The sequence below is a fragment of the Vibrio echinoideorum genome (assembly GCF_024347455.1).
GTDB classification, from domain to species: Bacteria; Pseudomonadota; Gammaproteobacteria; order Enterobacterales; family Vibrionaceae; genus Vibrio; species Vibrio echinoideorum.
In genome coordinates, this window is record NZ_AP025484.1 from 115,343 (window position 1) to 173,013 (window position 57,671).

The 57,671-nt window shown below is 44.5% G+C and carries 45 protein-coding genes and 4 pseudogenes (1 of these 49 cut by a window edge); 25 read left to right on the plus strand and 24 right to left on the minus strand.

From position 1 onward, the window contains the following. Positions 1–541 precede the first annotated feature (541 nt). From OCV36_RS16820 to OCV36_RS16840, 5 genes and pseudogenes are all read right to left on the minus strand, one after another. Positions 542–2,239, minus strand: a complete 1,698-nt coding sequence (locus OCV36_RS16820) for a hypothetical protein (protein ID WP_135456924.1) — start codon at positions 2,237–2,239, stop codon at positions 542–544. A 721-nt stretch (positions 2,240–2,960) separates the two neighbouring features. Next, complete coding sequence (locus OCV36_RS16825) at positions 2,961–4,307, minus strand: MATE family efflux transporter (RefSeq protein ID WP_135456926.1); 1,347 nt, start codon at positions 4,305–4,307, stop codon at positions 2,961–2,963. A gap of 86 nt (positions 4,308–4,393) precedes the next feature. Continuing rightward, positions 4,394–5,239, minus strand: coding sequence for a helix-turn-helix domain-containing protein (locus OCV36_RS16830; protein ID WP_135456928.1), 846 nt, complete (start codon positions 5,237–5,239; stop codon positions 4,394–4,396). Between the two features lie 268 nt (positions 5,240–5,507). Then, positions 5,508–6,425, minus strand: a complete 918-nt coding sequence (locus tag OCV36_RS16835) for a DMT family transporter (RefSeq protein WP_017075268.1) — start codon at positions 6,423–6,425, stop codon at positions 5,508–5,510. 271 nt (positions 6,426–6,696) lie between these two features. Then, positions 6,697–7,586 (minus strand): annotated as a pseudogene (locus tag OCV36_RS16840) (LysR family transcriptional regulator). Positions 7,587–7,699: 113 nt separating this feature from the next. On the opposite strand from OCV36_RS16840, the gene OCV36_RS16845 reads away from it, so the two are divergent. Both OCV36_RS16845 and OCV36_RS16850 read left to right on the plus strand, forming a co-directional pair. Continuing rightward, positions 7,700–8,008, plus strand: coding sequence for a putative quinol monooxygenase (locus tag OCV36_RS16845; protein WP_135456930.1), 309 nt, complete (start codon positions 7,700–7,702; stop codon positions 8,006–8,008). Further along, the gene (locus OCV36_RS16850; RefSeq protein ID WP_135456931.1) at positions 8,008–8,403 is read left to right on the plus strand and encodes a RidA family protein; all 396 of its coding nucleotides are present in this window, start codon (positions 8,008–8,010) and stop codon (positions 8,401–8,403) included. Before OCV36_RS16845 ends, OCV36_RS16850 begins: the two co-directional genes overlap by 1 nt. A 772-nt stretch (positions 8,404–9,175) precedes the next feature. Here the strand turns inward: OCV36_RS16850 and OCV36_RS16855 are convergent. Further along, positions 9,176–10,099 (minus strand): LysR family transcriptional regulator, encoded by a 924-nt coding sequence (locus OCV36_RS16855; protein WP_017075262.1) that lies wholly within the window; start codon positions 10,097–10,099, stop codon positions 9,176–9,178. A gap of 134 nt (positions 10,100–10,233) precedes the next feature. After that, entirely contained in the window at positions 10,234–11,127 is an 894-nt protein-coding gene (locus OCV36_RS16860; protein ID WP_135456933.1) for a DMT family transporter, read from the minus strand. 124 nt (positions 11,128–11,251) lie between these two features. Between OCV36_RS16860 and OCV36_RS16865 the strand changes: the two genes are divergently transcribed. Next, the gene (locus tag OCV36_RS16865; RefSeq protein ID WP_010432677.1) at positions 11,252–11,734 is read left to right on the plus strand and encodes a MarR family winged helix-turn-helix transcriptional regulator; all 483 of its coding nucleotides are present in this window, start codon (positions 11,252–11,254) and stop codon (positions 11,732–11,734) included. Positions 11,735–12,018: 284 nt separating this feature from the next. Then, positions 12,019–12,321: a hypothetical protein gene (locus tag OCV36_RS16870; RefSeq protein ID WP_135456934.1), complete on the plus strand. Its 303-nt coding sequence runs from the start codon at positions 12,019–12,021 to the stop codon at positions 12,319–12,321. Positions 12,322–12,349: 28 nt separating this feature from the next. Here the strand turns inward: OCV36_RS16870 and OCV36_RS16875 are convergent, their stop codons facing one another. Further along, positions 12,350–13,255, minus strand: a complete 906-nt coding sequence (locus tag OCV36_RS16875; RefSeq protein ID WP_135456936.1) for a LysR family transcriptional regulator — start codon at positions 13,253–13,255, stop codon at positions 12,350–12,352. Positions 13,256–13,461: 206 nt separating this feature from the next. Between OCV36_RS16875 and OCV36_RS16880 the strand changes: the two genes are divergently transcribed. Next, complete coding sequence (locus OCV36_RS16880) at positions 13,462–13,899, plus strand: DoxX family protein (protein WP_135456939.1); 438 nt, start codon at positions 13,462–13,464, stop codon at positions 13,897–13,899. A 122-nt stretch (positions 13,900–14,021) separates the two neighbouring features. On the opposite strand, the pseudogene OCV36_RS16885 reads toward OCV36_RS16880, so the two are convergent. Together OCV36_RS16885 and aceB are read right to left on the minus strand one after the other, a co-directional pair. After that, positions 14,022–14,463 (minus strand): annotated as a pseudogene (locus OCV36_RS16885) (GlcG/HbpS family heme-binding protein). 102 nt (positions 14,464–14,565) lie between these two features. After that, positions 14,566–16,191 carry a malate synthase A gene (gene aceB, locus OCV36_RS16890; protein ID WP_135456941.1) on the minus strand — a complete coding sequence of 542 codons (1,626 nt, stop codon included), beginning with the start codon at positions 16,189–16,191 and terminating at the stop codon, positions 14,566–14,568. Between the two features lie 314 nt (positions 16,192–16,505). Between aceB and gcl the strand changes: the two genes are divergently transcribed. From gcl to OCV36_RS16915, 5 genes are all read left to right on the plus strand, one after another. Next, the gene (gene gcl / locus OCV36_RS16895) at positions 16,506–18,278 is read left to right on the plus strand and encodes a glyoxylate carboligase (RefSeq protein WP_135456943.1); all 1,773 of its coding nucleotides are present in this window, start codon (positions 16,506–16,508) and stop codon (positions 18,276–18,278) included. A gap of 117 nt (positions 18,279–18,395) precedes the next feature. Further along, on the plus strand, positions 18,396–19,172 hold the full coding sequence (hyi, locus tag OCV36_RS16900) for a hydroxypyruvate isomerase (protein WP_065206407.1): 777 nt from the start codon (positions 18,396–18,398) through the stop codon (positions 19,170–19,172). A gap of 37 nt (positions 19,173–19,209) precedes the next feature. Continuing rightward, positions 19,210–20,106, plus strand: coding sequence for a 2-hydroxy-3-oxopropionate reductase (locus OCV36_RS16905; protein WP_135456945.1), 897 nt, complete (start codon positions 19,210–19,212; stop codon positions 20,104–20,106). A 252-nt stretch (positions 20,107–20,358) separates the two neighbouring features. Further along, positions 20,359–21,669 (plus strand): glycerate kinase type-2 family protein, encoded by a 1,311-nt coding sequence (locus tag OCV36_RS16910; RefSeq protein WP_135456947.1) that lies wholly within the window; start codon positions 20,359–20,361, stop codon positions 21,667–21,669. Between the two features lie 191 nt (positions 21,670–21,860). Further along, positions 21,861–22,478: a TetR/AcrR family transcriptional regulator gene (locus OCV36_RS16915; protein ID WP_017075251.1), complete on the plus strand. Its 618-nt coding sequence runs from the start codon at positions 21,861–21,863 to the stop codon at positions 22,476–22,478. A gap of 95 nt (positions 22,479–22,573) precedes the next feature. Here the strand turns inward: OCV36_RS16915 and OCV36_RS16920 are convergent, their stop codons facing one another. After that, positions 22,574–23,824 carry a sensor histidine kinase gene (locus OCV36_RS16920; RefSeq protein ID WP_065681054.1) on the minus strand — a complete coding sequence of 417 codons (1,251 nt, stop codon included), beginning with the start codon at positions 23,822–23,824 and terminating at the stop codon, positions 22,574–22,576. Between the two features lie 56 nt (positions 23,825–23,880). Continuing rightward, on the minus strand, positions 23,881–24,579 hold the full coding sequence (locus OCV36_RS16925; RefSeq protein ID WP_004732845.1) for a response regulator transcription factor: 699 nt from the start codon (positions 24,577–24,579) through the stop codon (positions 23,881–23,883). A gap of 233 nt (positions 24,580–24,812) precedes the next feature. Here OCV36_RS16925 and OCV36_RS16930 point away from each other — a divergent pair, with 233 nt between their 5' ends. Both OCV36_RS16930 and OCV36_RS16935 read left to right on the plus strand, forming a co-directional pair. After that, positions 24,813–25,637 (plus strand): efflux RND transporter periplasmic adaptor subunit, encoded by an 825-nt coding sequence (locus tag OCV36_RS16930; protein ID WP_135456949.1) that lies wholly within the window; start codon positions 24,813–24,815, stop codon positions 25,635–25,637. A 2-nt stretch (positions 25,638–25,639) separates the two neighbouring features. Then, the gene (locus OCV36_RS16935) at positions 25,640–28,660 is read left to right on the plus strand and encodes an efflux RND transporter permease subunit (RefSeq protein ID WP_135456951.1); all 3,021 of its coding nucleotides are present in this window, start codon (positions 25,640–25,642) and stop codon (positions 28,658–28,660) included. Positions 28,661–28,729: 69 nt separating this feature from the next. Here the strand turns inward: OCV36_RS16935 and OCV36_RS16940 are convergent, their stop codons facing one another. After that, positions 28,730–30,604 carry a methyl-accepting chemotaxis protein gene (locus OCV36_RS16940; RefSeq protein WP_135456953.1) on the minus strand — a complete coding sequence of 625 codons (1,875 nt, stop codon included), beginning with the start codon at positions 30,602–30,604 and terminating at the stop codon, positions 28,730–28,732. A gap of 542 nt (positions 30,605–31,146) precedes the next feature. Here OCV36_RS16940 and OCV36_RS16945 point away from each other — a divergent pair. Beyond that, a complete protein-coding gene (locus OCV36_RS16945; RefSeq protein ID WP_135456955.1) occupies positions 31,147–32,583 on the plus strand; it encodes an amidohydrolase in 1,437 nt (478 codons plus the stop codon). Between the two features lie 190 nt (positions 32,584–32,773). On the opposite strand, the gene OCV36_RS16950 is transcribed toward OCV36_RS16945, so the two are convergent. The 6 genes from OCV36_RS16950 to uraH all read right to left on the minus strand — a co-directional run bounded on the left by OCV36_RS16950 (position 32,774) and on the right by uraH (position 42,515). Further along, positions 32,774–35,170 (minus strand): hypothetical protein, encoded by a 2,397-nt coding sequence (locus OCV36_RS16950; RefSeq protein WP_135456957.1) that lies wholly within the window; start codon positions 35,168–35,170, stop codon positions 32,774–32,776. 200 nt (positions 35,171–35,370) lie between these two features. Next, positions 35,371–36,609, minus strand: coding sequence for an alpha-xenorhabdolysin family binary toxin subunit A (locus OCV36_RS16955; protein WP_017083059.1), 1,239 nt, complete (start codon positions 36,607–36,609; stop codon positions 35,371–35,373). Between the two features lie 770 nt (positions 36,610–37,379). Beyond that, positions 37,380–38,744, minus strand: coding sequence for an 8-oxoguanine deaminase (locus OCV36_RS16960; RefSeq protein WP_135456959.1), 1,365 nt, complete (start codon positions 38,742–38,744; stop codon positions 37,380–37,382). 157 nt (positions 38,745–38,901) lie between these two features. Then, entirely contained in the window at positions 38,902–40,353 is a 1,452-nt protein-coding gene (locus OCV36_RS16965; protein ID WP_135456961.1) for a nucleobase:cation symporter-2 family protein, read from the minus strand. A 217-nt stretch (positions 40,354–40,570) separates the two neighbouring features. Beyond that, entirely contained in the window at positions 40,571–41,914 is a 1,344-nt protein-coding gene (locus OCV36_RS16970; protein WP_017075241.1) for an NCS2 family permease, read from the minus strand. Between the two features lie 247 nt (positions 41,915–42,161). After that, positions 42,162–42,515, minus strand: coding sequence for a hydroxyisourate hydrolase (uraH, locus tag OCV36_RS16975; protein ID WP_054546196.1), 354 nt, complete (start codon positions 42,513–42,515; stop codon positions 42,162–42,164). Between the two features lie 411 nt (positions 42,516–42,926). On the opposite strand from uraH, the gene puuE reads away from it, so the two are divergent. The 9 genes and pseudogenes from puuE to OCV36_RS17020 all read left to right on the plus strand — a co-directional run. After that, on the plus strand, positions 42,927–43,865 hold the full coding sequence (gene puuE / locus OCV36_RS16980) for an allantoinase PuuE (protein WP_017075239.1): 939 nt from the start codon (positions 42,927–42,929) through the stop codon (positions 43,863–43,865). 22 nt (positions 43,866–43,887) lie between these two features. Next, positions 43,888–44,403, plus strand: a complete 516-nt coding sequence (uraD, locus tag OCV36_RS16985) for a 2-oxo-4-hydroxy-4-carboxy-5-ureidoimidazoline decarboxylase (RefSeq protein ID WP_135456963.1) — start codon at positions 43,888–43,890, stop codon at positions 44,401–44,403. A gap of 174 nt (positions 44,404–44,577) precedes the next feature. Further along, entirely contained in the window at positions 44,578–45,564 is a 987-nt protein-coding gene (gene alc / locus OCV36_RS16990) for an allantoicase (protein WP_135456965.1), read from the plus strand. Between the two features lie 15 nt (positions 45,565–45,579). Then, positions 45,580–46,140, plus strand: a complete 561-nt coding sequence (locus tag OCV36_RS16995; RefSeq protein ID WP_004732859.1) for an ureidoglycolate lyase — start codon at positions 45,580–45,582, stop codon at positions 46,138–46,140. Between the two features lie 14 nt (positions 46,141–46,154). Continuing rightward, positions 46,155–47,473: pseudogene (locus OCV36_RS17000) on the plus strand (urate hydroxylase PuuD). 356 nt (positions 47,474–47,829) lie between these two features. Then, on the plus strand, positions 47,830–48,483 hold the full coding sequence (locus OCV36_RS17005; protein WP_102566037.1) for a hypothetical protein: 654 nt from the start codon (positions 47,830–47,832) through the stop codon (positions 48,481–48,483). Between the two features lie 140 nt (positions 48,484–48,623). Beyond that, positions 48,624–49,583, plus strand: a complete 960-nt coding sequence (locus tag OCV36_RS17010) for a 5'-nucleotidase (protein ID WP_102566036.1) — start codon at positions 48,624–48,626, stop codon at positions 49,581–49,583. Positions 49,584–49,768: 185 nt separating this feature from the next. Then, the gene (locus OCV36_RS17015; RefSeq protein WP_017083069.1) at positions 49,769–50,008 is read left to right on the plus strand and encodes a hypothetical protein; all 240 of its coding nucleotides are present in this window, start codon (positions 49,769–49,771) and stop codon (positions 50,006–50,008) included. A 16-nt stretch (positions 50,009–50,024) separates the two neighbouring features. Next, positions 50,025–50,207, plus strand: a pseudogene (locus OCV36_RS17020) (GrpB family protein); the annotation flags it as partial. A gap of 109 nt (positions 50,208–50,316) precedes the next feature. Here OCV36_RS17020 and OCV36_RS17025 read toward each other — a convergent pair. After that, positions 50,317–50,604: a hypothetical protein gene (locus tag OCV36_RS17025; protein WP_135456967.1), complete on the minus strand. Its 288-nt coding sequence runs from the start codon at positions 50,602–50,604 to the stop codon at positions 50,317–50,319. Between the two features lie 436 nt (positions 50,605–51,040). Between OCV36_RS17025 and OCV36_RS17030 the strand changes: the two genes are divergently transcribed. From OCV36_RS17030 to OCV36_RS17040, 3 genes are read left to right on the plus strand one after another with little or no spacing between them, the layout of a single operon-like run. Then, a complete protein-coding gene (locus OCV36_RS17030; RefSeq protein ID WP_017061602.1) occupies positions 51,041–51,559 on the plus strand; it encodes a hypothetical protein in 519 nt (172 codons plus the stop codon). 36 nt (positions 51,560–51,595) lie between these two features. Next, positions 51,596–51,952, plus strand: coding sequence for a MerR family transcriptional regulator (locus tag OCV36_RS17035; protein ID WP_135456969.1), 357 nt, complete (start codon positions 51,596–51,598; stop codon positions 51,950–51,952). A gap of 58 nt (positions 51,953–52,010) precedes the next feature. Next, the gene (locus OCV36_RS17040; protein WP_017083073.1) at positions 52,011–52,391 is read left to right on the plus strand and encodes a carboxymuconolactone decarboxylase family protein; all 381 of its coding nucleotides are present in this window, start codon (positions 52,011–52,013) and stop codon (positions 52,389–52,391) included. A gap of 111 nt (positions 52,392–52,502) precedes the next feature. Here OCV36_RS17040 and OCV36_RS17045 read toward each other — a convergent pair whose 3' ends face one another. The 4 genes from OCV36_RS17045 to xdhB form a co-directional block, all read right to left on the minus strand. Then, positions 52,503–53,384 carry an AEC family transporter gene (locus OCV36_RS17045; protein ID WP_135456970.1) on the minus strand — a complete coding sequence of 294 codons (882 nt, stop codon included), beginning with the start codon at positions 53,382–53,384 and terminating at the stop codon, positions 52,503–52,505. Between the two features lie 287 nt (positions 53,385–53,671). Beyond that, positions 53,672–55,006 carry a guanine deaminase gene (guaD, locus tag OCV36_RS17050; RefSeq protein WP_135456972.1) on the minus strand — a complete coding sequence of 445 codons (1,335 nt, stop codon included), beginning with the start codon at positions 55,004–55,006 and terminating at the stop codon, positions 53,672–53,674. A gap of 59 nt (positions 55,007–55,065) precedes the next feature. Next, the gene (gene xdhC, locus OCV36_RS17055; protein ID WP_135456974.1) at positions 55,066–55,947 is read right to left on the minus strand and encodes a xanthine dehydrogenase accessory protein XdhC; all 882 of its coding nucleotides are present in this window, start codon (positions 55,945–55,947) and stop codon (positions 55,066–55,068) included. Positions 55,948–56,039: 92 nt separating this feature from the next. Continuing rightward, on the minus strand, positions 56,040–57,671 hold the 3' portion of the coding sequence (gene xdhB, locus OCV36_RS17060) for a xanthine dehydrogenase molybdopterin binding subunit (RefSeq protein ID WP_102548098.1). It continues 774 nt past the right edge of the window; the window shows 1,632 of its 2,406 coding nt (coding positions 775–2,406); its start codon lies off the right edge, out of view — the gene reads right to left on this strand; its stop codon occupies positions 56,040–56,042.

Here is a 57,671-nt window from a genome sequence, read left to right on the forward strand (position 1 = left end):
CATTTTCATCCAATATAGGCTTCTCTCATACTGGTGAGTTCTTTCCATCAGAAATAATATACGATCCATCTTGATATCTTCACCACCAAAAACAAGTGATAGTTCACTTTCATAACCTGATCTCATTTCAATGTTCCTACTTTTTAGTGACTAATATTATTTTAAATAAAACTTTATAATAACTTACATTGGCTCTGACTAGTTATAGAGTGGTTGATGCCATCAATAATAGATATGGGTATAAGTAAAGTCATCGAGTTTATTACCAGTGAAATAAGCCCCTAATGTAAACTAATCAATAAATAAAAACATAATACAAAGTTAAATATCATTGTCCTACTCACAGGGTTAAGTTCAAGACTGATTCGATATGAATTTCAATGTTTACATTAAAGTCATGCTCATTAGGTGATTGCCACTAGATAATAAAATCCTAGATGTGAATATCTACGTTATTGATCCCATTAATTACTTTTCTCAAGTGCGGGTTGTAATTTGGTTCCCCATACCCTTTCAGCTGATGTACAGTTACTCTACTAATTTAGAAAATGTACACGGCTCCAGCATTTTTCCAGGAATTATCACTCCAATCGAGAAGAGGATCCGAAGGATGTCCAGGTGCTCCAATAGCAAGCTCATCAGCGCCGGGTTTAAACATCATTGACTTCCCGAACTCCTCGTTTACACCACTGACACTATCACCAGTAAAAACGCCTTCCCATGCGTAGTCTCGATCACCATAGTTAGTTAAGTGGTAAACATAAACCGCACCGTCTGTATCACCACCAATTTCTAAGGTATCAGGGCTGTGATGAAAACCAAACCCTCGCCATGGGGCCTGTGGGGCGGATACCGCTAGATAACCGTTGTCACTAAGCGCGATATCAGAACCAAAATTTTGACCTTTAAATGCCTTTACTGGATCTATTGAATCGACGTTTGACCAAAAACCTTTCTGTGAGTCGTATTTATAACTAAAGACTTTATCAACCCCGGGAGCTCCAACGAGAATAAGGTTTGCGTCTTTATTTATAGTGACTGATGACCCGAAACCACTGTTTTCAATTGGGATGGGCATTTTCAATACGGTTTCTAAACACCATATATCGGTGTAATGGTTTGGATAGGGGTTAAGACGGTATACATAGACAGTACCACCGTGCTTGACTTCGCTACCTGTATCTTTTCGTAATGAATCCATAGGAGAACCAACGACTATAACGTTGTCTTTTGCAATAGCGACACTAGCCCCGAATTTTGCATCGATAGCTAGATCATCTGGATGCTTTAGTTTTAGTTCACTAGGGTGACGTACTGTTTTAATGCCCGATTCAGGAGCCGATGGAAAGTTGAGATCTTTATTGAGGAAGAGTGAGACTTCTCCTGCCATATTTTTATTTTTGTGCCCCATGACGATGATACCACCATTATCACCTGAGCTAGCTAAAGCTTGGCCATAAGAATCAGTAATAGAACCACTTGAATCGCTGTAATTTTCGAACCAATGTTCTAGGTATCCATTATTATAGTGACTATTTGTTTTGCCAAAAATAACGAGCGCTTTGTTTTCGTCCGAAGCAGAATACGTCGATGTTGCAAGCATCATGTCTTCGAAAGTGTTACCTATGGCCACTAAGCTATTCGTTGATTTTCGTGCTTCAGTGTTATAGCTCGTTCTATTCGCTATTTCTTCATCATAATTATAATTGCCATTTTCCTGCGCAGTATAAATACCAACTATATGATTTGATTCTTCACCTGAATTGACGATTAAATGATCATTTTTCCAGGTTAGTGCATCGCCAAAGCGAACGTTGCTCGAATCGGAATGCTTAAGGTTAGTTTTAACCCGAATGACAGTTTGTTCTAGATTTTTTAATTGAAATTGTGGAGATTGAACAAGACAATAATCATTATTTTTGCAGGCTAGCAGTTCATAATCAGAAGCTGCGGCATCAAAATCGACGAGGTCGATCTTTAGCTTATATGAAGTACCAGTGATTGATGGTTCAATTACTTCGCTAATTAAGCCATGAGCCGAGGGTCTATAACGTATCAACTTATAATGTTTAATTTCTTCAATTTCATTCCATTCTAAAAGTATGCTTTTAGCTTGAATTGACTGGGATACGGTCAGAGAAGAGTTGTCTTGGTGAGTGTCTGATGATGGAGATGAATCACTTCCACATGCAGACAAGTTTAATGCGGTGAATATAAGAAAAATGTACTTTTTGGTCATTGTGACCCTCCATAGGTAGAAATTTAATCCGAAGTGCTGATGAGTACCTTAAACTCTGTCTATTGATTAGTTGAGCCATAGAATAATTACTAATTCTCTTTAAATCTAAATTTAAATCATCAACATTACTTTTCAATAAACGTGATATCTAGCACTTTACAAAGACCTTAATTTTCTAATTCGTCAACCTACGAGACAATTATCGACACTATCTTTAATACACGTAACTTAGGAAAATGGAGTGAACAGAGTTTGTATGTGGGGTTTTCTAAAATGATAATAATAATTTTTTAAGCACTTTATTAGAATATTTATATTTAAATATGTGTCATATTAAGTATGAAATCTAATATGCCTTTCTGTGTGTTGATTATTTAATGTCTAAATTAATGTTCAGTTGTTGATGTGTTATGGGTGAATATATACAAAATATCATTGAATACCCCTAGCTAAGTGGTTATTTGTCTTGGGTTTCCAAAATGTACGTTGGGATGTGTAAAATAAGTAAAGCCCTCATGGAAGATTGTTTTGAGGGTTTTACTGTTCATTTTTATTTGACTATTACAGTCTTCATTTTCCATGGTGTAAATTTTTGAGTGGCTCATTTGTTGGTTCTAATGAAACAAGAGCTCGATGATGGAATAATGATATGGAAGCTCTAATCATGAGTAAACCTGCTACGGATGGTCAAAGAAGCGTTACGCTCTAAACGGATTGCTTCTTATGCCATTGGCTCAGCCAAGGCGCTTGAAAAACGCTTCTTATAGCTGCGTAACATGCTTAGGCTGAATATGGCTGTTACGGTTTCCGCGAACAGGATACTCGCCCAAATACCTTGTTCTGGGAATAGCTTTGGCAAAATCATGATACCCAATGCGACGAACACAAAACCTCGTCCTAGAGATATCAGTGTTGCTTGCTTAGGTTTGGCCGTTGCCTGAAACAGGTTGGCGATCACCAAGTTTATGCCCATCAGCGGCACAGCAAAGAAGAAGAACGTCAATGCGGTTGATGACAGTGCAATCAAATCGCTTGAATCACCCAAATAGAGGGCTGCGATTTGTGGAGCAAACAGGTACACCAGAACCATAAACACCAAGCCGCTACCAATTGCACTTTTTAAACCTAAGCGAAAAATCGCTTCGATTCGGCTTGGTTGGTTGGCACCATGATTAAAGCTGATGATTGGCTGGCAGGCTTGAGCGATTCCGACCATCACAAACAGGGCGAATACCCCGATGTTTGCCGTTAAGCCATAGGCGATAATATGATTCTCACCAAACTGATGCAGCAACACGTAGTTGAACAATAAGATTGTCATCGCTGCGGTTACTTCAATGAAGAATGTCGGCGTACCTATTTTTAGGATGCTTGGCAGTTTGCCCAAACCAATCCCTTTTAAGCTCATTTCCAAGGTGCCTTGTTTACGCACGAAATGGCTTAATAAAATACAAGCGATAACACCTTGAGCAATTGCTGTACCGTAGGCCGCGCCTTTCATGCCCCAGCCAAATTCTAAGACGAAGAAGTAGTCCAAAACTAGGTTAACCACAGCACCTATCGACATCGCGTAAGTTGCCAATTTTGGGTTGGTATCGTTTCGTACAAAGCATGACATGACCCAAGCTAACGAGTACAACACAAAGAATGGCAGCATCACAGACAGGTAATCGTGAGTCAGTTCAGCCATGTAACCAGAAGCGCCCATTAACGCAATCATGTCGTCTAAAAAATACAAAGCAATGCTGACTGAAATGGTGCTAAGCACGGCGGTACTGAGCATTGATTGACTAAAAAGTGTTTGGCCAGATGTTGTATTTCCTTTGCCTACTTCGATAGACATAAGTGCTGCGCCACCAATGCCCACCATCATGGCAATGGCGGTGAATATTGAAAAAGCAGGGATGGTCAAAGCGATAGCACCAAGCCCATCAGGGCCAACACCGCGTCCGACGAACCAAGCATCTCCCATGATAAAAAGAGACTTGATCACCATGCCCGTTAGTGCGGGCCAAAGGTATTGATAAAAGGATTTTGAGATCGGATCGGTTTTGAGATTAATGCCCATTCCAGAAAGCTCCCAACAAATTGGATGAAATAAAGAGCGAGCATTATCGGAACTTAAGTGGATTCTAAAAAGGGATTATCTGCGTGTTATGTGGCACTATCTGCACATCGAGTTCGAAACTCTGCGGGTGACTCGTTCATTTGACCGCGATAAAAACGACTGAAATAGGCAGGGTCTTCGAAGCCGAGTTCAAAAGCGATGGTTTTAATTGTCTTGGTCGAAAAGATCAATTCACGGTTCGCTTCTAAGATGGTTCGGTCGTGGATTAGTTGCGTGACCGTTTTCCCTCGTTCCGCTTTGACAATCTCGTTGATGCGCTTGTTGGTGATCGACAGCGCTTGCGCATAAAATTCGCAATGTTTGTGCGTGGCGTAATGTTGCTCAATCAAATCAACAACCTTGTTGACTCGGCTGTCGCGCACTTCACCTTTCAATGAGGATTGGGTGGCGAAACGTAATATGTAGCGCAGAAAGCTATTCATGAGTGATTCTACCAAATCCCAGTCGCTATCCACTCGCTCACACTCTTCTTTGATCATGGTGAAAATAGGCAGCAGGTAGCGGTTGCCTTCCTCACTGCAATCCAAATAGGGAGGGCGACTTTGATGCATGGCAAAAACAGTGTCGACTAATTGTGTGTTGCGATGATTGGTTTTGACAAAACCTGGGGTAAATACCAGTAAACGAGCATTTTCTCCCACCAGTTCTGAGCGGTGCACCTGACCTGGAGCGATGGTAAAAATACGCCCGATCTTGTTGTCATAGTCAATGAAATCAATACTCTGACTGCCTAGGTTATCCACGCACCATACCAACTCCCAATATTCATGCCTGTGTGGTTCAAGAAACGCGTCGTCATCGTTTTTAGACAGCTCAGTGGCACGGCAAGGCTGACCTTTGATGAGTCGAACGTGTTTAATGGGTGCTCTCATGACGTTCCTTTTCTGAATACTGATGTTGTGTAGGCTAAGACAATGGTCGACGATTCTAGTTGTTTCTAATGTAGCCGATTGCGACTTTTAAGTCATTTGCTTGGTGCGTTATTAACTATTAACTATTAATTATGAGTCGTTAAACAATGATCGCGGTGAGACCATTTGGAGTGTATGCGGAGGGGAGTGAGGTAGGAGCTTCGATTCGAGTAACTCAATAAAACCCAAGAAGCTCATTGCGAGCTTCTAGGATAAATTAACATAGAGCTTAGTTGCTGCTTGCCGTTTTTAGCGTAGAGCGAAGCTTGAAAATTCCCTTTGGCGCCTTGGTGAGCAAGATGCCGCAAAGCAGGGGAATCATCATAAACAATGATTGTTCAGACAGAACTTCACCATTGACGTAGCAAGAGATCAGTAGAGCAACTACTGGGAAAATCAGGAAGCAGATAGAAGCTTGGAAAGGTGACGAAACCTGTCCCAGCTTGAAGTAAGCAACAATGCCCCCAACACTCGCTATAAAGCCTAGGTAAATCACGGCTGAAATCGAATCCCAAGTGAACGATTCAACATTGACGTTTTCACCGATAGCCGAGACAGCGAACAAGAATAGAGAAGCAATAAAGCTCGGTAATGCGTTGTAAGTCAGCACTTCAATGCCCTTGCAGTGTTTCTGAACCAACACATACATAACAGCGTGAATGGCGACAGCAAGTCCTAGGCAAATGGTACCCATTAGGTAATCATCGCCACCCATCTGCATTTCGTTGCCAAGGATTAAACATAGGCTCACAACAGCCGTGATCAAACCGAATATTTGGTGCTTTGCCAATCGTAGGCCTAGGAATAAGCCAGACATTAGCATGACAGCAACCGGCATGTTCGCGAAGATGATCGACGCTAAACCAGAAGAGATGTATTGCTCGCCGTAGATCATCAAAGTAAACGGAATCGCGAAGTACATCAGTGCCACAATAAGTAACCACTGACGCTTACCTTTTGGGAACAGGAGTGGTTGATTAAAGACTTTTGCTAAAACGACTAGCAGAGGTGCTGCAAGGAAAAAGCGCAGTGCAGTGGCAAAAATAGGTGGGATAGAATGCAATGCCACTTCCATAGCGAACCAAGTGGTTCCCCAAATTAAGCAAACAGAGACAAAAAGCAAGATAGTTAGAGACTTCGAATTCATGGTGACTACTCATTAATAATTATTTTAAATCATAGGCTTGTGGCGCCTTAATGACGTGGCACAGTATAGATAAGTAGTCGGAGAAATTTTTTGTCTTTTTGTCTCTGATTTTGCTTTTTTGTAGAAATAAAATCTCCAATCTTACAATTAGAAGTAAATTATTTCTTCAATGTTTATATTTCACAATGTCATTATTCTTTGTGGGGTCAAATTAAATATTAGAAATGGGCCTTCTAATATTTAATTCTCTTCGTTTGATTGTGTGAGTCACTTATGAATAAGATTCAGCGTGTCGTTTTAGGTCGTCCATAAAAGCTCGAATCCTGGCTGGCATTTGCAAGCCATAGTTATGCACGATATAGAAAGGGGCTTTAAGTATCTGCCCTTCCGGCAAAAGGCTCACTAATGTACCTTTGAGTAGTTCTTCTTCAATAGCTTGTTTTGGTAAGCAAGCAATGCCTAATCCAGATAAAGCCATCATTTTTATGGTAGGAACACTGTCACCTGTACGATTGGCCTTGAATTGGTAGGTGTTCACTTTCCCTTTGCTCACTTCAAAACTTCTTTGGCTGTTAATACCTTCCCACTGATTGGCAATATAATCATATTCGGAAAGATCATTTGAGGTGACGGGTAACTGTAATTGTGTGTTCGCAAGATAGTCTGGGTGGCAGCACAGTACCTGTTGAAGGTCACCAAGCTTTATTGCTCGAGATGTTGAATCAGGTAGGTCGCCTACTGTGACCGATAGATCTATGTATTTATCGATGAGATTGAGGCGCATATCGCTGGCTAATAATAGAGGTTCGATACGGGGATGGGCTTTCATGAACTCACACATCGCCGGTCCAATAAGATTTGTCATCAATGTGTGTGGCGAGGTGATGGTGATGGTGCCTGCAAAATCAGAACAGGACTCGCGTGCTTCTTCCTCAGCAAGTGTCATTAATTTTCGCATTTCCAAACATCGTTGATACAAGCGCTGACCAGCATCCGTTAGAGATTGTCGATGAGTAGTTTTACATCAAGGTATTGCTCAAGTCCTTGTAAATGGTGACTAACGACAGACTTTGATAGCTCTAGCTTATCAGCCGCTTTGGTTATAGAGCCAGACTCTACGATTTGGGCGAATACTTGCATACGATGTAATTCGTTTTTCATTGTTGTTATTGTCTCATTAAATCGAACTATATTTGAAATTCTACTGTATTTATCTATTTTTACAAACAAGTAAGCTTCTCCTCGTACCTTAACAAAATAAGAAAACGGAGAGAATAATGACTATTTTAGTGCAATTTACCTTGAGCCATACTGAAGATAAAACGGCAGAGATCGTTGAGTTTTTTAACGAAATATTGCCAGATACTCGAACTTTCAACGGTAACCTTTCTGCGGAACTTTACCAAAAAGATCTGTCTGAAAACGCCTTGGTTCTATGCGAAGAATGGGAAAGTACCGCTCACTTCAATGAATACATTGCTTGGCGCAAAGATATTGGCGATTTTGACCGTTTAGGCGCGATGCTTACGGATATGCCAATTATCACCGTCATGTCAAAAATCGTCACGACCTCTAAGGCGTAATGATGAATAAGATATGGAGCCCTTCTTCAGTACCCGCTCCGGCCGCTAATTATCACCAGTGTGCGTTGATTCCTGCTGGCTCGACGCGGTTACATATAGCCGGGCAACTAGGGATTGATAGCCAAGGTATGGTTGCTGAGAGTGCGGAAGAACAAATTGTATTAGCTTGGCAAAATTTGAGAGGCGTGCTTCAGGCCAATCAAATGGATGTGGAAGATCTTATCAGTGTAAGGCTGTACTTAGTTGATCGAAATGATATGCCTGAGTATCAAGCTGCAAAGCAACGCTTGCCTTTCGATGTTGGTGGTCTCCCAACGACATTATTGTTTGTTAGTGGGTTATTTGATGAGCGATGGAAAGTTGAAATTGAAGCTGAGGCGGCGAAAGTGATTTAGGGCCATTGCTGTATTCCCAATCTCATTGAGATGGAATCTTAATGGCGTAAAAAACCCCTTTATTGAATCAGACTATAAAGGGGTGAGAGCTACCACACGAAACGGTAAACTAAAAACGAAGGTTGAAACCTAGCTCGACGCTGCCATCTGAACGAAATACATCTCCGGGGCTAACGCGCTTTTGACCGAATGTGTATTTCACATAAGGTTCCACCCATTTGGGTTTCAGCGTAAAAGTGACGTCTTGGCTGTTTGAAGCTTAAGCTTTGATCTAGGTAATTGAATGTTTGTCTTTGATGGTTGTTTGTAGATACAACAAAAGGTATCAATAATCGTTTCATCGTACCCTCAACTTTCAAAAAAGGAGCCGCTGATAAGCGGCCCCTTTGCTTTTATATTTATTATTTTGACTAGCGCGATCTTTGACGGCTTGTTTTATTTTCTGACGTTGTTTTTGTTAAAGAGATTTTGTTTTTACGACTTTGATCCGACCCTAAACCTGAGAGAAATTAACTACGCTCTGCGTCTCTTTTTCATCTTACCTGGCATATTTATATCAATGGTGTTAGCTGATTCTATGTCCGTAATTAGTCGTTCATTTAATTTTCTGCTAGATAGCCTTCTGAATATTAAGATGCTTCAATCGCTAGTTATGTGGCGTTCCTAGCCGATGAGAGAAGTATAGGGATGGAACAAAAAAGCCTCTAATCCCTTAAAAGAATAGAGGCCTTAACGATCAGTTATTAATGAAACAGAGTAAAGAGGGTGATAACTACTGGTTATTATTGAGTTGTGATTCAAGTATTTTCCTCAACCACAGCGTCATTGGGCTATTTCGGTTTTTGTGATGATAGTACGCACAAACCGTTGGTTCGTAATAGCTACTATCAAACAGCAACTTGATGGCTCTTAATGAGGTTTCTTGTTCAATATCTAGGAATTTAGATGCTGGGAATAACATGTCTGAGTTTTTGACGACATCAATAACTGCAGACGGTAATTCTGAACGGAAACCAATGTTTGCTTTCAACCCTTTTACTTTGAGTATTTTCTCTGCTTGTGACTGGTGTGAATTCCAATCAACCGCAATCACTGAAGCTAATTCAAAATTTACCCCGTCTTTAATTTCTAAAAATTCTTTTTCGTATGGGTGATCTTTCCTGACATACCCTTTGAAAGTATCTTGTGCAATAGGCTTTTGCAGTAGTTCTTTAGGGGCATGGTTAATCTCGTAGTTCAACCCTATGTAAACTTCATCATTAATAATGTCGGTCATGGTTGTGCCTGACCAATTCAATAGCTGAATTTGTACTAGCGGTGCTTCAGAACGAATGGCTTTAAAGAGCTTACTGGAAAGAGACGACAGCAAATATGGGGACAATGCGACTTTGACCACTCCTTGTAGTTCAGCGGGATTAAAATCATTGCTGTTATTAATAGCGAAAGAAAGTTCATCAAGTATTGGTGAAATGCTTTCCGCTAGCATAGTCGCGTGATCAGTTGCACGTAATCCGTGGTGCGTTTTTACAAATAGCTCATCGTCGAAATGATCGCGCAATCTTTGTAGAGCTTTACTGATCGCCGGTTGAGATACGAACAAACGTTCGGATGCTTTGCGCATATTCCGCTCTTGATGCAGGATCATAAAAGTTCGCAGTAGATTTAAATCTAAGCTAGAAAACAAGTCTTTTGCCATATTGAGCACCTTATTATTAGTTATTTAACTATAAGGTTGGGTTGGTACGAGAACAAATACATATTTTATATAGGTGTGATGCCTGTAAAGAAAAACCCGCACTTGGCGGGTTTATAAGTAACAATCTAAATCTTTTACTGCGTAACGGGTTTGACCGTTTTGGTTTGCCTTACTGCCAGAATAAGCTGTGGTAGTAGTGACATCACGATCATGCCTGTCATCAGTGAATACTGTACTGGAGTGAAGGACTCACCCATCAACACCATCCCCGTAACGATGCCAGCCACTGGGTTAGCGATGCCACCGAAGGTGAAATCAACCACTGACATACGTTGTAGCAACCACACATACATGCCGTAACCAAGCGCCGTATTCAGCCCAATTACCCACAATAGACCCATTGCGTTGCGAGAATCGAAATGAGTGACTGCATTAATATAAGGTTGCGGGTCGATGAACGCATGAACGCCAGACGCGACAGACAAAATAGCACCGCCTAGAATCAGCTGCCACGTTAATACCTTCCACCAGTGCATGCGATTACCCAGTGATTTTGTAATGCTGCTGCCGATGACAATACACATGATTGCGGCGAACATTGCACCTAAACCGATTGGATTCAAAGCGATTTGGCTTGGGTTAAACAGTATCCACGCTAAGGTGATCAAGCCAATACCAGACAGGGCTTGAATCAAATGCGGGCGCTGCTTTTTCACTACCCAATGGAAGATCATCGCGAACACAGGCACAGAGATCATACCCACGCCAGAAATCGCTGAAGGCAGCGTTAGTGCCATCACGAAGATCAGGCCAAAGAAGGTCGCAATATTGATAAGGCCCAATGTGAAAATGATCTGCCACTCGCCTTTTTTAGGCAGTGTCGGCTTTACTGCTAGCAATAACAAACCAGCAGGTAACGCACGCAAAGCACCTAATAATAATGGTGGCCACTCCTGTAGCGTAAATTGCGTCACTGCATAGGTTGTTCCCCAAAAGAACGCGGGGATCATTGCTAATAATATGTTCATTTAAAATATCTTTACGTTAAGATAACTATTGTGTGAACTGTATACTGAGAACTAGTGGTTGTAAAGTATCTTTATGTTAAACTAGTTTGAAGTAAACAAGACTAATCACGGAGCTAGATTGCAAATGGATGCTATCGACCGCGTTGTAGAGCAATGGGCAAAGGAAAAGCCCGAATTAGAAACTGAGCCTATGGCAATGATGGGCCGGATTATGCGTATTGCCAAGTATATGGAGACGCAGGTTGCCGAGCTTCATAAAAAGTACGACATGAAACTCGGTGAGTTTGATGTGCTAGCCACCTTGCGACGCTCTGGAAAGCCTTACCGACTCACTCCCTCTGAGCTGATAGGTTCGATGATGCTGACATCCGGCGCGATGACCAATCGCCTTGATAAGCTAGAAGCTAAAGGGCTGATCAGTCGTGAGCACAGTAAAGAAGACAGACGCAGCGTGAGTGTTCAGTTAACAAAAGATGGTCTTATTCTTATTGACCAAATGATGACTGAGCATGTTGAAACGCAGAAGAAGCTGGTGAAATCTCTGTCTGCGAGCCAGAAGAAAAACACTAACCAGCTGCTGAAAACATGGTTGAGTGCTTATGAGTAATTGACTGGCTGGATCGGATTGCTGAATTTATCGAATTTCTTGAACTGAGCTATCTTAATCTGATTTGAAAACCGAAGTGATGAGCTTCGGTTTTTTTGTGTCTGCAATTTGGTGTTGCGCTATTTAGTATCGGTTAATTTGGGAACGGCACTGAGCCAGAAAACCGAACAAGTTCCATCGATGTAATTCAATATTTTGGGACATCTTATTTAAGACTTCCCGTTATCAATAGAGAGTCCCCATCCGTATATTTCTCGTATTCCCACAATACAGAGAATACTAAAATGAAACTTAAAATAGCCCTTAGCGCAGCACTACTAGTGACGTCATTTGCATCTCATGCAGAATTGAAAATGTCGATCAACGAACAAACCAATGGCGTCGTCGTCACGGTTTATAAAGATGGAGAACGCGTCCCTAACGCTCAGGTCACCACTAATATTCGCGGGCAACAAGTGACAGAAACATCAGGCAGAGGGCAAGCCTTTTTCTACAAGGGAAATATCCCGAGGGTGTACCAATTTGAAGCAACGACATCTCAAGGAGAGAGTGTCCAACAAAGTCGATTCATTGGACGAGATAAATAGATTTTCGGAGTGCCTGAATAGAATCGAGCTAGTGAGTTTGAGCCGATGCTCTCCAGCACTTTTCTAACTTTTTCAAAGCGAGTGTTTTGGCTTTTCCCATGTTGCCTATTTGCCACGCCAGTACGATATCAACGGTTCTTGCGTGGCCAATTTCCACTAGACTTCCGGCTTCTAACTCGGCGGTTATAAGCTGTTTAGGCAGAGTGCCAATACCAAGGTTCCGTTGAATTGCCGTTAACTTACTACTCATTGAACTGACCGTACTGGTTTTTTGATTCAATAATATATTTTTGGTTATTTTAGGCGCGGATTTAGCGGTATCGGCCACTGCGATGATCGTGTGTTCACGTCGTGTGGTTTCATTGAGCGGATTGGGTTCGTTTAAAATGGAGGCATTTTTCGCGGCCACCCAGATCATTTCTACACGGCCGATAGTTTTACTGTTCACGGTATTCGGTAGTTCGATATTGGGCATCGATGAGATAAGAATATCCGCTTTTCCTGAGATTAATGCTTCCCAGCCCCCCGACAAAATATCCTCTTGGACATACAGTTGCGTGCTGCATTCTGTTGCCATGTCGGCGATTAACGACAACGCAATGTCTTGTCCGATAATGCCGTCATAGGAAACAAACAGTTCGCTTTCCCAACCACTTGAGAAACGTTGTATTTGGTTTATGAGTTCATCTGACCCAGTTAACAACTGTCGGCCATTTTCCACTAACATTTGTCCAACCTGGGTAAACACGGCTCTGTGTCCTGAACGATCTAAGATCAAGATGCCGAGTTCGTCTTCCAATTTTTGAATCTGATAACTCAATGCAAAAACGGATCGATTGAGATGCGCAGAGGCTGACGAGTAAGTCCCTTCACGTTGTAGAACATCTAGTATTTGTAAGGTGTCGAGCGGCAGTGTTTTCTTCAGAGTCTTCATAAAATCAATAAAAATGGGGCAAGTGTTTCAATAAGTTTAAGGCAATGGTAACAGTATTGAGGTTGTTGAATCTTCGGATTTAGTCAGTAATTTGTATGCGAGTATGTCTACTAAAATTTCAAACAAGTTGTTCTATTTTTCTCGTTATCATCTTAATGCTAAGTCGAATAACCTATAGGTAATGAAACTTATTAAGGCTTAGAACTATGAACACCAGATTGAACGACACACTGACTTTTTTCGCTCGTATTTTATTGGCTTACTTGTTTATTCAAGCGGGTTGGGGAAAGCTATTTAGCTATGAAGGAACTGCGGGATATATGGCATCTCAAGGAGTTAGTGCTCACTTGTTGCCTTTGGTTATCTTGCTTGAACTCGGTGGCGGGCTTGCAGTTTTAGCTGGATTTATGACTCGCTTTACAGCGTTCTCGATTGCATTTTTCTCTTTAGTCTCTGGTGTTATGTTTCACTTCGACCCAAGTTCATCGGGGCAAATGATTCACTTCTACAAAAACGTCTCTGTTGCTGGTGGGTATTTTGCGTTAGCGGTACTTGGCGCGGGATCGTTTAGTGTTGATTACTGGTTGTCTAATAAGTTTAAGCAAGACGCCAAATGGACGCGCTTAATGGTTCTTGTTCGTTAGTGGTTTTTGTCTAATCGCAGTTTATTCGTTAGTGTTGTTGGCGCAACTTATGAATAAAAACCGAAGCTCAGGCTTCGGTTTTTTGTTTCTGTTTAAGAACTTCAGTAAAGTGAATTGGCTAGTTAAGCTTGCAGCATCTCGTCGCTAAACAGTTCAGCACAGCCAATGCCATTAATGGCGCAGCTTTCGTCGATATCTGATATATCGCCGCTAACCCCGATAGCGCCCAGTACCGTTTTATCTTTGTCTCGAATCAGTAGCCCCCCCTGGTACTGGCACCATGTTTCCGTGTGCCAGCACGTTTACGGCGGAGATGAATGCTGGTCGGTTGTCAGCATCTTGGGCGAGTTTTCTAGAGGAACAGCCCAGTGCGAGAGCTCCCCACGCTTTAGCAATCGCGATGTCTGGTCGCATCATGCTAGAACCGTCTTGACGTTGCAGGGAAATCAGCTTGCCACCACTGTCTAAGACGGCAACCGTCAAAGGTTCTGTGTGGATCTTACTTCCTGCTTTTAAGGTTCCATCGATGATGGTTAACGCTTGTTGTAGAGTCAAACTTCCCATGTTATCTCCTAGTTTTTCAAGGGGCCGTGTACCAAGCTCAGCCAGCCAATCATTACTCTAGTTTGTGAATATCATTGACTGATTCAGCTCGGTACAAGAGTCCTAACTGGACTCTTGTAACAGCCCATAGCTGGGTAAAGTTAGGAAGGCAGCGAACTCATCGGCTGTAGAAAGTTGATAGAAAAGATCAGCTGTCTCTTCAAATCGACCTGCTGCATAGCGCGAGTCTCCGACTTCATGTTTTATGGTGTCTAGCTCTTGGTAAAGCCAAGAGTGGAATAGTGATTTGGTAAAGGTTTGGCCATCATCGAGTGTTACCCCGTGGTGGATCCATTGCCAGATATTGGCTCTCGAGATCTCAGCGGTCGCGGCATCTTCCATAAGGCCGTAGATAGGTACACAGCCATAGCCTTGAATCCAAGCTTCGATGTAATACAGTGCGATGCGTATATTCTTACGAACGCCCGCTTCGTCACGACTGCCTTCACAAGGTTTTAGTAACGAGTCTGCATTGATCACATGCTCTGGGCTTTGGAAATCCATTTGGTTTACTTTGCCATCAAGGTGCTTATCGAATATCGACATCACTAAATCAACCAGTGCAGGGTGCGCGACCCAAGTCCCATCGTGTCCGTTTTGAGATTCTCTCTGTTTGTCTTCAATTACTTTGGCAGTCACACGCGCCATCTCTTGCGGGTCTTTTGCTGGAATAAAGGCCGACATACCACCCATCGCCAGTGCACCGCGAGCGTGACAAGTACGTACCAACAGCTGGCTGTAGGCATTTAGAAACTCTTGATCCATGCCGATCCCGTGGCGGTCAGGCAGGATACGATCTTTATGGTTTTTCAGCGTTTTGATGTAGCTAAAGATGTAATCCCAACGGCCACAATTCATCGCTACGATATGATCGCGCATTGCATACAAGATCTCTTCCATTTGGAATACGGCTGGAAGTGTCTCAATCAAAACCGTCGCACGAATGGTGCCTTTGGGTACGTGGAAATAGTTTTCGGTGAAGCTGAAAATATCGTCCCACCACTGTGCTTCTTCCATGCTTTCTAGCTTTGGAATGTAGTAGTAAACGCCTAAGCCTTGTTGTGCACGTGATTGATAGTTGTGGAAAAAGTACAAGGCGAAGTCCATCAAGCAACCGCCGATAGGCTGATTGTTGAATTGGATGGATTGCTCAGGAAGGTGGATCCCTCGTGGGCGTGCGATCAGCAGTGCAGGATCGTCGTTTAATTGGTAACGCTTCTGCTTCTTCTCATCGAAATAACTAATGGTGCCAAGGTTGGCATCTCTTAGGTTGATTTGCCCTTCGACCATATTGGCCCAAGTTGGGGAAGACGCATCTTCAAAGCAACACATGAAGACTTTCGCGCCTGAGTTTAGCGCGTTGATCACCATCTTTCTTTCGATAGGCCCTGTGATCTCTACGCGGCGATCGAGTAGCTCTGATGGCGGTGTTGCTACCTTCCACTCTTTATTCTGACGAATAGAAACGGTGTCTTTTCTGAAGTTGGGTAACTCACCCTCGTCATATTGAGCTTGCTTTACGTCGCGGTCACTTAGCAGGGCATGACGGCGATCTCCAAACTTATTGACGAGAGCTTCTAAGAATTTTAATGCATCTTTAGACAAGATCTTTTTGTACTCGGAGTTGTCCACCTTCCCAAGTACCTGCATACACAGCACATCTTCTCTCTCTTTCACGTCATTCATCATTGCTTGTCTCCTTTACATAATACGATGTCATTTTGTATACAAAATGCTCTTTTTAAGGGTATTTATATGGTAGAAATTGTAAACAAGCAAATGCTATTTAACATTTATTTATCATTTGATTTTTTTGTTATTTATTTTTATGTAAAGATATTTTATGTAAAGCAATGAATTGTAAGCTTTTCAGGATAAGTGCGTACTTAATGTGACGGGTTGATGTAATGAAAATGTTTCATTTTGGGCTTGATAAATGCTGAGGATGATTCATAGTACACAAAAGTTAGTTTAATTGTATACAATCTGAACTGGAGGTTCGAATGGCAGTTATGAAAGCGATTGAAGCAGCGGTTGAAGTGCTTAAACGTGAAGGTGTAGACATCGCATTTGGTGTTCCCGGCGCAGCAATAAACCCTATGTATGCGGCTATGAAAAAGCTCGGAGGAATCGACCACGTCTTAGCTCGTCACGTAGAGGGTGCATCCCATATGGCTGAAGGGTACACACGTACCAATCAAGGCAATATAGGTGTGTGTATTGGTACTTCTGGTCCTGCGGGAACGGACATGATCACGGGCCTTTATTCTGCGACTGCAGATTCGATTCCAATTCTATGCATCACAGGTCAGGCTCCGCGTGCTCGCCTTCATAAAGAAGACTTCCAAGCGGTTGATATTGAATCCATTGCTAAGCCAGTGACTAAGTGGGCGACTACGGTGCTGGAACCTGCACAAGTGCCACGCGCATTCCAAAAAGCCTTTCATTTAATGCGTTCGGGTCGTCCAGGTCCAATCCTGATTGATCTACCGATTGATGTTCAGCTGGCTGAGATTGAGTTTGATATCGATACTTATGAACCACTAGAACCTTATAAGCCAAAAGCGACGCGCGCGCAGGTTGAGAAAGCATTAACCATGATGTCTCAATCGGAAAAACCGCTGATTGTATCGGGTGGTGGCGTGATTAACGCTGGCGCATCTGAATTGTTGCAACAGTTTGCAGAAATCACCGGTGTGCCAGTGATCCCAACCTTAATGGGCTGGGGCTCTATTCCAGATGATCATGAATTAATGGCAGGCATGGTAGGCCTACAAACCTCTCATCGTTACGGTAACGAAACCATGCTCAACTCTGACTTTGTGTTTGGTGTCGGTAACCGCTGGGCTAACCGTCATACCGGTTCTGTGGATGTTTACACCGAAGGCCGCAAGTTCGTACACGTCGACATTGAACCGACGCAAATTGGCCGCGTGTTCTGCCCAGATTTAGGCATTGTCTCTGATGCGAAAGCAGCGCTAGAGCTAATGGTTGAAGTGGCACAAGAGTGGCGTGACGCTGGCAAACTGCCGAACCGAAATGCTTGGGCAAGTGAGTGTCAGGAACGCAAGTCGACCATGCTGCGTAAAACTAATTTCGATGAAGCGCCAATGAAACCGATGCGTGTTTATGAAGAGATGAATAAGGCATTTGGTCGTGACACTTGTTATGTGAGCACCATTGGTTTGTCGCAAATTGCTGCCGCTCAGTTCCTGCATGTTTATAAGCCACGTAACTGGATCAATTGTGGTCAGGCTGGCCCATTGGGGTGGACAACACCAGCCGCATTGGGTGTACGAGCAGCTGATCCTGATCGCGATATTGTCGCTATCTCCGGAGACTATGATTTCCAATTCATGATCGAAGAGCTGGCCGTTGGCGCGCAATTTAACTTGCCATACATTCATGTGTTGGTGAACAACTCGTACTTAGGTTTGATTCGCCAAGCACAGCGCCAATTTGATATCGATTATTGTGTACAACTGGCGTTTGATAACCAGAATGCGCCAGAGCTTGAAGGCTACGGGGTAGACCATGTAGCCGTTGTTGAAGGCTTAGGTTGTAAGGCGATTCGAGTTCGTGAGCCAGACCAAATTGCGGCGGCGTTTGAGCAAGCCAAAGAGCTGATGAACAAGCACAAAGTACCGGTTGTTGTTGAGCTGATTCTTGAGCGAGTGACCAATATTGCGATGGGCGTAGAGATCAACGCTATCAACGAATTTGAACCGCTTGCCGAAAGCCGCGGTGATGCCCCAACAGCGCTAGCGTACAAGTAATCATTAAGTCATGTGTATCCGTAGAGCTGAGGTTTAGCTCTACGGAAAGTCTCCAATAGAGCGAGGCTTTACTACAAATAACCCAGATTTTTACAGATAAAGAATAAGGACAGAGTCATGGCAAAATTTGCAGCAAACTTGTCAATGTTATTCACGGAAGTTGATTTTATGGATCGCTTTGAAGCTGCCGCAGAAGCGGGCTTTCAAGGTGTGGAATATCTTTTCCCTTACGCCTTTGATGCTCAGGCAATCAAAGCAAAGCTCGACGCTAATAACCTAGAGCAAGTGCTATTTAACTTGCCTGCAGGTGATTGGGACGCTGGCGACCGTGGTATCGCGGTAGACCCAGCGCGAGTTGAAGAGTTTCAAGCGGGTGTACCTAAAGCTATCGCTTACGCAAAAGCACTCGGCTGTACTCAAGTGAATTGCTTGGCCGGGATTGTTCCGCAAGGTGTGACCCAACAAGACGCGCAATCGGCGTTTGTGATTAACCTGCATTATGCGGCGAACGCGCTAGCAGCAGAAGGCATCAGCTTAGTGATAGAAGCGATCAACACCCGCGATATTCCGGGTTTCTTCTTGAACACCACAGAGCAAGCCAAAGCGATCATCAAAGAGGTAGGGAGCAATAACCTTTCTATCCAATACGATATTTATCACATGCAAATAATGGAGGGCGATCTTACGCCGACCATGCAACAGAACATTGGCCAAATCGCGCATGTTCAACTAGCTGATAACCCAGGTCGACACGAACCGGGTACTGGAGAAATCAATTACCCATTCGTGCTCAATTATCTTGATGAGCTGGGCTATCAGGGTTGGGTTGGCTGCGAATACAAACCTAAAACGACAACGACAGAAGGCCTTGGTTGGCTGCACCAGTACCGTTAATTACGTCTGGTAACCCTCAAACGTTAAGGAGAACAACATGTCTAAAATTGCATTTATCGGAACTGGCATCATGGGTAAACCTATGGCGAGTAACCTTCAAAAAGCAGGTCACGATTTGATTCTGTCGGATCACTTTAATGCAGCACCTGCCGACCTTGTGGCAGCGGGCGCAACGGTCTGCCACTCACCAGCAGAAGCGGCTGAAGCTGCGGATATCATTATCCTAATGGTACCTAATACCCCTCAAGTTGAAGATGTCCTGTTTGGTGACAACGGCGTCGAGAAAGGTCTAACGGCGGGCGGTTCAGCTGGAAAACTGGTTATCGATATGAGTTCAATCTCGCCAATCGCCACCAAAGCAATTGCAGCGCGAATCAATGAAGGTGGTGCTTCATACCTTGATGCTCCGGTATCTGGCGGCGAAGTAGGCGCTATCAATGCGGCGCTGACTATCATGGTGGGCGGTGAGCAAGACGCCTTTGATAAAGCTCGTCCTCTGTTCGAAATCATGGGTAAGAACATCACGCTAGTCGGAGACAACGGCGCAGGTCAAACGTGTAAGGTCGCAAACCAGATCATTGTGGCACTGAATATTGAAGCCGTATCTGAAGCCTTAGTGTTTGCTTCAAAAGCCGGTGCTGATCCAGCACGCGTACGTCAGGCGCTATTAGGTGGCTTTGCTAACTCTAAGATATTGGAAGTACACGGCGAGCGCATGGTTGAAGGCACATTCGACCCTGGCTTTAGAATATCGCTTCACCAGAAAGACCTGAATCTTGCGCTAACGGGCGCACAAGAGTTAGGGGTTGCATTACCGAATACGGCTAACGCTCAAGAGCTGTTTGGCGAGTGTGCCGAAATGGGCGGAGAAGGTTGGGACCACTCTGCGCTTATTCAAGCGATTGAGAAACGTTCTGACCACTCGATTCGTTAATCTAATTAACGGTTCGTCTGTTTAGTGGTTAGTCAATCAACTGATTATCCATTAATTAATTCGGGCTGCTATTGATTCGTAGCCCACCAGTTTCAAACAGTTTGTTTATAAATCGCGTAGTTTCGTCTCCTTTTATACGCGTTCCTGATACGAGGCAGAGGTTGAAGTTGTTCCTTTCCAACTTGATCTTAGCAGGCACCCTTTGGCCTTGTATCGGGGTTCTTTTTTTCTCCGTCAACTAAGGAGTGGCTGATGGACATTGATGCTAAGCAGTTTCTACAAACCCTTTTCTCAAGTGCTGTTAATCAGGCGCTACCTAAAAATCACATCGAACCTTTTCTTCCTAAAGACATTTTTTATCGCTCAGCTAACCAAGCTGGGCGAACTGTGGTAATTGGCGCAGGAAAAGCCGCCGCGTCGATGGCCGCTGAGCTAGAGGCCGTCTGGCAAGTTAAGCAACAGCAAGATCTCGCACTGCGTGACCTTGAAGGTCTCGTCGTGACCCGCTACGAACACACTGCACCTTGCGAACACATTGAGGTGATCGAAGCGGCGCATCCCGTCCCGGATGCGATGGGCTTAGAAGTGAGCCAACGTATGCTGGAATTAGTGAGTGGCCTGAGTGCTGGCGACACCGTTATTTGTCTACTGTCTGGCGGCGGCTCTGCTTTGCTAAGTTTACCCGGTGGCGATATCAGCTTGGCAGAGAAGCAACAAATCAATAAAGTGCTGCTTAAATCTGGCGCAGCCATTGATGAGATGAACTGTGTTCGCAAACATCTATCTTCGATAAAAGGCGGTCGCTTAGCCAAAGCTGCTTATCCAGCAAGGGTTGTGTCATTGGCGATTTCTGATGTGCCGGGTGATGACATCAGTGTGATTGCCTCTGGCCCAACCGTACCCGACACCACCACGCGTTTTGATGCGATGGCAATTTTAGAACGTTATCAAATAGAAACACCACGCTCGGCATTTGAATGGTTAAATAATCCAGAGTCAGAAACCGTAAAGCCGGATGACGTCTGTTGGAAGAACGCCGAGCACCACATTATCGCGACCCCGATGTCGGCATTGGAATCCGCTGCAGCAGAAGCTGAAGGCTTAGGTATTCCGGCTTATGTGTTGAGTGATTGCATAGAGGGAGAGGCGCGAGATGTTGCGAAGGTTCACGCTGCGCTGGCTAAGCAAGTGGCCAATCACAAGCACCCATTTGAGACGCCTTGCGTGATACTTTCCGGTGGCGAAACCACAGTAACCGTTAAAGGCAATGGTCGCGGTGGGCGTAACTGTGAGTTCCTTTTAAGCTTGTATAACGAGTTAAAAGGGCAGGAAAACATATTCGCTCTGGCGGCTGATACTGATGGCATTGATGGTGTTGAAGATAATGCAGGTGCGTGGATCACGCCTCAAACATGGCAACAAGGTTCGAGCCTGTCGCTTAAAGCGCAGGACTACCTCGATGCCAACAACAGCTACGACTTCTTTAAGCAAGTCGGTGTGCTGTTGACCACAGGGCCGACGCTAACCAACGTGAATGACTTCCGCGCAATATTGATTCTTTAACCTGAACAGTTCGAATAGACTGAAAAACATTAAAGTTCAAAACGCATACTATTGAATGGTCGCTCTTCTCCACATAAGAGCGACCATTTTATTGCTATCAATGTTGTGACCTCGAGTTCTGAGATTATCTTCTGGACTAATGAAGCACGTTGATTACTATGGCTTTAGTAATGAGCTGTAAAGGATGCAACATGTCTAGGATCAGACAAAAGAATCAAGATTTAATCATCGAAGTCGCGTGTGAACAATTCGCTACTCATGGATATGCCGCAACAAAAATGGCCGATATAGCGAAAGCGGCCGACATCCCTAAACCTAATGTATTCTATTATTTCAGCTCCAAAGATAAGCTCTATAATGCCGTTTTAGAAACCGTCACTCAGCCCTTACTGGAAGCGTCACGTCCGATTGAAGAGCTCAGCGACCCTGTTGAAGCCTTGTCTCAATATATTCAAACCAAGCTGATCATTTCTCGCGATCATCCGCACGCCTCTAAGGTATTTGCTAACGAAGTGATGTCTGGCGCTAAAGTATTGCCGAAAGATATTGGTGACGAACTGTATAAGCAATCCCAAATGATCCTTGATAAGTTCTCAACTTGGTCAGCACAAGGCTTAATGGATGACGTTCCTGCACACCACCTGATGTTTACCATTTGGGCGGCCACTCAAACTTACGCCGATTTTGGCTGGCAGATTTGTAGCGTGATGCAGAAAGATCAGCTCGATGACAAAGATTATGAAGATGCCGCTGAATTCATCACTCAGCTGGTGATTAAAGGGTGTGGTGTTAAAGGAAAGGCGGAGTAGTTCATTCCTCAGATTCATTAATAAAGGACATCTCTCGATGTCTTTTTTTGTATACGCTGTTTCTTGTAAGAGCCGCTTTTGAATATACGCAGCTTTTATACATCGTTTCGAGAAAAGTTCGCAGTGCAGCCAGAGCTGTTTGATGTCGAGTTTGAATGCGCGTTATCGATCAGTGTTGATGTCCAGCCGTAACTGTCTCCGATACGTTTGACAATGATTAAACCTAGGCCGTGTTCTGTTTTAGTATCATCACTCAACCCTGCGCCAGTATCAGAAACGGAAATTGTGTTTGAGTTGATGGTCACCGAGATTTCACCTTGTATGGTAAATCGGATTGCGTTTTCAACATAGTTCTTCAACACCATATTCACCAAAGGTAATGGCATGTTAAGCGTGGTGTTTGGCTCAACGTTTAGCTCTAACGTGACACCTGGAGCCAACATCGTGTGGTACTTCGATAAATCGATAGCGGCTTCATCGATAGCCGTTAGTGTCTTTTCGGCGGAAGAGTTCTCTTGTTTGACAATGTTCAGTAGTACTTCAACGGTGGTGCTCATGCCATTGGCTGCGCCGAGAATACGATTACGTTGTTTGGTTTGAAATGCTAGGTCGCTAGGCTTCATTGCTTGCAGTTCGGCAGCGCCAGTCACAATCGCGATCGGTGTTTTCAATTCATGGCTCGCGTACTTCGCGAACATCATCTCTTGCTTTGATAGGCGGTCTTTCATCTTTGAGTAGCTATTGAGGTGCGAAGTGAGCAACTGCAGCTCATCAACGGTGTTGGTTGGGACGTGGAAATTATCGGACTCATGTTTGCTGAGCTGGGTGCTTAGGTTTTCAATTGGTGCCATCAGTTGGTCAAACACCCGCTTGAGGGTAATGCGTAACACAATGATCAACCCTAGCATCAGCAAGGTCGAGGTTGCCATCAATACGCCCCAACTGTCGTCCCACAAGTCCATGTCAAAGGAGCTGATGGCGATGTAAGTCGGAATGTTTTTGCCTTGGTCTTCGAAGGAAAAGTGATAGACGACCACGCCGGGAATAAGAATGTCTTCTTCAGAGAGTCTTATTTCAAAACGTTGGCGATCCACTGTATCCAGTGCCATGAGCGGTAGTTTTTTGAGTTGGTCGGTAAAGTCGCCTTCGCCATAATAAGCCGTCACATTGTCCGAGAGCTTTAGGCTACCTTCAGGTGAAAGGCGTTTGTAGAATTGTTCTGCCACATCTTTAAATGATTTCAGGTGGCTCTCGATTTGAGCTTCTTCCTGCCAAACTAAACGAAGCGAGAACACAAAAAATACCACGCATGAAGAAACCAGTGCGATGACAGCAAAGGTGCGCATGGTGCGGATCCTGACATCCTCGATGGAGTTGCCTAGCTTGGTTCGAATTTTCATGTTTATTGCGGCTCGCTTGCAGATAAAATCAATTGAAAACCGTGTTTAGGAATCGTCTTCAACATAGGGAACTTGAATGGTTTATCGAGGACGTTTCTTAACAAATAGATATGGCTACGGAGTACATCTTTGTCAGGAATGTCATCGCCCCAAAGCATGTATATCAAGCTTTCACGAGATACGACGCCGCCTTGAGCTTTCACTAACTCTCTTAGAATTTGGAACAAGATTGGTGTTAGGGTTAGGGTTTGTTTGTCTCTTGAGGCTGTGTGGGTTTTCTCATCAATCGTTACCTCGCCATAGCTTAAGATCTTTTGAGCAACCAAGCCTTTATTGCGTTTGATCAGCGCGCAAAGACGAGCTTCCAGCTCTGGAAATTTAAACGGTTTAGTGACAAAGTCATCGGCGCCGGAATCGAAGCTGCTTAATAGGTCTTCTTGGCCATTTAACGCGGTTAGCATCAAAATCGGTGTCGTTATGCCATTTTGGCGCAATTTAGCTGCCACTTGCATGCCGTTAAGCTTGGGCAACATGACATCGAGAACAATCGCGTCGAAGTCATTGTGCATGGCTAGATTAAGACCTTGTTCGCCATCAGAAGCAAAATCTGCGATTGCCTCTTTAACCTCTAAGAAGTCGGCAATAATGCCTTGTAGTTCGATATTGTCTTCAATGACTAGAATACGGCTGCGTTCAAGCATCGACTTGCTCCACTAAAATATCTGCTCTCATTAAAACGTCTGTTCCCATCAAAACAGCGACTCCCAGAAAAAATGTAGCCTACCTAAAATTATGTCGAATTTATGTCTAATTGATAGCGTTGATTAAAAAAATGGAGCTTCATCAGATTCTTTTTCAATGTCGAATCGACTTCGACTTTAATTCGACAAAGCCAGTTCAACAATAGTTCACATCAATAGGTGAAGGTTGAATTATGAAAACTAAAATTATCGCGCTGGCAGCACTTCTCGGTGTCTCAACGACTCAAGTACCATTAGCTCAAGCAACAGAGCTGATCGGTCACGTTCAAGGGTTAAACAGACACAGTGTTGTGGCTGAGGTGCCCGGTGTCGTGGAGATGAATAACCTTGAAGTGGGTGACGCCGTAAACCAAGAACAAATACTGGCTCAGATTAAAGCCGATGATTTTAAGTTTAGCGTGGATAAGGCTAAGGCCAATCTTACCCTTGCGCAGGCTGATCTAGCATTGCGAAAGGCTACATATAACCGCTATCAAGCTCTCATCAAAAAGAACAGCCTTTCAATGGGGGAGTTAGATACAGCACGTGCCGAGTTTCTCAGTGCTAAAGCTTCAGTTTCCGTCGCTCAAATCGATTACCAACAATCTCTAGTGGATCTCGAAAACACTCAAATTGAATCTCTTATCTCGGGCTACATCTCTAACAAACCCGCGCAATCTGGATCTTGGGTAAGTGAAGGAGATTTGCTTTATGAAGTGGTCAATATCGATAAAGTCACTCTGTCATTTATGGCGAGTGAGTATGACTTAAAGCATTTCATCGTTGGTCAGGAAGTCGTGGTGTGGTCTGAAACTAACCCAGAGATAAAAATGGAAGCGAATGTGCAGCGTATTGGTGTCGAGATGCAAAATTTAACCTACCCAGTATTGGTCGAGATCACCAACCAAGGGCATCAATTTAAGCCGGGGATGTCGGTTTACGCCTCGACAGATCTTTCGGTGACAAATATAACTACTGCTCAAACTGCATCGAACTTGAACCAAGGTAAAGGGCAGTAGAGATGAACTTTTTAGCATATTTCGCGAATCGTCAGTTTTTGGCTCGCATCATTACGGTAATGGTGTTGCTGACGGGGGCTATGTCGTTAATGCAACTCAAGTTGCAAGAGTATCCCGATGTCGCGATGGACACGGCGGAGATCGAAACCATCTATCCCGGCGCGACGGCTCAAGATATTGAACTGAATATCACGAATCCGATAGAGAAAGAACTTCGCTCTGTGGATGGCATTGCCTACTTTTCGTCTGAATCCTCAGAAGGGCGTTCTTTTATTGAGGTCGAATATTTGCCCGGTGAAGACGCGGCGGTGATCTTGAGAGATATACAACAAGCCATCGATCGAGTCGGAAACTTACCAAAAGATATTGATTCGCCACCGGTTGTGACTCAACAGAAAACCTCCTCTTTGGATGTGTACCATTTTGGTGTGAGTTTATCAGACAGCAACACCGATCTTGAGTCATTGCAGCACTACGCGTATCAGCTAGACAAGAGAATCAACAACCTTGGTGGTGTAGGTTCTATCAAGCTTTCTGGATTTAACGAACGAGAGTTTTGGGTCGAAGTTGACCCTGAGAAAGCACGCCGTTACCAAGTTGCTTTTGATGATGTGAGCACCGCGATAGAGCAGCATAACCTGTCTCAATCGGGTGGCTTTGTAGAGTCATGGAGCCAAGAGCAGAAGATCGTCACGATGACCAAAGTGGCTTCGACCAGTGATGTTTCTGATATCGTAATTAAGGCGTTAGATTCAGGTCAGGTCGTGCGTGTGTCTGATGTAGCAACGGTGATTGATACCTTTGCGCGAGCAACCGAAGATCCCGTTCTGAGTGGGAAACCCGCAGTGATTTTCTCAATCACAAACAGTGGCAGTGCGGATGTCATTACCACCATCGACAGCATTAAGGCCTTATTGGGCAAAGAAAGCGAACGCATTGGCGATCAATTTGTTTTCCAGACCAGCCTCGACCTTGGCAAAGACATGGGTGAGAAATTCACTATCGTGGCCACCAATGGTGCGATAGGTCTGGTGTTGGTTCTGCTGATCTTGAGCATGATCCTGCAACGACGCGTCGCCTTTTGGGTATCGGTTTCTATCCCGTTTTGTGTGTTCGGTGTGATGATTATTTTGCCGATTATTGGGCTTAATTTAGACAGCATCACATTGGCTGCATTGTTGTTGGTGATCGGTATTATCGTTGATGATTCAGTGATCATTGCTGAGAGTATTTTCCAAGAGAAGGAAGCGGGTAAAAAAGGTGTTGATGCTGCGGTGTCGGGTACGTTAAAGGTGATCAAGCCGTTGATGGCAAGCCTTGTGACAACGGCTTTGGTATTTATCCCAATGATGTTTATTCCAGGCACCATGGGCAAGGCGGTTGCGGTGATTCCAATTACCGTTATTGCTGCGCTCGTGTTCTCATTCATTGAATGTACCTTAACGCTGCCAGCGCATTTATCGTTGGCGAAAGAGAGCAACTCAAAGACACAAGAAAAAGATCGATTTGAATGGATAGCGAACCATTACCGTTCACTGCTCAATCTCGCTCTGAAACACAAGAAGTCAGTGATTGTATTGGCGTTGGTTGGCTTCTCCGTTTCTGGCTATTTAGTGTCTTCGTTGAAAGTGGATATCTTCCCAACAGAAGCGGGTAAATACATTGAGGTCTACACCGAAGTGAAGGCAGGCACGCCGCTAAGCAAGGTGCGAGAAGCCCATCAGTCGATAGAGAAAGCGATTGAATCCCTGCCGGAAACGGAACTGGTTAGCTATGAATTGGTTTACACATCACCTGTGTCGCAGGGCATCATCAACCTAACGAACTTTGACCAGCGCAGCCGTTCTGCAGAGCAGATTATCACGGCGCTTAATGAAGAGTTGAAAGTGGTGTCTGATGGCATGTTCATCAAGCTCTCGATTGATGCTGGTGGTCCTCCTCCCGGCGCCCCTGTTGAGGTACGTGTACTTGGCGGAACCGAGAGTGAACGTAATCAAACCGTGGATTTGGTGATGACTTGGCTAGAAGATTACAAAGGCGTGACCAGCATTAATCACAGTGAGGCACTGAAAGATCCTCAGCTGAATATTGTTCCTCAGTATCACTGGTTGGCGAAATACAACTTAACGGTGAGTGACTTATCGAATGCGCTGCGAGTCGGCTTTGACGGTAATAGCGTGACCTCCACTTGGCTTGGCGATCAAGAAGTCGATATCCGTGTTGTTCTGGACGAGCAATTTCGCGACATCGAGAAATTGAAAACGACTAAAATCTACACGGAAGAAGGGCAACAACTACCGCTCAGCCGACTAGCAACGGTTGAACCGATAGAAATCCCTCGTCTGATTAAGCACTATAACGGAGAGCGTGAAGTGACGGTGTCAGCGGCTTTATCTGACGAGAGTATTAGTTCAGTAGCATTAGCCGATGAGCTAATCACAGAGCTTACAGGTCAATATCCATCGAGCGTGACCATTAGCGTTGGTGGCGAAGCGGAAAGTACCAATGAGACCATGAGTGGCTTTATGGTGGTGTTCCCCGCGGCAATGGTGGCGATCTACTTTGTATTGGCGGTGATGTTCAACTCATTGTTGCAACCGCTGCTGATAATGGCGGTTATCCCGTTTGCGATTATGGCCTCATTAATGGCACTCGTGGTTCACATGCAGCCGATGTCTTTGTTTGGTTTGATTGGTGTTCTAGGCATGACAGGCGTGGTGGTCAACAACTCACTAGTGTTGATTAACCGGATCAACGAGCTAAGAATCGAAGGTTTAGATGCGATAACGGCAGTGACTCAAGCTGCGGTCAGTCGTCTGCGTCCGATTGTAATGACGTCACTGACCACGGTTGCTGGCTTGCTTCCTCTGGCTTATGGATTAGGTGGAACAGACGTGTTTATGGGGCCAATGTCGCTAACACTGGGCTATGGTTTGTTGTTCTCTTTGCCCGTTGTGCTCTTGGTGATTCCTGCAATGTATGCGTTGTTCTTTTCAAGAAAGTCGTGGCTGAAACCAGAATAAAGTGAAGATAACTACAAGTAAAAACGCCGATGTATATCGGCGTTTTTACTTAGAGAGAAGGTCTAGCTTTTATAATTTGAAGCGTTCTAGGATTTGTTGTTGTTTATCGATCTCGCTCAATTGCGCATCCATACCACTGCTCATTTCTACAGCTTGCTCTGCGATTTGTTGGCTCAATTGACTGATTTGTTGTGTATTACGATTTATCTCAATAGATACAGAGCTTTGTTCTTCTGCTGCGGCTGCTATTTGATCGTTAAAACCAGAAATATGGGTGATGTTTGCTTGTACAGAACTGAGTGCTTCAGTGGCTTTTTTAGCACAAGAAATAGCGTCTCTTGCACTTGCTTCACTGACGGTTATAGCTTGTGCCATTGAGCTAGTCCCATTCTTTAGCTGGTTTATTTTGGAATGTATCTCTGTTGTTGATTCTTGTGTTTTCAAGGAGAGTAAGCGTACATGGTCAGCGACTACCGCAAAACCTCGACCAGCTTGCCCCGCACGTGCTGATTCAATCGTTGCGTTCAAAGCCAGTAAATTGGTTTGATTAGCAATCTCACTAATAACATCCAAAATACTCGTAATGCTGTTTGTTGCTTCGGTTAGGTTGTCGGATTGAGTGGAGGCATGTTTAATACTGAGCGATAAGCTTTTGATCGTTTGTTCGGTTTTCTGAACAACATCGACACTCTCTACGACATTTTTTTCAGCAAAATTGGCACTCTCTGCCGCATCTTGGGCACTTTTGGCTGTATCGCGAGCAGAAGCCGACATTTGCTCCATGGCGGTCATTAAACTTCTTAACTCTGACATCTGATGATTTACATTGAATCCTGTATCTTGTGTTGTCTTTTGAGTTGTATCTGCTTGGCTTTTCAAGGTTGACGCCACTCTCTTTGAATCCAACATTTGAACCTGCAGGTTTTCAACAAATTGGTTAAAGTTCTCTGCCAATTCAGCAAACTCGAGGTCGTTGTCTGTTTTTAAGCGATGAGTTAGATCCGCTTCGCCAGAAGCGATGTTCTTGATTGCTGAATTTAATTCTTTGATCGGTCGGAACAGGTAACCAATCACCCAATACAAGAGAATAGAAATAACGATGACCGAAATTGAAGCCATTAATATTAGGTGGGAGGTTAGGTCATTTAGGCTAGAGAAAACACGTTCTTCATTTACAAGCGCACCAATATACCAATCTTCTCCTTTCACTTTTTGTAAACTGATCAGATGCAGTGCGTCATTGAGCATAACTTCTTTTACACCCGTTTCGAGTTCTACACCTGGAGCAAACTCGGTTAAAGGCTGACCGTTGTAATCACTGTTAGGGTGAGCAATCGTTGTGCCGTCACCTGTTACCATGAAAAGGTAACCTGAGTCGAATAGGTTGGTTTGATTTACTAGTTGTGCCATGGGGTTCAATGACACATCAAATACTACATTTCCCAAAAATTGATCATTGGGATCATTGATTGATGAAGAAACAGAAATGATCATATCGCCGGTAGATGAGTCTACATAAGGTTTGGTAACGACTATGTCATTTGATTGGCTCGCTGCGATGTACCAAGGGCGAGAGCGGACATCATAGCTTTCGTCAGGAATCCAACCATCATTCGATATGAGAAGACCATTATTCTCGTAGCCGATACCAACCGCTTGAAAGCTACTCTTCAAAGTCGAGGTCGATATTGCTTTGTACGCAAGGTCATGATTAGTAGCATCAATCATATTCAATGAATGGACTACTGAACCCACTAACTCACGGCTAGCGTTGAGTTGGTATGAAACTGTATAGCCGACGCTTTTGATTAGTTCTTGAACACTACGGTGTATATTTTCTTTAAAAGTATTGCTAGTGGCTTGTTGTTGAATTAAGCCGATACAAGTAATAACCGACAAGAACAGAAGACTGGTAGTGAGTATGATTTTGGATTGGAATTTCATTGAAAAAGTGCTGCATAGAAAGGTTGTTTTCAATGGTACAGGTCAGATGAGTGTATTTCTGTAATAAGCAATATAACCTTATATTCATTGACAGTGATCTTGCTTGTGGGATGAGCAAATTGATTTTAATACAAGTTTATACTTTGCGGGTGATGGGTTTCAGCATGTAATTTATAAGAATTTCAAAGGTCTATCATCCTAATGTTTGGAAAGATTAAGTAACCTATTCACGCAATCTAAAAGAAATCGAGCCATACATTTATGGTCGGAGATTAGAATGAATACTTATGTCGAATTTCACCAAAATTAAATGGCCTGGAACTTGGCTGTGTAGTGTTTGTTTTGTATTTCTGTGACCCGTTGTGCAATAACTCATTTATCTTGAATTCGGTTCGATTAGGTATGCCATTTTATTTAAATGACAGGTTATAGTATCGCGAAAATTGGCGGCACTTACTCTTCTGAAAAGCGAAAAGCGAAAAGCTGGAAACTTATAGATGAAGCCGCTAACAATATTACACGCACAACATTAAGGTTTAGCAATGACGCTTAAAAGTTTGGCATGCACCATCAGCGCAGTTCTACTGGCAGGTTGCGGTTCAACGGTCGCGACGCAAACATACAACGCCGATCTGATCATCACCAATGGACAGGTTCTCACCATCAATTCAGAAATGGATGTGATTGAAGACGGTGTTGTTGTGGTGAAAGATGACCAGATTATCGCAGTGGGCAACGAGGATTTGATCACTCAATATCGCGCTGAAAAGGTGATTGACGCCCAAGACGGGATTGTTATGCCGGGTATGGTCAATGCGCACAACCATTTACCTATGATCGCGTTCCGTGGATTAGGAGAAGAGGGCATCTCGAACCGCTTGTTCGCTTACTTCTTCCCTCTAGAAGCCGAAAAGCTAAGCCGTGAACTGATTTACAACGCAACCAAGCTTGGCTCTATCGAACTAGCACAAAGCGGTGTAACCACTTATGCCGATATGTATTACCACATGGATGAAATGGCCAAGGCGACCAAAGAAGTTGGCTTGCGCGCCGTGTTGGGCGAAACCGTGATTAAGTTTCCAGTGGTCGATGCTAAAGAACCTTACGGTGGGATTGAGTATGCCAAAGGCTTTATTGAGCAGTACAAAAACGACGAGTTAATCACACCTGCTTATGCACCACACGCGGTGTACACCGTGAGTAAAGATAAGCTGCAAGAAATCAACAAGCTGTCTGCTCAATACGATGTGCCGGTGCTGATTCACGTTGCTGAATTCCCGAATGAAGAAAAGCGCATCAAAGACGAAACCAAAGCGACATCGCCAGTTGAATACATGGATGAAATCGGTGTGCTTGATGAGCGTGTAGTGATTGCTCACGGCATCCACCTTTCAGAAAATGACCAAAAGCTTCTCAAGCAAGCTGACGCGGGTATCTCATACAACCCAATGGCGAATGCCAAAGGGGCGACAGGCATTGTGCCTGCTTGGGAGATGTATCGTGCCGATATGCGCATTGGCTTAGGAACCGACGGGCCAATGAGCTCCAATCAAGTCGATATCATGCGTACTCTAAGTTACGCAGCTAACATGCAGCGCTTAAAGCATTCAGACCGCACCATTATGATCCCTGAGCAAGTGATTGAAATGGCAACCTTAGGTGGCGCGAAAGCCCTACACATGGAAGACCAAATTGGTTCTCTGGAAGTGGGTAAAAAAGCGGACATCGTGATTGTAGAAACACAATCAGCGAACATGATGCCAAGTTACGACCCATACGCGACATTGGTTTACCAAGCGAACCCAAGCAACATCGACACCACTATCGTTAACGGCCAAATCGTAATGGAAAACCGCGTGATGCAGACGGTTCAACTGGATGAAATCCGCCAAAGTGTCGATGAGTTTGAAACAGATATCAAAGCGTTTGCCAAAGAGCTTTCTAAGAAGGCGATTAAGTCTAAGAGCTTGATGGATTAGGCCGTGAATCGGATTCTAAAAATCGAATAGAAGTAACAAGGCCGACATCATGTCGGCCTTTTTTTGTTACGAACTCTCTCCAGAACCTTACTCCTTGAACCTCAGTTCTTTGGATGACAGCAACACTTGGTTAATTGAGGTTGCACTTGGTTAGTTAGAGAAGATCTTGATTAATTAAAGTAACACTTAACTAATTAGAGCAACTATTGCCATTAGGGATACCGCTACCTAAGAATTCGACGCGAATCTGTTCGATATCTTTTAGATACTGGTTGTTCGCTTGCTCGGTTTTATCAAAGTTGTTAAGCGTGACATTCCATGAAGTGAATGGGGTGGGCTGGAAGTACGCGTATTCGAACTTATTCGCTACGGCGCCATCTGTAATGATGCTGATGTCGTTGGTGGTTGGATCATCAATGCGATAGTAGAACGCGCGTGACACGGGGTTAGAGCTGAACTGGTAATCTTGATTTTCGTATCGATCGGCATAGTTGCCTGAACTGGAGACACGCAGGTTGAGTTGCTTGCCATAAGGTAAGTTTTCACCCTCTAAGAACACTCGTACCGTGGATAGCCTAACGCGGTCAAACGAACAGAGTTGGACTTGCTCTAATGGAATAGAGAAGTTGAGCTGTCCGGTTGTTGCAAAGCTTTCGAGTTGTTCTGGGCTGGAAATGGTGTAGTTATCGATGGTGAAATCTTGTGGCGCGGGTTGGAAAGAAGACAGAGCATTCACATACTCACTTTCGATGGACGCCAAATCAAATTGGTAGTCCAAGTAGCTTTTGTTGAGAGAAGGCGTGATCTCGCTTGGCTTCAATGCCCAATATTCGTATGCCTGAACATAGTTAGATAAAGCAACGTACATCGGACGTTTGAAGTGCATCAATACTCTCGACAGTTCACGTTCAATCGAATCGAAGTTGTCGGTGTCTACTTGATAACCCCCAATTGCATCATTCAGTCTTTGCTGTTGATTGATGGTTACGTTATTGGTTAACAACAAGTCGACCAGCTTTGCTTGTTCCTGAGCAAAGTTAAGCTGGGTGATGTTAATTGCCTTACCCAGAAGCACCTGTTTCTCAAGCTCAAGTAAGTACTGTCTCGTCCCTTTTATTCCCAAACTATCAGCATATCTTAAGTTGCTGCGGATCTCGGTGATCATCAGATCCCACGCTAGATTACTTTCATTGATGGTTGGGATATTGAAGTTAAAGCCATCCATCGCTTCCGATATCTTCTGGAACTTGATAGTTGATTTAATATCCGCGGTGAGCTGAGAGATGCCAGAAATCGTTTTAGTGACGCTATCAATAATGCCCGTGACAGACTTGATATTGGTGACGAGGTTTTTCGCTTTTTCTAATGCTTCTGGGGTTTTAGCCAATTGCTCGGTTAGGTCATTGACCCCTGAAAGGTTGCCTGTGAACACGCCACTCACTGCACTGCCAATCTCGGCTATTGCTTTGAAAATCGCCAAAGCTGCGTTGAGTTGCTGCTGGGTTTTCCAATTCTCTACGCCAACTAGATAAGTCGTTCTTGCATCGAGAGTCACTAACTCCTGAGCTTTGTATTGGCTATCTACCTCGGTCAGGCTATCGCCTATCTTGTCTATGTTGGATTGGGTTTGTGTGATAATCGAGCTTTGAGCGCGAAGAACGTCTTCGATGTTAGCGAGCGCTAACTTAGCCGCTTCAATCTTGTCTTCAATGACCGTGTTTCTATCTTGAATAATGTTCCATTGAGCTTGATACGCGACCATCGCTTTCAGATACGCTTCGTATTTATCTTGGTACAACACCTTATCGAGATAAGGCACATAGTGGCTCTCTTTGGTACTGAAGCTAATGAATTGTTTGAACGCGACGGTTTGCAAGTAAAGGTCTGAAAGGATTGGATCCTCTTCTACCACTGAACCTGAGTAACGTAAGCTCTGTTCAACCCAGTTGATGAGGTCGAGGCTAAGCTCTGGGTTGGTATCGAACAAGCTAGCAGCCATATCAAAAGAACGATTAACAATGTCTGTAAAAGGCTCAGAAGCCAATTTCATTTGCCCTGTGATGTTCGAGTCGATGGTGGTTCTTCGGTAGTGCTCTCCTGCTAAGACAACGGATTCGCCATCACCGATTTTCCCTGTTAGAGCGTCTCGTGTAATGCTGCCATCGCTTTGGAAAGCGAGCACATTAATCGGTGTCTCTATCTCGCCCGCAATCACAGAAATTGAGGCAGCAGAGCCTTGTTGTCCTAGCACAAATGTCGGCGTGCCTTGACCAACGATTTTGCGTGCAAAAATCAGGATATTTTGGTTATTTACGAGCAAGTTGAAGTTTTCTGGAACCTCAATCGTATCTGCAAAAATGACAACTTTTGAAGGCTTAGTGACATAGAGGTTCTGCTCTGCAATCCAGTCACTTAGGTTGATGTGTAAATCGGATGTTGAACGCGATAGGACGCCAACATCGGAATAGGCAGATTGAACCCAGGTTGGGTATTCGGTTGAATTGGGTAAATTGTTCAATTCAAGCCAGTCGCTAGAAAAAGCCTGTGGAGAAAATGAAAGAGAAATAATAATAGGTAGAAGTCTCATATTTATGTCCTGTCGAAATTAGTAGTCACCAAATTTTGGGTAGCAGAAGCCGCCACCTTAATTTGCTTAAGGTGCGGCTTCTTATTCGGAAGGTAATTTGGCTATCTTGTTATATTTTTAGCAGTTTCGTTGCCGTGTATAGCGTTTCTGTATATAGCGTCGATTTTATCTGTCGCGCTACTTTTCGATAGGTATAGGGACTAATCCATTTTTTGGATATATGCATTGTTTGCGAACGCTTTTGCTTTCTCACTAATATTACTCCAGTTACTTTCTGCAACTGTTGTATTCGCAAGAGCGCCTATCGCACCAAGCATGGTATCGTCTCTCATGATATCGGCATTATCTTGAGCTTGTTCTAGTGCAACGAGCAGTGAAGTGAAGTCGGCATTCATTTTCTGCCAATTCAGTTTCAGCTTATTAATATGTGGAATCGCATTTTCAATTTGCTGAGAAATTATCTCGATACTCTCCGAAGAGCGATGATAAGAGTTATATATTTTTTGCGTGTAAGTTAACTGCTCTTGAAGCTCTTTTACTTCGTTTTGTAATTCGTTACGAAGTTTGCGTGCTTTTTCTGCTTTATCGCCGTAGACGCCCATAATTGGCCCTGCAACCAGAGGGAACCAAGCATAAGTCACTGCGGTAGAGGCGACCGTAACGTAGTGAGTGTAATCTTTGTTGAGTTGAGTGATACGTGCATTGATGTCATTCACTCGTTGCTGAAGCGCACTGCCATCATCGCTTAGATAACCGTTATGGGTACCTTCCAACACATCTAGCTGCAATTTTTGCGTGTCCAGTGTGGCTGAAAATTCCAATAGACTTCCGCCAACGTCAGACACTTCTTGTTGGTATTTCATGGAAAAGTTCTGCAGGCTTTTTAGGTAAGCAATCGCCATTTTTCTGTTGCGTTCTACTGCTTCTATATCTTCCGGCAGTGGCGAGAATGCTTTGGCCAACATTTCATTCAAAGCATCGCTCAAAGGGGTGAGCATGTAGTCTTTAATTTGTGCGTAATTGGCCAAGCTTAATGAAAGGCCAACGATGCTTGGGTAAAGGTCTTTTTTCCAATAAAAGGCAGTATCGTGAATGTTTGAGTATTGCTCGACCAGTGCTTGAAAATTAGAGAAAGGAATGTCGTTAGGAATACTTAAAGTCGACTTCATACTGGCTTCTGTCACAGGCAGTGCTAAAGCACCTTCGACATAGGCTTGGATCTGATACCACTCTTGCTGTTTGAGAATAAAGTTGTCGGTATCTAAATCAATAAAGACGCCATTCTCACCGATTATCGTATCGTAGGTGACTTGAGGTATGTTTTGTTCAGCTGACGCTTGGTTAACTTGAACTGGCGCTGCTTGAGAAGTGAAAGCAAAAGAAGAAAGTAGCCCAATTGAAATCGAAGATAGTACGAGTGTTTTAGTGATTTTTTTCATCGTTTAGCCCTGTTAGATTTGTTATTAGCTTTTTACAAAGACAATAATCCCCCTACCATTCGATGGCATTTTTAAATATTTATGAAGGGTTATTGAATAGTTTTATATTGTTATTCTTATAATTATTTTTTGTTTTTAAAATAGACCCCTTTAATGTGTTTTTTGTTTTTATAAGATTTGGTCAATCTATAGTAGATTTATAATGAAAAGTTCTATTTAGATCACATATTTGGATTCATATTGATTGATTGTTGATCTATTGAATTTAATGATATTTAAGTCACTACTCTTGTGTCTTTTGTCAGGCTAGGTATGGAAAGGTCTCGAGAGGTTTTTATTCTATTCATAAATGCGATAAGTGATAAAAGTATAATTATCCTCATAATTTCCATTATTACTAAATCTGTTGATTAATTTGATGAATATATAAATAGAACGAGCGTTTTAAATTTGATCTGTGCCAGATAATGTACGGGTTGCTTTATATTAATCGAAAGTTTAATTAGTGAATGTTTTATTAGTTAATATTAAATTAGATTGCATTTAATTAGCTTGTCTTCAATTAGTGAAGGTTTATATTTCGTTCTGATAGGGATGGAACTATTTAAGTAAACTGACTAATACATAGCCTGAGAGGCAATCATGCCTGCAGATTTTTGCGGGTGTTTTCGAATGTTTATGGGGTTTTAGAATCTTTGCGGATGTTCTGGGTGTTTGCCCATCAAAACCACTCACTTCTGCTTGCAGTGTTTGATGGGCAAGTGTCTTAGTTAGTTGTTATTCATCGCCAGCTTACCGAGCTTCATGGCGGCAGCATGGTGGCGGTGCATCAGTTGCTCCATGTCTACTCCAATTACTGCTCCATCGTTAACTCGCCATTTTCCGGCTACCATCACTTTATCCGCTTGTTGAGCTCCACAAAGTAGTAGTGCAGCCAGTGGATCGTGGCTGCCAGAGAAACGAATATCATCGAGTTTGAACATCGCGATGTCGGCTTGTTTTCCGACTTCTAGTGTACCGATATCCGTTCTACCCATTGCGCGTGCTGAGCCTGACGTTGCCCAGCGCAGTGCGTCGAAGTGTGAAACGTTGGCAGAGCCATACTGCAGGCGCTGTAAGTACATCGCCATGCGCACTTCTGCAATCATGTTCGAGCCGTCATTGGAGGCCGAACCATCAACACCAAGCCCGACTTTTACGCCAGCGGCTTCAAGGTCGTTGTTCTTACAAATACCGGAAGCCAGCATCATGTTGGACGTCGGGCAGTGGCTGATGCCAATGCCTGCTTTGCCCAATCGTTTGATCTCTTCTGGGTTGAAGTGAATGCCGTGTGCAAGCCAAGTGCGTTCATTCAGCCAGCCCACATCTTCTAGGTAATCGACAGGGCGTAGACCGAACTTCTCGATACAGAAGTCCTCTTCATCGAGCGTTTCGCATAGGTGAGTGTGCATCATCACGTTCTCACGCTCACTGATCTTAGCGGTCTCTTTCATTAGATCGGTGGTGACTGAGAACGGCGAACAAGGCGCGAGTGCGATTTGAATCATCGCCCCTTCATCGCGCTGGTGGTAATCGCGGATCAAGCGTTGGCTGTCATCGATAATGGTTTGTTCGGTTTGAATGGTGTGTCGTGGAGGTAGCCCACCTTCATCTTCCCCAAGGCTCATGGAGCCGCGCGTAAATATCGCTCTTACACCTAGTTTCTCTGCGGCCTCAACTTGTAAATCGATGGCGTGCTCTAGCCCGTTTGGCAGCAAGTAATGATGGTCTGACGCTGTGGTACAGCCTGACATCATTAATTCAACCAGAGCTAACTCTGTGGCAAGGCTCATCATCTCCGAATCGAGGTTGGCCCAAACTGGATAGAGGCTTTGTAGCCAATGGAAGAGTTCTTTATTCAGTGCGCCGGGGTAGGCACGCGTTAGGGTTTGATAGAAGTGGTGGTGCGCATTGATAAGCCCAGGAGTCACAACATGACGAGAGGCGTCGACGCTGTAATCTACGGGTAAGGTTGGCTCTTTGTGTTTACCAACCAGCTCAATGATTTTATTATCTTTAATGACAATACCGCCTTCTGCATCAGCCAGCGAGCCAGTGTAGATTGCGAGAGGATTCTTAATCCAGATGGTTTCCATTCATAGTAGTCCTTAGCCATCTCAGCCTTTTCAGGGAAGAGGGTCTTTATTGGTATTTGCTGTTGAAAGATAAATTCGAATCAGGGCGTTAAAACGTTCAATGCTCTAATCAGCCCTGATCCTACGGAAATCGGTTTTACGTTAGTCAGTGAACCAGCTAGTTCGTTTTTGGCTCAGGGTCATCTGATGCTGCTTGAACGTCTGCTTCTGTACTTGCTTGATGAATCTCTAATTGCTCGTCTGAGTGTCGTTCTTCTTCAGCTTGCTCTTTCATTTCTAGCTCAACTTGCGCTTGGCTTTCGGCCAGTGCTTCTTGCTCTTCTGCTCGTGAAGACTTTGGTAAAACAAGGTTCAATAGCACCGTCATGATGGTGCCTGTTGTAATGCCAGAATGAAGAAAGTTCGCTAGATCATGCGGTAAGTGTTGCAGTAATCTTGGTTCGAAAGTGACGGCTAAGCCAGACGCCAAACCGACACAGATTACCAAGGCATTTCGCTTGGTGTCTGCGGCTTTGATCAACATGCGGATACCCGCGTAGGCAATCATTCCGAACATCACAAAACCCACACCACCTAGAACAGGTTTCGGAATCGTGACGGCAATAGCGGCTAATTTCGGGAATAAACCGCCTAAAATTAGCAAACCACCGGTTGCAGCCACTACATAACGACTTGCTACACCTGTGATACCCACAATACCGACGTTTTGACTGAATGACGCCAATGGCATTGCCGTCAAAATCGAAGATAAGGTACTACCAAGTCCATCGCCCAATAGACCACGTTTTAAGTCTTTACCGCTGACTTGGGTTTGGCAGTTGTTGCCTAGTGCCATGAAGTCACCTGTTGCTTCGGCGATAACCACGATGTACACCAAGCTCATGCTGATGATGGCACTCGCAGAAAAGGTAAAGCCATATTTGAAGGGCTCAGGTCCACCGATCCAAGCGGCAGAACTGATTTGTTCAAGGTCGACCATGCCGAGTGATAGCGCCACAATGTAGCCGCCCGCCAAACCAATCACGATGGCTGAAGCGGCAACCGCGCCTTTACAGTAAACCGATACGCCAACCACAATCCCCAGAGAGATCAGTGCTAGAAACAGCTTTGGTAGTGTGGCGAATTGTTCCGTATTGGCAGGGGAGTCTCCGACCCAATTCATGGCAACCGGTAAAATGGTTAAGCCGATTAAGGTAACCACTACACCGCTTACCACGGTCGGGAACAGCTTCCGAACCTTGTCCATATAGAAGCTGGCACCAATCACCACGAACGAGCCGATAAGCGCTGAGCCCATGATTGCGGCGACACCGCCTTCGTTGCCGATTGAAATGGCGACGCCCAAAAAGGCAAAGCTCGAACCCATCACCACGGGCAGTCGAATACCGACAGGGCCGAAACCAAGACATTGAGCGACGGTCACAATACCTGACGCCAGCAGAGCAGCATTGATCAGCGAAACGATCTCGGTGTTAGGCAAGCCAATTGACGCGCCGACAATAAGGGGAACAGCGACGATGCCACCAATCGAGGCGAGCATGTGCTGTAATGCGAGTAGGAAGGTTAAGCCGTGAGGCGGTCTTTCATTTAGGGTGTACAGAAGTTTCATTTGATATTCCTCTGCCTGTGTTTCCGTTTACAGGCGATTGGCGGTCAAATAATGACTTCTACAAACTGCGTAGGGTCATAAAAAAGGTGCACTAACCGAGCGGATATTTGTGTGTTCCGCTGATTAGCACAATTAGCTTTTTCTTAAAAATGTTGTTTTAGCATGTGTCTTGATAGCTCGGCCTGCGAACAAGCCAAGCGATAGTTACGTTGGGTGATTAACCGATGAACACGAGCTTCGCGACAAAAATAGCCGCTAAGAAGTACATCGAAATCGAGACGTCTTTTGTTTTGCCTGTCGCCAGTTTCAGCACTGTGTAGGTAATGAAACCCAGTGCGATACCATTTGCGATAGAGAAGGTCAGAGGCATCATTAACGCTGTAATGGCTGCGGGAGCACCGTTGGTGAAGTCTTTCCAGTCAACGTGCTGCATGCTGCTCATCATCACGAACGCCACATAAATCAGAGCGCCAGAGGTTGCGTAAGCTGGGATCATGCCTGCAAGTGGAGATAGGAAAATTGCCGCTAAGAACAACACCCCAACCACAATCGCAGATAGGCCTGTTCGTGCGCCTGCTGCAACGCCCGCTGCACTTTCTACGTAACTGGTTACTGGCGGACAACCCACACACGCACCTGCCACACTTGAGATACTGTCGGCTTTCAGTGCTTTGCTTAGGCCTTCGATCTTGCCTGTTTCAGGATTAGTTAGGTTTGCACGCTCAGCCACGCCCATCAAAGTACCCGCGGTATCGAACATGTTTACAAAAAGGAAAGCCAAGATAACGCTGATCATTGAAACATCGAGAGCGCCCATAATGTCCATTTTTAGGAACGTAGGCGCTAAGCTTGGTGGAGCCGCGAAGAAGCCGTTGTAATGCACTAAGCCAAGCATCATGCCGACCAGAGTCACACTCAAAATTCCGATTAACACGGCACCAAATATTTTACGCTCACTGAGTACCGCGATGATCAAGAAGGCGATAGCGGCCAGTAGAGCTTCAGGTTTAGTAAAATCCCCTAAAGAAACCAAAGTCGCTGGGTTTTCGACGACGATGCCCGCTGTTTTAAGGCCAATTAGACCTAAAAATAGGCCAACGCCCGCTGTCATGGCATAACGCAGACTCACCGGGATACTTTCGATTATCCATTGACGAACCTTGTAGAAACTCATCCCGACAAACAAGATGCCGGAGATAAACACTGCACCCAACGCCACTTCCCAGGTGTAGCCCATTTCGCTTACTACCGTGAATGAGAAGAAGGCATTCAAGCCCATGCCCGGTGCAAGGCCGACAGGCCAGTTCGCAAATAGCCCCATTAACAAACAACCGATCGCAGCACCAATACAAGTCGCGACAAATACCGCTCCTGCATCCATGCCTGACGCAGCCATAATTTGTGGGTTAACGAAGATAATGTAAGCCATAGTGGCGAAGGTAGTCACACCCCCCATTAATTCATCTTTCACGCTGCTTCCGTGGGCCTTAATTTTAAAGAGTTTCTCTAAAATTCCGTTATTCGCGTCTTGGTTGAGTATTTCTGTTTTACTCTCACTCATGTCAGCAAGTCCTTTTATGTTGTGATCCATTTATTGAATACAGCGAGATTTCAATATTAAGTTTTAAGGTTTTTTCCTAGCCGTTATTTCTTTAGTTATCTGTTGTTTAGTCATCAACTCTCTAACTAATAACGTTGTTAGTATTTTTATATGAGCGTGTTTAGTGAGCGCGCATCATTTTAGATGCACGCACGAATCTGTTTATTATTCGATGGTTGAGCCTAGTTCTAAGTGCTAGGACACGGGACTAACTGCCCCGATAGGTTGAGAAACTGTAAGGCGAGACGAGAAGAGGAACGTGATAATGCGCGTCTGGATCATCTAAGCCGAAACGAATGACCACATCATCTAGGAAAGGCACGCCATCCAATTCCACACCTTTGCTTTTGTAATAATCCGCAACGTAGAACACCAATTGATATTTCCCTGGTCGGAAATCATTCCCTGCCAGAATCGGCGCATCGGTTCGGCCATCGGAGTTGGTGATCACCGTCGCCAGCTTTTCTGTTGAGTCTTCATTGACCTTATAAAGCTCTACTTTGATCTCTGTGCCCGGTAAGCCGTGCGTGGTGTCTAATACGTGTGTTGTTAATCTTCCCATAGTCCTTTAATAGCGCTTTTGGCGCTCCTCTGTTCCGTGGTTTATCTGTCTGTTTCGACCTTGCAAAGAATGCAACTGGTCACTTTGTTATCACTAACTATGTACGAACTGTACACAATTAGTAAAGCGAATTGTTGGAAAAATGTTAACCATTGTATCGTTTTTTCTGAATTTATAGATCTTGATTATCGTTTTTTGGTGAATGTCATCTTTGTTAAGTTGTTGTTTTTAATTGGTAATGGTGCGTAAATTTAACTTGAATAACAAAATCTTTACATTGAGATAAATAATTGTATACAATAAATGCACAGGGGTAAGGTTGCTCTGTTTATCGAGAATCCATTTGGTTGAATCATTTGGTGACTCACTTAAAGAGCGGCTAAGCCAACCACTTATGTTAGGAGTACTTGGATGAATAAGGATTATTCAAGAAATTTGATCGGTTACGGAGCTAACCCTCCAAACCCTCAATGGCCAGGTAATGCGCGCGTCGCGGTTTCTTTTGTATTGAACTATGAAGAGGGCGGTGAGCGTTGTTTGTTACATGGAGACGACGAGTCTGAAGCTTTTCTTTCAGAGATCCCGTCCGCACAGCCGATCAAAGGCGAACGTCACATGAGCATGGAATCCATTTATGAATATGGTAGCCGTGCGGGTGTATGGCGTGTTCTTCGCTTGTTCGATGAATATGAAATTCCACTGACTGTATTTGCGGTTGCTATGGCGATTGAGCGTCACCCAGACGTTGCCAAAGCCATGGTCGAAGCCGGTCACGAAATCTGTAGCCACGGTTATCGCTGGATAGACTATCAATACATTGATGAGTCTGAAGAGCGCGACCACATGACCAAAGCGATTGAAATCATCCAACAAGTGACGGGGCAACGCCCGCAAGGTTGGTACACAGGTCGAACGGGTCCAAATACGCGTCGTTTGGTTGCAGAAGAGGGCGGTTTTCTTTACGACTCGGATGCCTATGATGATGACCTGCCTTATTGGCACACCGAGACTGGTTATCCGCAACTGGTGATCCCATACACTCTCGATGTGAACGACATGCGTTTTTCAACCGCGCAAGGCTTCAACTCGGGTGAGCAGTTCTTCCAGTATCTGAAAGACACGTTTGACACCCTTTATATGGAAGGTGAAACCGCACCGAAAATGATGTCGGTTGGGCTTCACTGTCGTTTGATTGGTCGCCCCGGTCGTATTGCTGCATTAAGACGTTTCCTCGATTACGTCAAAGAGCACGACAGCGTGTGGTTGTGTCGTCGAATCGATATTGCTAACCATTGGCACCAACATCATCCATATCAACCAAATAACGCTAATCATCAACCGCAAAAGTAGCAGTGAAGCAAGGAGGCTTAACGTGACTGAATTTCGATCATGCCAACCAACAACCATGGACCGCGATGCCTTTGTCGCTCACTTTGCTGATGTTTACGAGCACAGCCCATGGGTTGCAAAAGTGGTGTATGACCAAGGCTTGAATACCGAAGACGATCATATCGAGAATCTTCATCTGAAAATGGCATCGACCTTGTTAAACGCAGACCAAGGCAAACAGTTGGCTTTGATCAACGCTCACCCGGATTTAGCCGGTCGAGCAGCAGTAAACGGCGAACTCACAGAGTCGTCGACCAAAGAACAAGCGGGGGCGGGCATCGACCAGTGCAACGCCGAAGAATTTGAAAAATTCACTTCTTACAACAACAGCTACAAAAGTCGCTTCAATTTCCCTTTTATCATGGCGGTGAAGGGAGCCAATCGTTACCAAATTCTTGAGTCGTTCGAGATGCGATTAGGAAATGATAGTGAAACTGAGTTTGCTACGGCGATTCAAGAGATCAACAAGATCGCGATGTTTCGTCTCTGGGATATGTAAGTTAACGGAGTTAACAGCTATCTCAGACCAGTCTTAGTGCGTTAAGAGCTTTGTTTATCAGAGCTAGAGCTTGATTTATCGAAGGCTTATTTATCAAAGCCTTATTGAATAAAGCATAAGCCACTAAGCTCTCATTTTATTATTACTTGATTAATTTCATAGGATTACACGGACATGACCCATAAATTTGAACAGTACATAAACCTTGCAGACGAAAAACTCGGCGCAGAAGCTACCTTCGCAACCGACGATTTTTTCGCGGATAAAAGCCGTCTACTCAGCCACGCAGCGCCAGAGTGGAAAGACGACTTATACGACGATAACGGCAAGTGGATGGACGGCTGGGAAAGCAGACGTAAACGCGGCGAAGGTTACGACTATTGTGTCGTTCGCCTTGGCCTAGCTGGCACTATTGCTGGCGTTGATATTGATACCTCATTCTTCACAGGTAACTTCCCACCTTCGGCATCAATTGACGCGTGTTATTCACCACAAGGTGAGCCAACTGATTCAACACAGTGGCAAGAAATTCTGCCTTCAATGGCACTACAAGGTGATCATCATCATCTTGAGGCGATTGAAAGCGACCAAGTATTTACGCACCTACGTTTGAACATCTATCCAGATGGTGGTGTTGCACGCCTACGTGTTTACGGCCGACCAAGCGTGGATTGGGAAGCAATTGATTCTCAGCAACAAGTCGACCTAGCATCGGTAGAACACGGTGGCCGAGCATTGGCATGTAGCGATGAGCACTACGGCAACAAAGCCAACATTTTAGGCCCTGGCCGTGGTGAAAACATGGGTGATGGCTGGGAAACAGCGCGTCGTCGTACACCGGGTAACGACTGGGTAATTGTGGCATTAGGCCACCCAGGTAACATCGAACGTATCGTAGTTGATACTGCCCACTTCAAAGGTAACTACCCAGACAGCTGCTCAATTCAAGCGGCTTACGTGAAAGGTGGTACCGACGATCAAGTAGAAACACAAAGCCTATTCTGGCGTGAACTGTTGCCTGCACAAAAGCTGCAAGCGCACGAGATTCACGAATTCATTTCTGAGGTGAACGACCTTGGTGCGATTACTCACGTACGTGCAAACATATTCCCAGATGGCGGTATCAGCCGTTTGCGTCTGTTTGGTACGAAGGCGAAATAGGTAAGGAAGTCAGATATGAGTAATGGAATACGTCGTTTATCCATCGAACCGTTAACCAAGCAGGCTTTTGCAGAGTTTGGCGATGTTATCGAGTCCGATAATAGTGATTTCTTCATGATCAACAGTGGATCAACACGTCGCTACCACAAGCTAGCGACAACGGATGTGCAAGACCAAGACGGAGAAGCGATCATCAGCATCTTCCAAGCCACACCGTTGAGCTACCCACTGACCATCAAAATGTTAGAGCGTCATCCACTTGGCTCTCAGGCATTCATTCCATTACTTGGTCAACCCTATTTAATTGTTGTTGCGCCAAAAGGCGACGATCCAACATTAGCCAATAGCCGAGCTTTCTTGAGCAACGGCCGTCAAGGTGTGAACTATCACAAAGGGGTGTGGCATCACCCAGTTCTTGCGCTTACTGATCAAGACCAGTTCTTGATCGTCGATAGAGGCGGCGAAGGGCACAACTGTGACGAAGTTTATTTCGACAGCGACCGAGTGGCATTGCATTTGGACGATCTGCCAACGGACGACAATAAGGAAGAGCAACGCTTAGCTAAAGCGTTGTGATACAGGAGTTTATTATGGATCCGCATATTACAGAGTGGTTGAACTTAGCAATACGCTGGGCTCACATGATTGTTGGTGTTGCGTGGATAGGCGCATCATTTTACTTTGTTTGGTTAGAGAACAACCTTAACCGGGTAAACCCAAAAACGGGCCTTTCGGGCGACTTATGGGCGATTCACGGCGGTGGTTTTATCACCTAGAGAAGTACAAACTTGCGCCACCAGAAATGCCAGAGCACCTGCACTGGTTCAAATGGGAAGCCTACTTCACGTGGATCACCGGTGTGTGTCTACTGGGTGTAGTTTACTACCTTAACGCTGAGATTTACCTGATTGCACCGGGCTCTGGTCTTGATTCAACAACCGCAATCGCGATTGGTATTGGTTCATTCGTTGCCGGTTGGTTTATCTACGACTTACTGTGTGATTCACCATTAGGTAAAACCCCCGTGTTGCTTGGTGTTGTGCTGTTTGTGCTGCTCGTTGCTGCGACCTATGGCCTAACTCAAGTGTTCAGTGGTCGTGGCGCTTACATCCACGTAGGGGCGATTATTGGTACCATCATGGTGGGTAACGTATTCCGCGTCATCATGCCTGCACAGCGCAACTTAGTGAAAGCGATTGAAGAGAAGCGCGAGCCGGATCCTGCATTGCCAGCGAAAGGCCTACTGCGTTCTCGTCACAACAACTACATGACACTGCCAGTGCTGTTCATCATGATCAGTAACCACTTTCCAAGCACTTATGGCTCGGAATACAACTGGTTGATTCTTGCTGGGCTAGCGATCTTCAGTATCTTGGTGCGTCACTACTTCAACACGCGTCATGGTAGCCAGAAGTTTGCATGGACAATACCAGTAGCAGCATTGGGTATGATCACGCTTGCGTTTGTGACCTCGCCTTACGCGAAAAAACAGATGACTCCGGTTGTACAAGCACCAGTGGTTCAAGAAGTGCAAGTAAGCGCGACTGAATCGACGACAGAAGAGGCTGTTTCGAACGGCACAGCTTCAACGACGACTAGTTCTCAAGCTGTACCAGCAGACCACGCAATGCAAACTGATAGCGCAGGCGTAAGCTTTGAGACCATTAATAAAGTCATTCAAGAGCGCTGTTCTGTGTGTCACTCATCAACCCCAAGCCACGCCGCTTTTGCTGCTGCGCCAGCCGGTGTGATGTTTGATACCCCAGAAGAGATTAAAGCCAATGTACCAAGGATTGTTGCTCAAACCGTAACAACCAAGGTGATGCCACTCGGCAACATGACTCAAATGACCGATGCAGAACGCGCACTCATCGGCACTTGGGTAGAGCAAGGCGCTACGCTTCAATAATGATGTGAATCCTTTACCTAAGAGCATGAGTCTTAGGTGAGGCTTGGGGAGAGTTTGGTTTCGGGCACGCACCAAACTCATCCCACCCTGTTTCCCCGGTTCCTATAACCGGGGCTTTTTGTTTTTCTAGGAGTGCTCAAAAGCATCTCGAATAGCTTTAATTCAGCCGCTACTTCCAAGTTGATTACTTAATAATCTTGCGGCTGTTACGTTGCCAACTATTTATCTCATCTTTCGTATATCGACTTGTCTTTTGTATGCGTTCAAGTTCATTGTGTGTGGTAATATATTTTCTTTTAAAATTAGCCAACTAAATGAAATCCTTGTTTGAACATTTTGCAAATGCTACGAGACATATGCAGAACGTTTACATTACTGTCTTCTTAACAGCAGTGGTGTTATTGAAAATCACATTGTCAATTTATACGTCTTCCACAGATACTACTTTGGCTGATTATGTTGCCGGAAACCTTTTGCCAGAGCTCTCTGGAATGATCATTGAGCTAGTGGTTATTCTCTTTGTCATTGATGCTATTCAAGGTAAAGAATTAAAGCGCCGAGAAGAGGCCGGCAGACTAGAAAGCTTGCGCAAGCAAATTATGCTTGAACGCCGTCTTCGAGCTCAATTGAGGTTTCTTACGAGACGTATTTTTAATGATGTTGAGCTTTCTGATGGAAAAATGGGGGCTAGCTTTTTGTTTCATGCCGCTGAACATGAGAAGAATCAACAGATACTTGAAGAGTTTAAGAGTTCTTTGGTAGAGGAACTTCATAGTGACTTGTTTAAAGAGAATCTACTTGAAGTATGCTTGACTGAGCAGCCTCTAATTCTTGCATTATCACCAGTTTGTTCGGAGCTTAGCGACCGCCATGTTAAGGCTTGGATGTCTATTGCTCATTATCTTCAGCAGATTAATGCTGGCAATAATATTACTCAAAACACAGACAGGTTGATTGCATGGATCGCGTTTTTTGATAAGCAAACCGTTAGCCAAGGTTTACTTGTTTAGGTATGGCTTTATAGCGTGATTTTTGTATCAACAAGATCGAGAGCTTTTGTTAAAGACTACTGCATGAGGAGTATGTTACTCATTTTTCGATGTAGCAATTAGGTTCTTAAAGGTTTACCACTAAAATTTGGAGTTTATGTATGCCGTATGAATTAAGTTCGAGGTTGGTTATTGGTGTTGCTTCTAGTGCAATGTTTGATTTGACAAAGTCTGATTCAGTTTTTCGTACAAAAGGCGAAGAAGAATATAGAAAATATCAATCCGATAATATAGATGCACCTTTAGATAAAGGGGTATCTTTTTCGTTTGTAAAACGACTACTCTCTCTAAACAATTTGAGTAATGATCCAGAGTCTGACCCATTAGTTGAAGTCGTCTTATTGTCACGAAATGACCCTGACACAGGGCTTCGAGTTATGAAGTCAATTAAACATCATAATTTACCTATTTCACGCGCAATTTTTATGCAAGGTAAGTCTCCGTATGAGTACATCCCTGCATTAAGTATCTCTTTATTTTTGTCTGGTAACTCTTTTGATGTCAAAGAAGCGATTGCGTTGGGTTACCCGGCTGGTCATGTAATGAAATCGACAATTATTGATGGCGATGATGATGACTTAAGAATTGCGTTCGACTTTGATGGAGTTCTTGCTGATGACGAATCAGAAACTGTTATGCATACCACAAATGATCTTAGCCAATTTCATGAACATGAAACAAGGAATGTTTTACAGCCTCATAACCCTGGTCCATTGAAGGAATTTTTAGTCAAGATATCAGCTATTCAAAAAATAGAAGAAAAGAAGAAGCAATCAGAACCAGATTATAAAAATAGACTAAGGGTATCAATTGTGACTGCTCGAAATGCTCCCTCGCATGAAAGAGCGTTAAACACGTTGAAAGATTGGGGAGTAATGACAAATGATGCGTTTTTCTTGGGTGGTGTTGATAAAGGGTTAGTCCTAGGCGTTCTTAAACCCCATATATTCTTTGATGATCAATCTGGTCATTTAAGTTCTACTAGTTCTGTAGCTCCTTCAGTTCATATACCGTTTGGTGTCAAAAATTCGGAGTCAGTTTTAGAAAAAGAGCTTGCGTAAAAGACATTAAAAGTACGAATAGGTGTTTATAACGATCATTCATATCGTTGGTGGGTCACCTAATTGATTATGTTGTTTCTAACATTAGGGAAATGTTTTTACGTAGGAAATTCAGTATAAGGTTCTTGATATGAATCTCTACCCATGGCACTTTCAGTCCCCATTGACTTTAATTAGGACAAAAAATGGAAGACTTAATAGTCGCGTATTTTAGGGCATTGAGCTCATTCTTTAGGTATATGTTTCAGTCGATATTGATTGAGTTCATTGGTTACGGAGCTGGCTGGATAGTTTGTAAAGTATTCACATTAGGGCGCTTCCCCCCATTGATTCCAACTGAAAAAGAGCGAACCAGAATCTCTTATATCGGAGCTATTAGCATCGTGTTGCTTCTGTTAGCAATTGGTGTGTTCAATAGTTTGTGATTCGGAGTAAGGATATATGAAATTTTACCCCGCGGAACAATACCAAGCGGCTTGCAACGAGCTGTTTGTCCGATACGAACGTGACATCAAAACGCTAATCCCTAATGCGAGAGTTGAGCACGTAGGCGCATCTTCTATTCCTTTTGCCGTGTCTAAGGGCGATCTAGATATCTTCGTAGGTGTTGAACTTGGTATGTTGTAATCCACATCTGCTGATGATGTGGCCTTGCAAGTGGTCAGTGTTATTGACTATGAGTGGAACTTAAATGTTGATAGCCTAGTGAAGTTAGACTACCAACATTTATTGATTATGATTCTGAAGATTCTGAAGATTCTGCTTTATCAAGAACTGAATCGTTATAAGCTTTGGTGCCCTTGTAACCTAGGAAAAGCGAAACTATCCATAAAATAAATGATACTGGAGAAGCAATAACGGTGATCGCGCAAACTACGATGAGAATTAAGTTAACAACTCCCCACATGACGCTCCCTGCATACATCTGAGCGCCTCCTGGTATTACAAAACCTAACAGTAGCGCTATCATAGGGTTTTTCATTTTGTTTTGTATGCGAGCTTGTTGAATTGCGTCATTCATAATTATGCTTCCTTATGCATTTAGTTGTTATTCGCGCACTCTATATCTATCTTATTTTTAGTCAAGAATTTAGTTAAATATTTGATTTGATTGATTGTTTTGTGATCTGATATTTACTGGGTTAATGAATCTTCCGGTTTTATTGTGTTTGGTTTATGGTTTGATCTGAGATATAGGGAGGAATATCGCTCTATTGCTTATTACACTACTTTTTGTGCTGTTTTTACTTTCCCCTTACACTCTTTTCAAATATCGAACCTAGTATCAAATTTCTCTTTGTTATACAGGCAAGTCTCTCATTATGAAGAACTTCTTTGATAGCGAACTCATGCTCTCTAGCTCCTTGAATTTCGTTTTGCTATCGCTTGGGCTAACGCTCCTTTTTCATCTTCCGATTTGGTGTGGGTTCAACTTGAGCCGACGAAAGTGGAAGCTTATGGATTATTTATGGCCGTTCTTGGCGGGTATCGGGATGCTGGGTGCAGTGTCTGAGATTCGTGCGAAAGTAGCGGGTGATTGGGTTGAAACCGAACAAACCAGAGCGGTGGCGATTTTAGAATCGGTTCAGCAGTTTTCTTTGGATAAGCTGCGAAGTGATACCTGCACCGGTCAACCATCTTTAGATAATCACGCTCAGCACCACGAAGCGTGTTTGTGGTATTTGAATACGGCGATCACGTTCAAAGATGTCGATTTCACCTTGTTACCCAACGCATCGGATTTTACGGTTCCTGCGCCTAGCGTATCGCTGGTTGAAAGCGATGCAGTATGGGTGGACGGTATGCTGAGTCAGTATGAGAAGCAGAAAAACCAATACATAAAAACCAGAGAAGCACAGGTGAAGCAGCCACTAGAAAGCCTCTTCTGGTATGTAAGTCCTTACTTAGTCTGTTTCGCTATTGCGTTGCGTTTGACGAAAGTGACCGCAGAGCTCAAATTAGATAAGTGCGCATAGTTTGAGTTCCTATACCCAGATAGAAAAGGTGAAGTAATGAATGTGAGTGAGTTTTCTCAGTTGGTGGGTTTGTCAGCCCATACGCTTCGCTACTATGAAAAAATCGGCTTGTTGAAAAATGTTCAGCGGAACAGTAGCGGTCATCGAGTCTATACATCGAAGGACGTTACCTGGATTGAGTTCGTGAAGCGCTTAAAAGACACTGCAATGCCACTGGATGAGATTCTAGAATACGCAATGCTAAGGGAGTTAGGGCCAGAATCGACTTCGCAGCGCCAAGTGTTGCTCGAACAACATCAACAGAATTTGCGTTCCCATATCGAAGAACAACAAAAGCATCTGGCTGCGCTAGAGCAAAAAATTAGTTTGTATCGAGATGGAAAAGTCCGTTGACTTAGAGTCGGCTCTAACTTGTAAGGTGTTCCTGTAAATCATAAAAAGGAACAAACCTATGAATCAATCACGTTTCGACATCGGCTTAGAAAGACTTAATCATATCGACGGAGAAGCAGGGCAACAGGTTATTGAAAGCCTGCAAGACATCTGCCCTGATCTTGCCAAATATACTATCGAGTATCCCTTTGGTGACATCTATTCACGCCCCGGTTTGGATTTGAAATCACGAGAGATCGCGACCGTCGCTGCCCTTACCGCACTCGGTAATTGTGCCCCTCAGCTTAAGGTGCATTTGAATGCGGCACTCAATGTTGGATGTAGCGAGGAAGAGATCAAAGAAGTGATATTGCAGATGTCGGTGTATGCGGGATTCCCAGCTGCGTTAAATGGCATGTTCGCATTTAAAGAGGTGCTTGCGGAGAGAGGCACAGCTTGAGATAAATAGAAAATATAGTCTGAAAAGGGAGCGTCAACTTTGCTAAGTTGCGCTCCCTTTTTATTGATTGGCTAAGTTTTAAAGGTCGTAAACCTGAAGGTTCGCGGGTGTTTAAGACGACATAGACAGCGCGAATGACAACAAGATAGGCAAGGTAACCACGCTTAGGAAGTTGCCGAACAACACCATAGATGCGACCTTGGGCGGCTCGACATTGAATCTTTCTGCGAACAGGTAGTTCATCACGGCGGGTGGCAGCATGGTGAACAGCACCATCATTTGTAAGTGCAGCGTAGGCAGCGGAATAAAGAAGTAGATGATGGCAAAGGCGATGGCCCCTGTGAACAGTGATTGAGCCGTACACAACAAGCCTACTTTGAGTCCGCTTAGCTTCAAGTTCACCATTTGCGAACCCAACGACAACAGCATGATAGGCACGGCTGCTTGGCCGAGTAGCGATGTTGCTTCGTAGATTGGATTCCATACTGCAATTCCAGACAGGTTGAGCGTCATCGCTAATGCTGCGGCTAAGAATATCGGCATCTTGAGGATCTGCTTGATCGGATTACCTTCACTCAGTAACGCCAAGCCAATACTAATATGGACACACGCCGATACCACAAACAGCAGCACTGCAGGGGCTAATGCGCTCTCACCAAAGGTATAAGTAAATAGCGGAATCGCGAGGTTGCCACTGTTGCGGAACATGTGTGGCGGAGCCCAAGCTTTGAAGTTGAGCTTAAAGATCTTACAGATTGGTATCATCAATAAAGCGGGCACCAACACCGAAACCAAAGAAGCGGTGATGAGTGGCAGTTGCTCGGTGTCGAGGGGCATGGTGGTCAGTGATGCAAACACCAAAGCAGGAATACACACATCCATGTTGATACGATTGATCGGTTTGAAATCGGGCTTGAGCCAACGACCTACCGCAAAGCCAGCACTGGCTAAAGCAAAAACGGGAAACAGAATGCTGACGACCTGTTCGAACATAGAATTCCTTTCTAGATTGGGTGCTTCCATTTAGCTGAGAAACGAATGTTTTAGAGAGACGCCAAACGAAGCATAAAGTCGAGATGTATAAACATTAACCTATCAATATAATTACTTGGCGTCACCGAAGATCGTTGTCTGTGAGCGGTTAATTTATATTTCTTTGAATGAAGCACAAAAAAGACCAGTGGCATCAGCAACTGGTCTTTAAAGGCTAGATAAATCTGGACGGATTTTTAATTAACGACGGCTTGTCGCTGTCTAGCGATTGTTACTCGGTTTTAAGCCTAACTAACGAGCTTTTTGTAATCTTTGAAATTCACGTCATAAGCTTTTTCGCCGTAGATGTAAGTCTCGCTAACGGTTCTGTCGTCACCTAAGCTCATCAATACAAAAAGTTTTTCTTCAAGCTTGGTGGTTTGTTCCATTCTAAAGCGCATCAGCTGAGTTGCGTGTAGATCCAACACCACGAAATCCGCTTCTTTTCCGACTTCCAAGTTACCAATCTTGTCTTCTAAATGCAGCGAACGTGCGCCGCCTAGTGTTGCCAAGAACAGCGACTTAGCTGGGTGCAGCTTCTTATGCTGTAACTGCATGATCTTGTACGCTTCACTCATTGTTTGCAGGATTGAGAAGCTGGTGCCTGCGCCTACATCAGTACCCACGCCGACACGAATACCGTGATCTTCCATCTCTGGTAATCGGAACAAACCCGAGCCTAAGAAAAGGTTAGAGGTTGGACAGAAAGCAATGGCAGATTCAGTATCCGCTAGGCGCTTACATTCGCAGTCAGACAAGTGAATACCATGGGCAAATACCGAACGTTTGTGAAGTAGTCCGTAATGGTCATAGACATCTAGGTAACTGTCGCGCTCTGGGAACAGCGATTTCACCCACTCGATCTCTTTCTCGTTTTCAGAAAGGTGAGTGTGCATGTACACGTCTGGGTATTCTTCTAGCAGTTTACCGACAGTAGCAAGTTGTTCTGGTGTGCTGGTTGGCGCAAAACGAGGCGTTACGGCATAGTGCAAACGACCGCGCTTGTGCCACTTTTCGATCAGCTCTTTTGAATCGGCATAACCAGATTCTGGTGTGTCGGTGAGGTAGTCTGGCGCGTTGCGATCCATTAGCACCTTACCCGCGATCATTCGTAGATTACGTTTCTCTGCTTCTTCAAAGAACACGTTGACGGACTCTTTGTGTACCGTGCCAAATACCAGTGCCGTGGTGGTGCCGTTGCTTGCTAATTCATCTAGGAATAGCTTCGCGACTTTGTGTGCATAAACTGGGTTTTTGAAGCGTTTTTCTTCTGGAAAGGTGTAGTTCTCTAACCAATCTAGTAGCTGCTCACCGTAAGACGCGATCATCCCTGTTTGAGGGTAGTGGATGTGCGTATCAATAAAGCCAGAGGTGATCAGCTTGTCTTTGTATTGTTTTACTTCGAGTGTTTTAGGTTGGCGAGCCAGTACCTCGTCGGCATGGCCTAAGTCGACGACATGGCCGTTCTCTATGACTAAAACACCGTCTTCAAAATAGTCGTAAGACTCATCGATACCGACGTCTTTTGGGTCGGCGACGCTGTGTAAAATACTGGCGCGATAAGCTTTGCGTTGCGTTGTCATGTTTACTTCCTTTTAATGACTTCAGCGACTTTATGGCCACTGAAGCTTTGCGACTTTTGTTAGGCGATCTTCTCTTCCAATGGTGGTTCGCCTACGTCGCTTGGTTGACTGTGTTGTTCGGTCAAATCCTGATTTCGATATTGTTTGGTTGGGCGCTTTTGTTCAAGTGCTTGGCCTTGATAGTGTGCGATCAGTTCACCCGCAACCGACACCGCAATTTCCGCAGGATGTTTGCCATTCACCGCACTAATGCCAATCGGGCAAAGCATAGTTTCGATTTGCTCTTGGCTATAGCCGCGTTGCTCTAAGCGGAAGTCGAACTTCTTGCGCTTAGTCAGAGAACCAATCATGCCAAAGTAACGGCTGTCTTCACGGTCGATAATGGCCTTAGTTAGGTCAAAATCGAGCTGGTGGTTGTGCGTCATCACTAGGTAATAGCTGTTCGGTGGCATGTGTTTCACTTCGCCAACCGGATCGTCTGAGACAAGCTTCTTCACACCGTGTGGCAGCGTTTCGGGGAACACTTCTTCACGCTCATCAATCCAGGTCACGCGGAAGGGCAGGGTTGCGACAATGTGCAGCAGCGCCTTGGCTACGTGGCCAGCGCCGAACAGCACAAGATGATTTTGCTGAGTGCCAATCGGCTCAAAGCTCAACGTTGCCATTCCGCCACAACATTGGCCTAAACGAGCGCCTAGGTTGAAGCGTTCCACTTTGAGCGATTTTTCACTGGCAATCAGCATTTCACGCGCCATTTTAGTAGCCACATGTTCAAGGTGACCACCACCAATCGTAGCGATGATTCGGTCACGAGTGACAAGCATTTTGGTGCCCGCATCGCGTGGAACGGAACCTCTGTCTTCAAGAACCGTTACCATCACACACGGTTCGTAGTTCTCTTCCAGTTTTGCCAGTTCGTGAATCCAATTATCCTTAAACATATGTCCTCCTAAATCCCTTCTATGCTTCCTAAGCTATTTATAGGTGCTCTAAGCTATTTATTGCGCCCTAAGCGGTCTATATAAACCGAGCCCTAAGCCGTTTCTGATTGAGCATCGACCGAAGTCGGAGCCGTTTCAGTGACTTCCTGAATCGCCATCAGAATACGTTCTGGCGTTGCAGGTGTGTTGAGCTTAGGAATCGCGCCATCGACGGCGACATAGCTGATTGCGTCTTTCAGTGCGCTCCATACCGACATACCCAACATGAAAGGCGGTTCACCCACGGCTTTCGAGTTGAAGACGGTGTCTTCTGGGTTGTTACGGTTTTCTAAAAGATGCGTTCTGAAATCAATTGGCATATCAGCAATCGCCGGGATCTTGTAACTCGCAGGACCATTGGTCATCAAGCGGCCTTGCTGGTTCCAAACCAACTCTTCCGTCGTTAACCAACCGACACCTTGCACAAAGCCACCTTCGACTTGGCCGATATCAATTGCTGGGTTCAATGAAGCGCCCACGTCATGCAAAATATCGACACGCAGAATCTTGTTTTCGCCGGTTAGGGTATCGATGATGACTTCTGAACAAGAGGCACCATACGCGTAGTAGTAGAACGGACGACCGCGTGCTTTCTCGTGATCGTAATAGATCTTCGGAGTGCGGTAGAAGCCAGTGCTCGACAGCGAGATTTGGTTAAACCAAGCCAGTTCAACAAATGAGTTGAAGGTCATGATCTCGTCGCGAATCTGCACCATGCCGTTCTTAAATACCACCTCTTCAGGCCACACTTTGAAGTGCGAAGAAGCGAAGTCAATCAGGCGCTGCTTAATGGTCATTGCGGCGTTTTGCGCGGCCTTACCGTTGAGGTCGGTGCCCGATGAGGCTGCGGTTGGTGATGTGTTCGGAACTTTGTCTGTGTTTGTAGCGGTGATCTGGATACGTTCGACATCGACTTGGAACTCCTGTGCAACGATTTGTGCCACTTTGATGTTCAAGCCTTGCCCCATTTCCGTACCACCGTGATTCAAATGAATACTGCCATCGGTGTAGATATGGATGAGCGCACCTGCTTGGTTCAAGAAAGTCGCAGTAAACGAGATGCCGAATTTCACCGGTGTGATAGCAAGGCCTTTCTTCAAGATAGGGCTCTGCTTGTTGAACTCAGCGATTTCTTTACGACGTGCGTGATAGTCACTGCTGCGTTCAAGCTGTTCGGTTATCTCAGGTAAAAAGTTGTCTTCAACGGTTTGGTAGTAATGGGTCACGTTACGGCCTTCTTCGCCGTAGTAGTTCGCCTTACGTACTTCCAAAGGATCTTTTTTCAGGTAACGCGCAATCTCGTCCATGATGTGCTCGATGGTCATCATGCCTTGCGGGCCACCAAAGCCACGGTAAGCGGTGTTCGATGCGGTATTGGTTTTGCATCGATGACCAACCACAGTTGCATCACCTAGGTAGTAGGCGTTGTCTGAGTGGAACATCGCACGATCGACGATAGAACTTGATAAGTCTGGTGAGTAACCACAGTTACCTGCAACGGTAATGTCGGCACCTTGAATCACACCATTGTCGTCAAAACCGACCGTATATTGATTGTAGAACGGGTGGCGTTTACCGGTTTGCTGCATGTCTTCATTGCGCAGCAAACGCATTTTGGTTGGTCGACCGGTGAGGTGAGCAATAACCGCAGCCATACACGCTGGAGAGGCCGCTTGAGTCTCTTT

Excerpts from the sequence above, each read along its gene's own strand:
- OCV36_RS16915 (WP_017075251.1), top strand. The coding sequence starts at position 21,861 with ATGTCTAGGATCAGACAAAAGAATCAAGATTTAATCATCGAAGTCGCG.
- puuE (WP_017075239.1), top strand. The coding sequence starts at position 42,927 with ATGAATAAGGATTATTCAAGAAATTTGATCGGTTACGGAGCTAACCCT.
- OCV36_RS16910 (WP_135456947.1), top strand. The coding sequence starts at position 20,359 with ATGGACATTGATGCTAAGCAGTTTCTACAAACCCTTTTCTCAAGTGCT.
- OCV36_RS17045 (WP_135456970.1), bottom strand. The coding sequence starts at position 53,384 with ATGTTCGAACAGGTCGTCAGCATTCTGTTTCCCGTTTTTGCTTTAGCC.
- OCV36_RS16925 (WP_004732845.1), bottom strand. The coding sequence starts at position 24,579 with ATGCTTGAACGCAGCCGTATTCTAGTCATTGAAGACAATATCGAACTA.
- OCV36_RS16955 (WP_017083059.1), bottom strand. The coding sequence starts at position 36,609 with ATGAAAAAAATCACTAAAACACTCGTACTATCTTCGATTTCAATTGGG.
- OCV36_RS17015 (WP_017083069.1), top strand. The coding sequence starts at position 49,769 with ATGGAAGACTTAATAGTCGCGTATTTTAGGGCATTGAGCTCATTCTTT.
- OCV36_RS16835 (WP_017075268.1), bottom strand. The coding sequence starts at position 6,425 with ATGAATTCGAAGTCTCTAACTATCTTGCTTTTTGTCTCTGTTTGCTTA.
- OCV36_RS16820 (WP_135456924.1), bottom strand. The coding sequence starts at position 2,239 with ATGACCAAAAAGTACATTTTTCTTATATTCACCGCATTAAACTTGTCT.
- OCV36_RS16905 (WP_135456945.1), top strand. The coding sequence starts at position 19,210 with ATGTCTAAAATTGCATTTATCGGAACTGGCATCATGGGTAAACCTATG.
- OCV36_RS16860 (WP_135456933.1), bottom strand. The coding sequence starts at position 11,127 with ATGAACATATTATTAGCAATGATCCCCGCGTTCTTTTGGGGAACAACC.
- OCV36_RS16875 (WP_135456936.1), bottom strand. The coding sequence starts at position 13,255 with ATGAAGACTCTGAAGAAAACACTGCCGCTCGACACCTTACAAATACTA.
- OCV36_RS16865 (WP_010432677.1), top strand. The coding sequence starts at position 11,252 with ATGGATGCTATCGACCGCGTTGTAGAGCAATGGGCAAAGGAAAAGCCC.
- OCV36_RS17040 (WP_017083073.1), top strand. The coding sequence starts at position 52,011 with ATGAATCAATCACGTTTCGACATCGGCTTAGAAAGACTTAATCATATC.
- OCV36_RS17025 (WP_135456967.1), bottom strand. The coding sequence starts at position 50,604 with ATGAATGACGCAATTCAACAAGCTCGCATACAAAACAAAATGAAAAAC.
- OCV36_RS16825 (WP_135456926.1), bottom strand. The coding sequence starts at position 4,307 with ATGGGCATTAATCTCAAAACCGATCCGATCTCAAAATCCTTTTATCAA.
- gcl (WP_135456943.1), top strand. The coding sequence starts at position 16,506 with ATGGCAGTTATGAAAGCGATTGAAGCAGCGGTTGAAGTGCTTAAACGT.
- xdhC (WP_135456974.1), bottom strand. The coding sequence starts at position 55,947 with ATGTTTAAGGATAATTGGATTCACGAACTGGCAAAACTGGAAGAGAAC.
- OCV36_RS16930 (WP_135456949.1), top strand. The coding sequence starts at position 24,813 with ATGAAAACTAAAATTATCGCGCTGGCAGCACTTCTCGGTGTCTCAACG.
- OCV36_RS16940 (WP_135456953.1), bottom strand. The coding sequence starts at position 30,604 with ATGAAATTCCAATCCAAAATCATACTCACTACCAGTCTTCTGTTCTTG.
- OCV36_RS16945 (WP_135456955.1), top strand. The coding sequence starts at position 31,147 with ATGACGCTTAAAAGTTTGGCATGCACCATCAGCGCAGTTCTACTGGCA.
- OCV36_RS16880 (WP_135456939.1), top strand. The coding sequence starts at position 13,462 with ATGAACACCAGATTGAACGACACACTGACTTTTTTCGCTCGTATTTTA.
- OCV36_RS16950 (WP_135456957.1), bottom strand. The coding sequence starts at position 35,170 with ATGAGACTTCTACCTATTATTATTTCTCTTTCATTTTCTCCACAGGCT.
- OCV36_RS16965 (WP_135456961.1), bottom strand. The coding sequence starts at position 40,353 with ATGAAACTTCTGTACACCCTAAATGAAAGACCGCCTCACGGCTTAACC.
- OCV36_RS17005 (WP_102566037.1), top strand. The coding sequence starts at position 47,830 with ATGCAGAACGTTTACATTACTGTCTTCTTAACAGCAGTGGTGTTATTG.
- uraH (WP_054546196.1), bottom strand. The coding sequence starts at position 42,515 with ATGGGAAGATTAACAACACACGTATTAGACACCACGCACGGCTTACCG.
- OCV36_RS16935 (WP_135456951.1), top strand. The coding sequence starts at position 25,640 with ATGAACTTTTTAGCATATTTCGCGAATCGTCAGTTTTTGGCTCGCATC.
- guaD (WP_135456972.1), bottom strand. The coding sequence starts at position 55,006 with ATGACAACGCAACGCAAAGCTTATCGCGCCAGTATTTTACACAGCGTC.
- OCV36_RS16855 (WP_017075262.1), bottom strand. The coding sequence starts at position 10,099 with ATGGCAAAAGACTTGTTTTCTAGCTTAGATTTAAATCTACTGCGAACT.
- OCV36_RS17030 (WP_017061602.1), top strand. The coding sequence starts at position 51,041 with ATGGATTATTTATGGCCGTTCTTGGCGGGTATCGGGATGCTGGGTGCA.
- OCV36_RS16850 (WP_135456931.1), top strand. The coding sequence starts at position 8,008 with ATGATGAATAAGATATGGAGCCCTTCTTCAGTACCCGCTCCGGCCGCT.
- OCV36_RS17010 (WP_102566036.1), top strand. The coding sequence starts at position 48,624 with ATGCCGTATGAATTAAGTTCGAGGTTGGTTATTGGTGTTGCTTCTAGT.
- aceB (WP_135456941.1), bottom strand. The coding sequence starts at position 16,191 with ATGATGAATGACGTGAAAGAGAGAGAAGATGTGCTGTGTATGCAGGTA.
- OCV36_RS16970 (WP_017075241.1), bottom strand. The coding sequence starts at position 41,914 with ATGAGTGAGAGTAAAACAGAAATACTCAACCAAGACGCGAATAACGGA.
- hyi (WP_065206407.1), top strand. The coding sequence starts at position 18,396 with ATGGCAAAATTTGCAGCAAACTTGTCAATGTTATTCACGGAAGTTGAT.
- OCV36_RS16870 (WP_135456934.1), top strand. The coding sequence starts at position 12,019 with ATGAAACTTAAAATAGCCCTTAGCGCAGCACTACTAGTGACGTCATTT.
- OCV36_RS16995 (WP_004732859.1), top strand. The coding sequence starts at position 45,580 with ATGAGTAATGGAATACGTCGTTTATCCATCGAACCGTTAACCAAGCAG.
- OCV36_RS16960 (WP_135456959.1), bottom strand. The coding sequence starts at position 38,744 with ATGGAAACCATCTGGATTAAGAATCCTCTCGCAATCTACACTGGCTCG.
- OCV36_RS16920 (WP_065681054.1), bottom strand. The coding sequence starts at position 23,824 with ATGCGCACCTTTGCTGTCATCGCACTGGTTTCTTCATGCGTGGTATTT.
- OCV36_RS17035 (WP_135456969.1), top strand. The coding sequence starts at position 51,596 with ATGAATGTGAGTGAGTTTTCTCAGTTGGTGGGTTTGTCAGCCCATACG.
- OCV36_RS16830 (WP_135456928.1), bottom strand. The coding sequence starts at position 5,239 with ATGAGAGCACCCATTAAACACGTTCGACTCATCAAAGGTCAGCCTTGC.
- alc (WP_135456965.1), top strand. The coding sequence starts at position 44,578 with ATGACCCATAAATTTGAACAGTACATAAACCTTGCAGACGAAAAACTC.